This is a genomic window from Streptomyces sp. DvalAA-43 (genome assembly GCF_900091725.1).
Taxonomy (GTDB): domain Bacteria; phylum Actinomycetota; class Actinomycetes; order Streptomycetales; family Streptomycetaceae; genus Streptomyces; species Streptomyces pulveraceus.
In genome coordinates, this window is the sequence record NZ_FMBW01000095.1 from 226,026 (window position 1) to 273,521 (window position 47,496).

Annotated in this window: 44 protein-coding genes and 3 pseudogenes (1 of these 47 cut by a window edge); 16 read left to right on the forward strand and 31 right to left on the reverse strand. The window is 71.1% G+C overall.

Annotated features, from left to right (window positions below):
- From GA0115234_RS40845 to GA0115234_RS40875, 7 genes are all read right to left on the reverse strand, one after another.
- A protein-coding gene (locus GA0115234_RS40845) for a phosphoketolase family protein (RefSeq protein WP_093551929.1) crosses the window boundary here: on the reverse strand, positions 1 to 951 show its start. 1,446 nt of this gene lie to the left of the window's left edge; only the first 951 of its 2,397 coding nucleotides appear in the window; it begins with the start codon at positions 949 to 951; its stop codon lies off the left edge, out of view.
- 22 nt (positions 952 to 973) lie between these two features.
- Positions 974 to 2,398, reverse strand: coding sequence for an NADP-dependent succinic semialdehyde dehydrogenase (locus tag GA0115234_RS40850; RefSeq protein WP_093551931.1), 1,425 nt, complete (start codon positions 2,396 to 2,398; stop codon positions 974 to 976).
- Between the two features lie 178 nt (positions 2,399 to 2,576).
- Entirely contained in the window at positions 2,577 to 3,110 is a 534-nt protein-coding gene (locus GA0115234_RS40855) for an ATP-binding protein (protein WP_237542141.1), read from the reverse strand.
- A gap of 149 nt (positions 3,111 to 3,259) precedes the next feature.
- Positions 3,260 to 5,359: a xanthine dehydrogenase family protein molybdopterin-binding subunit gene (locus GA0115234_RS40860; RefSeq protein ID WP_093551933.1), complete on the reverse strand. Its 2,100-nt coding sequence runs from the start codon at positions 5,357 to 5,359 to the stop codon at positions 3,260 to 3,262.
- A gap of 10 nt (positions 5,360 to 5,369) precedes the next feature.
- Positions 5,370 to 6,374 carry an FAD binding domain-containing protein gene (locus GA0115234_RS40865; protein ID WP_093551935.1) on the reverse strand — a complete coding sequence of 335 codons (1,005 nt, stop codon included), beginning with the start codon at positions 6,372 to 6,374 and terminating at the stop codon, positions 5,370 to 5,372.
- Positions 6,371 to 6,937, reverse strand: coding sequence for a 2Fe-2S iron-sulfur cluster-binding protein (locus GA0115234_RS40870; protein WP_256088944.1), 567 nt, complete (start codon positions 6,935 to 6,937; stop codon positions 6,371 to 6,373). Before GA0115234_RS40870 ends, GA0115234_RS40865 begins: the two co-directional genes overlap by 4 nt.
- Before the next feature lie 99 nt (positions 6,938 to 7,036).
- On the reverse strand, positions 7,037 to 7,426 hold the full coding sequence (locus tag GA0115234_RS40875) for a hypothetical protein (protein ID WP_093551939.1): 390 nt from the start codon (positions 7,424 to 7,426) through the stop codon (positions 7,037 to 7,039).
- 284 nt (positions 7,427 to 7,710) lie between these two features.
- Between GA0115234_RS40875 and GA0115234_RS40880 the strand changes: the two genes are divergently transcribed.
- Both GA0115234_RS40880 and GA0115234_RS40885 read left to right on the forward strand, forming a co-directional pair.
- Positions 7,711 to 8,043, forward strand: a complete 333-nt coding sequence (locus GA0115234_RS40880; RefSeq protein WP_093551941.1) for a DUF6479 family protein — start codon at positions 7,711 to 7,713, stop codon at positions 8,041 to 8,043.
- Between the two features lie 137 nt (positions 8,044 to 8,180).
- On the forward strand, positions 8,181 to 9,008 hold the full coding sequence (locus GA0115234_RS40885; protein WP_176729411.1) for a VOC family protein: 828 nt from the start codon (positions 8,181 to 8,183) through the stop codon (positions 9,006 to 9,008).
- Positions 9,009 to 9,032: 24 nt separating this feature from the next.
- Here the strand turns inward: GA0115234_RS40885 and GA0115234_RS40890 are convergent, their stop codons facing one another.
- Positions 9,033 to 9,548: a DUF6328 family protein gene (locus GA0115234_RS40890; protein ID WP_093551943.1), complete on the reverse strand. Its 516-nt coding sequence runs from the start codon at positions 9,546 to 9,548 to the stop codon at positions 9,033 to 9,035.
- A 212-nt stretch (positions 9,549 to 9,760) separates the two neighbouring features.
- Here GA0115234_RS40890 and GA0115234_RS40895 point away from each other — a divergent pair, with 212 nt between their 5' ends.
- The gene (locus tag GA0115234_RS40895) at positions 9,761 to 10,150 is read left to right on the forward strand and encodes a VOC family protein (RefSeq protein WP_093551945.1); all 390 of its coding nucleotides are present in this window, start codon (positions 9,761 to 9,763) and stop codon (positions 10,148 to 10,150) included.
- Between the two features lie 70 nt (positions 10,151 to 10,220).
- Here the strand turns inward: GA0115234_RS40895 and GA0115234_RS40900 are convergent, their stop codons facing one another.
- From GA0115234_RS40900 to GA0115234_RS40915, 4 genes are all read right to left on the reverse strand, one after another.
- Positions 10,221 to 10,712 (reverse strand): GNAT family N-acetyltransferase, encoded by a 492-nt coding sequence (locus GA0115234_RS40900; RefSeq protein ID WP_093551947.1) that lies wholly within the window; start codon positions 10,710 to 10,712, stop codon positions 10,221 to 10,223.
- Between the two features lie 58 nt (positions 10,713 to 10,770).
- Positions 10,771 to 11,175 (reverse strand): DnaJ family domain-containing protein, encoded by a 405-nt coding sequence (locus GA0115234_RS40905; protein ID WP_093551949.1) that lies wholly within the window; start codon positions 11,173 to 11,175, stop codon positions 10,771 to 10,773.
- A gap of 129 nt (positions 11,176 to 11,304) precedes the next feature.
- Complete coding sequence (locus GA0115234_RS40910) at positions 11,305 to 12,249, reverse strand: hypothetical protein (protein WP_093552044.1); 945 nt, start codon at positions 12,247 to 12,249, stop codon at positions 11,305 to 11,307.
- A gap of 143 nt (positions 12,250 to 12,392) precedes the next feature.
- Positions 12,393 to 13,190: a tyrosine-protein phosphatase gene (locus GA0115234_RS40915; RefSeq protein ID WP_093551951.1), complete on the reverse strand. Its 798-nt coding sequence runs from the start codon at positions 13,188 to 13,190 to the stop codon at positions 12,393 to 12,395.
- A 504-nt stretch (positions 13,191 to 13,694) separates the two neighbouring features.
- On the opposite strand from GA0115234_RS40915, the gene mutA reads away from it, so the two are divergent.
- From mutA to meaB, 3 genes are read left to right on the forward strand one after another with little or no spacing between them, the layout of a single operon-like run.
- Positions 13,695 to 15,557: a methylmalonyl-CoA mutase small subunit gene (mutA, locus tag GA0115234_RS40920; protein WP_093551953.1), complete on the forward strand. Its 1,863-nt coding sequence runs from the start codon at positions 13,695 to 13,697 to the stop codon at positions 15,555 to 15,557.
- Positions 15,557 to 17,758, forward strand: coding sequence for a methylmalonyl-CoA mutase (gene scpA / locus GA0115234_RS40925; protein ID WP_093551955.1), 2,202 nt, complete (start codon positions 15,557 to 15,559; stop codon positions 17,756 to 17,758). Before mutA ends, scpA begins: the two co-directional genes overlap by 1 nt.
- Before the next feature lie 12 nt (positions 17,759 to 17,770).
- A complete protein-coding gene (gene meaB, locus GA0115234_RS40930; RefSeq protein WP_093551957.1) occupies positions 17,771 to 18,760 on the forward strand; it encodes a methylmalonyl Co-A mutase-associated GTPase MeaB in 990 nt (329 codons plus the stop codon).
- A 54-nt stretch (positions 18,761 to 18,814) separates the two neighbouring features.
- On the opposite strand, the pseudogene GA0115234_RS40935 reads toward meaB, so the two are convergent.
- A pseudogene (locus tag GA0115234_RS40935) lies at positions 18,815 to 19,538 on the reverse strand (GNAT family N-acetyltransferase); the annotation flags it as partial.
- 291 nt (positions 19,539 to 19,829) lie between these two features.
- Between GA0115234_RS40935 and rho the strand changes: the two are divergent.
- Together rho and GA0115234_RS40945 are read left to right on the forward strand one after the other, a co-directional pair.
- Positions 19,830 to 21,005 carry a transcription termination factor Rho gene (gene rho / locus GA0115234_RS40940; RefSeq protein WP_093551959.1) on the forward strand — a complete coding sequence of 392 codons (1,176 nt, stop codon included), beginning with the start codon at positions 19,830 to 19,832 and terminating at the stop codon, positions 21,003 to 21,005.
- A gap of 87 nt (positions 21,006 to 21,092) precedes the next feature.
- The gene (locus GA0115234_RS40945; RefSeq protein WP_093551961.1) at positions 21,093 to 22,091 is read left to right on the forward strand and encodes an aldo/keto reductase family protein; all 999 of its coding nucleotides are present in this window, start codon (positions 21,093 to 21,095) and stop codon (positions 22,089 to 22,091) included.
- Between the two features lie 61 nt (positions 22,092 to 22,152).
- Here the strand turns inward: GA0115234_RS40945 and GA0115234_RS40950 are convergent, their stop codons facing one another.
- The 4 genes from GA0115234_RS40950 to GA0115234_RS40965 all read right to left on the reverse strand — a co-directional run bounded on the left by GA0115234_RS40950 (position 22,153) and on the right by GA0115234_RS40965 (position 28,513).
- On the reverse strand, positions 22,153 to 23,514 hold the full coding sequence (locus GA0115234_RS40950) for an NAD(P)/FAD-dependent oxidoreductase (protein ID WP_093551963.1): 1,362 nt from the start codon (positions 23,512 to 23,514) through the stop codon (positions 22,153 to 22,155).
- Positions 23,515 to 23,646: 132 nt separating this feature from the next.
- The gene (locus GA0115234_RS40955) at positions 23,647 to 23,988 is read right to left on the reverse strand and encodes a hypothetical protein (RefSeq protein ID WP_093551965.1); all 342 of its coding nucleotides are present in this window, start codon (positions 23,986 to 23,988) and stop codon (positions 23,647 to 23,649) included.
- Positions 23,989 to 24,017: 29 nt separating this feature from the next.
- Positions 24,018 to 25,748 (reverse strand): aa3-type cytochrome oxidase subunit I, encoded by a 1,731-nt coding sequence (ctaD, locus tag GA0115234_RS40960; RefSeq protein WP_093551967.1) that lies wholly within the window; start codon positions 25,746 to 25,748, stop codon positions 24,018 to 24,020.
- Positions 25,749 to 26,290: 542 nt separating this feature from the next.
- A complete protein-coding gene (locus tag GA0115234_RS40965; protein WP_093551969.1) occupies positions 26,291 to 28,513 on the reverse strand; it encodes an NADP-dependent isocitrate dehydrogenase in 2,223 nt (740 codons plus the stop codon).
- A gap of 234 nt (positions 28,514 to 28,747) precedes the next feature.
- Between GA0115234_RS40965 and GA0115234_RS40970 the strand changes: the two genes are divergently transcribed.
- Entirely contained in the window at positions 28,748 to 29,677 is a 930-nt protein-coding gene (locus tag GA0115234_RS40970) for a TIGR03619 family F420-dependent LLM class oxidoreductase (protein WP_093551971.1), read from the forward strand.
- Between the two features lie 103 nt (positions 29,678 to 29,780).
- Here the strand turns inward: GA0115234_RS40970 and GA0115234_RS40975 are convergent.
- Positions 29,781 to 31,136 (reverse strand): annotated as a pseudogene (locus GA0115234_RS40975) (ATP-binding protein).
- Positions 31,133 to 31,279 carry a winged helix-turn-helix domain-containing protein gene (locus tag GA0115234_RS42055; RefSeq protein WP_141718552.1) on the reverse strand — a complete coding sequence of 49 codons (147 nt, stop codon included), beginning with the start codon at positions 31,277 to 31,279 and terminating at the stop codon, positions 31,133 to 31,135. The pseudogene GA0115234_RS40975 and the gene GA0115234_RS42055 overlap by 4 nt, the downstream one beginning before the upstream one ends.
- Positions 31,280 to 31,355: 76 nt before the next feature.
- On the opposite strand from GA0115234_RS42055, the gene GA0115234_RS40980 reads away from it, so the two are divergent.
- From GA0115234_RS40980 to GA0115234_RS40985, 3 genes are all read left to right on the forward strand, one after another.
- The gene (locus GA0115234_RS40980) at positions 31,356 to 31,916 is read left to right on the forward strand and encodes a hypothetical protein (protein WP_093551973.1); all 561 of its coding nucleotides are present in this window, start codon (positions 31,356 to 31,358) and stop codon (positions 31,914 to 31,916) included.
- Positions 31,917 to 32,135: 219 nt separating this feature from the next.
- A complete protein-coding gene (locus GA0115234_RS42925; protein WP_202554691.1) occupies positions 32,136 to 32,489 on the forward strand; it encodes a helix-turn-helix domain-containing protein in 354 nt (117 codons plus the stop codon).
- Between the two features lie 20 nt (positions 32,490 to 32,509).
- Complete coding sequence (locus GA0115234_RS40985) at positions 32,510 to 33,232, forward strand: IS630 family transposase (RefSeq protein ID WP_202554692.1); 723 nt, start codon at positions 32,510 to 32,512, stop codon at positions 33,230 to 33,232.
- A 7-nt stretch (positions 33,233 to 33,239) separates the two neighbouring features.
- On the opposite strand, the gene GA0115234_RS40990 is transcribed toward GA0115234_RS40985, so the two are convergent.
- The 9 genes from GA0115234_RS40990 to GA0115234_RS41030 form a co-directional block, all read right to left on the reverse strand.
- The gene (locus GA0115234_RS40990; RefSeq protein ID WP_093551975.1) at positions 33,240 to 33,545 is read right to left on the reverse strand and encodes a cupin domain-containing protein; all 306 of its coding nucleotides are present in this window, start codon (positions 33,543 to 33,545) and stop codon (positions 33,240 to 33,242) included.
- Positions 33,546 to 33,741: 196 nt separating this feature from the next.
- Positions 33,742 to 33,963: a hypothetical protein gene (locus GA0115234_RS42725; RefSeq protein WP_161275758.1), complete on the reverse strand. Its 222-nt coding sequence runs from the start codon at positions 33,961 to 33,963 to the stop codon at positions 33,742 to 33,744.
- Between the two features lie 212 nt (positions 33,964 to 34,175).
- Positions 34,176 to 34,808, reverse strand: coding sequence for a sigma-70 family RNA polymerase sigma factor (locus tag GA0115234_RS41000; protein WP_093551977.1), 633 nt, complete (start codon positions 34,806 to 34,808; stop codon positions 34,176 to 34,178).
- A gap of 256 nt (positions 34,809 to 35,064) precedes the next feature.
- A complete protein-coding gene (locus GA0115234_RS41005; protein ID WP_093551979.1) occupies positions 35,065 to 35,811 on the reverse strand; it encodes a hypothetical protein in 747 nt (248 codons plus the stop codon).
- 136 nt (positions 35,812 to 35,947) lie between these two features.
- Complete coding sequence (locus GA0115234_RS41010; protein ID WP_202554693.1) at positions 35,948 to 36,466, reverse strand: copper chaperone PCu(A)C; 519 nt, start codon at positions 36,464 to 36,466, stop codon at positions 35,948 to 35,950.
- Positions 36,466 to 38,754, reverse strand: a complete 2,289-nt coding sequence (locus GA0115234_RS41015) for a heavy metal translocating P-type ATPase (protein WP_093551981.1) — start codon at positions 38,752 to 38,754, stop codon at positions 36,466 to 36,468. Before GA0115234_RS41015 ends, GA0115234_RS41010 begins: the two co-directional genes overlap by 1 nt.
- Complete coding sequence (locus tag GA0115234_RS41020; protein ID WP_256088945.1) at positions 38,754 to 38,960, reverse strand: hypothetical protein; 207 nt, start codon at positions 38,958 to 38,960, stop codon at positions 38,754 to 38,756. Before GA0115234_RS41020 ends, GA0115234_RS41015 begins: the two co-directional genes overlap by 1 nt.
- 215 nt (positions 38,961 to 39,175) lie before the next feature.
- Positions 39,176 to 39,835 carry a DUF5134 domain-containing protein gene (locus GA0115234_RS41025; protein WP_093551985.1) on the reverse strand — a complete coding sequence of 220 codons (660 nt, stop codon included), beginning with the start codon at positions 39,833 to 39,835 and terminating at the stop codon, positions 39,176 to 39,178.
- Positions 39,832 to 41,325: a PepSY-associated TM helix domain-containing protein gene (locus GA0115234_RS41030; RefSeq protein ID WP_093551987.1), complete on the reverse strand. Its 1,494-nt coding sequence runs from the start codon at positions 41,323 to 41,325 to the stop codon at positions 39,832 to 39,834. Before GA0115234_RS41030 ends, GA0115234_RS41025 begins: the two co-directional genes overlap by 4 nt.
- Positions 41,326 to 41,582: 257 nt before the next feature.
- Between GA0115234_RS41030 and GA0115234_RS41035 the strand changes: the two genes are divergently transcribed.
- Genes GA0115234_RS41035 through GA0115234_RS41045 form a run of 3 tightly spaced genes read left to right on the forward strand, consistent with a single transcriptional unit; the run spans position 41,583 to position 44,412 of the window.
- Positions 41,583 to 42,620 carry an ABC transporter substrate-binding protein gene (locus GA0115234_RS41035; RefSeq protein ID WP_093551989.1) on the forward strand — a complete coding sequence of 346 codons (1,038 nt, stop codon included), beginning with the start codon at positions 41,583 to 41,585 and terminating at the stop codon, positions 42,618 to 42,620.
- Between the two features lie 56 nt (positions 42,621 to 42,676).
- On the forward strand, positions 42,677 to 43,642 hold the full coding sequence (locus tag GA0115234_RS41040; RefSeq protein WP_093551991.1) for a FecCD family ABC transporter permease: 966 nt from the start codon (positions 42,677 to 42,679) through the stop codon (positions 43,640 to 43,642).
- Positions 43,639 to 44,412: an ABC transporter ATP-binding protein gene (locus tag GA0115234_RS41045; protein WP_093551993.1), complete on the forward strand. Its 774-nt coding sequence runs from the start codon at positions 43,639 to 43,641 to the stop codon at positions 44,410 to 44,412. The genes GA0115234_RS41040 and GA0115234_RS41045 overlap by 4 nt, the downstream gene beginning before the upstream one ends.
- 1,095 nt (positions 44,413 to 45,507) lie before the next feature.
- Here the strand turns inward: GA0115234_RS41045 and GA0115234_RS41055 are convergent.
- The 3 genes and pseudogenes from GA0115234_RS41055 to GA0115234_RS42730 all read right to left on the reverse strand — a co-directional run bounded on the left by GA0115234_RS41055 (position 45,508) and on the right by GA0115234_RS42730 (position 47,266).
- Positions 45,508 to 46,512: an AraC-like ligand-binding domain-containing protein gene (locus tag GA0115234_RS41055; protein ID WP_093551997.1), complete on the reverse strand. Its 1,005-nt coding sequence runs from the start codon at positions 46,510 to 46,512 to the stop codon at positions 45,508 to 45,510.
- Between the two features lie 302 nt (positions 46,513 to 46,814).
- Positions 46,815 to 47,075, reverse strand: a pseudogene (locus tag GA0115234_RS44580) (IS701 family transposase); the annotation flags it as partial.
- Positions 47,060 to 47,266 (reverse strand): hypothetical protein, encoded by a 207-nt coding sequence (locus tag GA0115234_RS42730; RefSeq protein ID WP_176729412.1) that lies wholly within the window; start codon positions 47,264 to 47,266, stop codon positions 47,060 to 47,062. The pseudogene GA0115234_RS44580 and the gene GA0115234_RS42730, both read right to left, overlap by 16 nt.
- Positions 47,267 to 47,365: 99 nt before the next feature.
- Here GA0115234_RS42730 and GA0115234_RS44585 point away from each other — a divergent pair.
- Positions 47,366 to 47,496: transposase (locus GA0115234_RS44585; RefSeq protein ID WP_176729413.1), on the forward strand; the 131-nt coding region annotated here is incomplete at its 3' end.

Consider the following 47,496-nt stretch of genomic DNA (forward strand, 5'->3'; position numbering starts at 1 on the left):
CTGGTGGGCGCGCCAGGTGCCTTCGACGGGCACCCCGTCGACCTCCACCGGGCCGGTCCAGCCCTTGGGGGTGCGCAGCACGATCATCGGCCAGTGCGGGCGGCCGGTGCCGCCGCCGGTGCGGGCGGCGGCCTGGAGTTCCCGGATCCGGTCGACGGCCCGGTCCATCGCGGCGGCCATCGCCCGGTGGACGGAGACCGGGTCGTCGCCGCCGACGTACAGGGGGTCGTGCCCGTAGCCGCGCAGCAGGGCGTCGAGTTCCGTCTCGGGGAGGCGGGCGAGCACGGTCGGATTGGCGATCTTGTAGCCGTTGAGGTGGAGGACCGGGAGGACGGCCCCGTCGTGCACCGGGTCGAGGAACTTGTTGGAGTGCCAGGACGCGGCGAGCGGCCCGGTCTCGGCCTCGCCGTCGCCGATGACGCAGGTGACGAGCAGATCGGGGTGGTCGAGGGCGGCTCCGTAGGCGTGGGTGAGGGCATAGCCGAGTTCGCCGCCCTCGTGGATGGAGCCGGGTGTCTCCGGTGCCACATGGCTGGGCACCCCGCCGGGGAAGGAGAACTGTCTGAACAGCAGCGCCATGCCTTCGGCGTCGCGGCCGACGTCGGGGTACGTCTCCGAGTAGCTGCCCTCCAGCCAGGAGTTGGCGAGGACGGCGGGTCCGCCGTGGCCCGGTCCCCAGACGCAGAGTCCTTGGACGCCGCGGGACTTGATGACCCGGTTGAGGTGGGTGTGGACCAGGTTCAGTCCGGGCGAGGTGCCCCAGTGGCCGAGCAGGCGCGGCTTGATGTCCTCCCGGGTCAGCGGCCGGGTCAGGAGCGGGTTGGCCATCAGATAGATCTGGCCGACGGCCAGGTAGTTGGCGGCCCGCCAGTGCGCGTCGAGGGCCGCGATCTCGTCGTCGGACGGACCTGACGGGCCGAGGGGGGCTGCCGGGCCGGGGGCGTTGCTCATGGATGTCTCCAGCCGAAAAGCTCTAGGATGTGGCGCCGACGGGCTCGGGGCCGTACCAGACCGTGGTCACGTTGCAGAATGCGCGGATGCCCTGCCCGGCGAGCTCGCGGCCGTAGCCGGAGCGCTTGACACCGCCGAAGGGCAGTGCGGGATGGGACGCCGTCATGCCGTTGAAGAAGACGCCGCCCGCCTCCAGGTCGCGGACGCAGCGGCGGGCCTCGTCCTGGTCCCGGGTCCAGACGTTGGAGCTGAGGCCGAAGGGGCTGTCGTTGGCGAGCGCGACGGCTTCGTCCAGCCCGTCGACCCGGTAGAGCGAGGCGACGGGGCCGAAGGTCTCCTCGTGGTGGATCCGCATGGCGGGGGTGATCCCGGTGAGGACGGTGGGGGCGTAGAACCAGCCGCGCTCCAGCCCGGGGGCCAGGCCTTCGGGCCTGGCGCCGCCGCACAGGGCACTCGCCCCCTGCCGCACCGCGTCGTCCACCAGCTCCTCCAGGTCGGCGCGGCCCTGTTCGCTGGCGAGCGGGCCGACGTCGGTGGACTCCTCCATCGGGTCGCCGACCGTCAGATCGTTCATCCCCACGGTGAACCGCTCGGCGAACTCGTCGTAGACCTCGGTGTGCACGATGAACCGCTTGGCGGCGATGCAGGACTGCCCGTTGTTCTGCACCCGCGCGGTCACCGCGGTGCGGGCGGCCCTGGCGACGTCAGCCGACGGCATGACGAGGTACGGGTCGCTGCCGCCCAGTTCCAGGACGGTGTGCTTCACCTCGTCCCCGGCGATCGACGCGACCGAGCGGCCGGCCGGTTCGCTGCCGGTGAGGGTGGCCGCGGCGACCCGGCCGTCGCGCAGGATCCCCTCGACCGCGCCCGATCCCACCAGCAGGGACTGGAAGCATCCCGCCGGGAATCCGGCCCGGCGGAACAGTCCTTCCAGGTACATCGCCGTCTGCGGGACGTTGGAGGCGTGCTTGAGCAGGCCGACGTTGCCCGCCATGAGGGCCGGGGCGGCGAAGCGGACGACCTGCCAGAGCGGGAAGTTCCACGGCATCACGGCGAGCACGGCGCCCAGCGGCCGGTAGTGGACGTAGGCCCGGGAGGCGCCGGAGTCCCGTACGTCGGCCGCGGACGGGTACTGGTCCGCGAGGAGCTCCTCCGCGTGGGCCGCGTACCAGCGCATCGCCTTGGCGCACTTGGCGGCCTCCGCGCGGGCCGCCCCGATGGGCTTGCCCATTTCGATGGTCATCGTGCGGGCGATGTCCCGCTGGTCCTCGTCGAGCAGGACGGCGGCCTGGTTCAGCAGGCGGGCCCGCTCGGCGAACCCGGTGGTCCGGTACCGCCGGAACGCGGAGTCGGCGGCGGCGAGCCGCTGCTCGATCCCCGCCCCGTCCAGCGCTTCGAATGTTCTGAGGGTTTCGCCGTTCGCGGGATTGACCGTCGCGATGGGCATGGCCGTGTCCTCCTTGACTCGGTTCTTCGACCGTGCCGCGCCGTGCGCCGCACCGCAACGCGGACTCCGCCGGGCGGACACCCGGCCGGCGCGGTCCGTGCGTGCGATGTGCACGTCGTCCGCGCCGGGAGGGGAACCGTCCAGGGGGTACGGAGACCGGCGGTCCCGGTGGCCCGTCTCAGACCAGAGCGGGGTCCGACGCCGTCTCGGGCTCGCCCGCGGGGGCGGCGAGGGTGCCGGGCTCGCCGGCGGGTGCGGCGACCGCGGCGGGCGGGCGGCGGAACTCACCCACACCGGGCAGCGGCGAGAGCGGCACCAGGTCGACGCTGAACGGCTCCTTGGCGTACCTGGTGAACCAGACGACCTTGCCCTCGGCCGTACGGCAGGTGCCCCAGCTGTCGCTCAGGGCCATGACCCGGCTCAGGCCACCGCCGCCGGTGCTGAGCAGCTTCGGCATCTCGGAGCCGTTGTCGGCGACGGAGACCGTGAGATGCCGGCCGGACCAGCGGAGTTCGACGACGCAGTTGTTGTCGTCACCGACATGCCGGTGGACGTTGGTCAGCAGCTCCTCCACACCCCGGCACACCGGCCGGATATGGAGTTCGAGACTCCAGTGGCGGAGGTGCGCCGCGATTATTCGCCGCAGCTGGCACACACGCTCTGCCGAAACCTGGAGTTCGACCAGATAGTGCCGGTCGAGTGGAACGGTCATCGTCGAGGCTCCTCACATCGAGGCCCACTGGCTTCACCCCGTTGAACAACGACCCCCGAGCACGAAGAGTGAGCAGATGTCTCTTCTGGGTCACTCCCCAGCGTGGCCCTGCGGAACCGGTCGCGCAACACAGGGCGCGAGCGCCCAGGTCACAACAGATACGGCAGCAGTGCGTCCGGGGTGAGCGGAAGGCCGCGCAGTCTGATACCGGTGGCGTGCCGGACGGCGTTGCCGACGGCGGCCGCGGCACCGACGATGCCGATCTCACCGATGCCCTTGCTGCCCATCGGGTTGAGGTGCGGATCCTCCTCGTCGATCCAGTGCGCCTCGATCTCCGGCACGTCGGCGCAGGCCGGCACGTGGTAGGAGGCGAGGTCGTGCTCGGTGAAGTCGCCGAAGACGCGGTCCACGCCGCTGGCCTCGGTGAGCGCCATGCCGATCCCCATGGTCATGCCGCCGATGAACTGGGAGCGTGCGGTACGGGAGTTGAGGATGCGTCCGGCGGCGAAGACGCCGAGCATCCGGCGCATCCGCACTTCTCCGGTCCGTGCGTGCACGGCCACTTCGGCGAAGTGCGCGCCGAACGCGTGGCGTGCGTACGGGGATTCCCGCTCGGTCTCCTGCTGGGTGTCGGCGGTGACGGTGAGCCCCTCGGCGGGGACCGGGCCGGTGCGTTCGCCCAGCTGCCGGCGCAACAGGGTGCATGCCTTGTGCACGGACCAGCCCCAGGAGGCCGTGCCCGAGGATCCGCCCGCCAGGGGGGCGTCGGGCAGTTCGCTGCTGCCGATGTCGATCCGGATGTTGTCCAGGGGGGTGCCCAGGACGTCGGCCGCGATCTGTGCGAGCACGGTGCGGGCGCCGGTGCCGATGTCGGTGGCGTTGACCCGGATGCGGTACGAGCCGTCGGGGGCCGCGTGCGCCGAGGCGCTGGAGGCGGCGATGTACACCGGGTAGGTGGCGGCGGCGACGCCCGTGCCGAGCAGCAGCGGCCCCTCCTCACGGATCGCGGGGCGCGGATCGCGGTCGTACCAGCCGAAGCGTGCGGCGCCCTTCTCCAGACAGGCGGCCAGGCCGCGGCTGCTGAACGCGCGTCCGGAGTCCGGTTCGTTCGCCGGGTCGTTGCGGATGCGCAGTTCGACGGGGTCCATGCCGAGGGCCGAGGCGAGTTCGTCCATGGCGGATTCGAGCGCGTACATGCCCGGGGCTTCGCCCGGTGCGCGCATCCAGGAGGGGCTCGGCACGTCCAGGGCGACCACCCGGTGGGCGGTGCGGCTGGTGCCGGAGCCGTACATGATGCGGGTCGGCACGGCCGCCTGCTCCACGAACTCCTTGATGGTGGAGGTGTGGGTGATGATCTCGTGGTCGACCGCGGTGAGGGTGCCGTCGAGGTCGGCGCCGAGGCGGACGTGCTGGATGGTGGGGGCGCGGTGGCCGACCAGGGCGGCCATCTGGCGGCGGGGCAGCGCGACCTTGACGGGGCGCCCGGTGTGGCGCGCGGCCATGACCGCCAGGACGGTCTGCGGGCGCGGGGTGCCCTTGGACCCGAAGCCGCCGCCGACGTGCTCGGAGACGGCGGTGATCTGCTGCGGCCGGATGCCGAACGCGGTGGCAAGGCTGTCGCGGACCGTGGTGGAGCCCTGGCTGGAGTCGTGGACGGTCAGGTGTCCGTCCTCGTCCCACCGTGCCGTCGTGGCGTGCGGCTCCATGGGGTGGTTGTGCAGGGCGCCGACGGTGTAGGTGGCGTCGATCTGTACGGGGGCGGTGGCGAAGGCCCGGTCGGTGTCGCCGCGTTCCCGGACGGCGGGGTAGCCGCCGTTGACCGTCTCCGGGGTGTACAGGCCGGGATGGCCCTCGGTCAGCAGGACGTCGTGCCCGCTGGTCTCGTAGGTGATCCGCAGCGCCTCGGCTCCGGCGCGGGCGGCCTCCGGGGTGTCGGCCACCACGAGCGCGACGGGCCAGCCCCGGTGCGGGACCAGGTCGTTCTGGAGGACGGCGAGGATCGGGTCGTCGGGCTCCTTGAGCCGGGGGGCGTTGTCGTGGGTGAGTACGGCACGCACCCCCGGCAGGGCCAGGGTCTCGTCCGCGTGGATGGCGTCGACACGGCCGCGGACGATCGTGGCGGGGACGGGCAGGCCGTACAGGCACCCCGGCGGGGTGTGCTCGGCGGCGTAGCGGGCGGTGCCGGTGACCTTGTCCCGGCCCTCACGGCGGACGACGGGGGTGCCCAGTGGTGGCGGGGCCTGGCTCATGACGGGGTCCTCACGGCAGGGGGCGGGGTCGGCTGTCGGCGGCGAGTTCGGCGAGGGCGTCGACCGCCAGGTTGCGGGCGAGGCCCACCTTGAACGCGTTGTCCCGCAGCGGCCGGGCCGCGGCGAGCTCGGCGTCCACGGCGCGCGCGAAGGTCTCGGCGGTGGCCGGTGCGCCCCGGAGCAGGTCCTCGGCGGCGTGTGCCCGCCAGGGCCGGTGGGCGAGTCCGCCGAAGGCCAGGGCGGCATGGTCGATCCGGCCGCCGCGGACGCTCAGTACGGCGGCGACGGAGGCGAGGGCGAAGGCGAAGGAGGCGCGGTCGCGGGCCTTGCGGTAGAGCGAGGCGGCGCCGTCGGGGCGGGGCGGCAGGACCACCTCGGTGATGAGTTCGTCCGGCCGGATCTCGGTGTCCCGGTCCGGGGTGTCGCCCGGCAGACGGTGGAATCCGGTGGCGGGTACGGTCCGCGCGCCGTCCGGTCCGTGCAGGTGGACGGTGGCGTCGAGGGCGGACAGCGCGACGGCCAGGTCGGACGGGTGGGTGGCGACGCACTGCGCGGAGTGGCCGAGCACGGCGAGATCGCGCTGGTCGCTGTCGCGGGCGGGGCAGCCGGTCCCGGGGGCCCGCTTGTTGCACGGCTTGGAGGTGTCCTGGAAGTACGGGCACCGGGTGCGCTGGAGCAGGTTGCCACCGGTCGTGGCGGTGTTGCGGAGCTGCCCGGAGGCACCGGAGAGCAGTGCCTGGGACAGTGCGGGGTAGCGGGTGCGTACGCCGGGATGGGCGGCCAGGTCGCTGTTGCGCACGGTCGCGCCGATCCGCAGGCCGCCGTCCGGGGTGTCGGCCACGTGGTCCAGCGGCAGTTTGCTGATGTCGATGAGCAGCTCGGGGGCCTCGACCCCGAGCTTCATCAGGTCGACGAGGTTGGTGCCGCCGCCGAGGAACACGGCGCCGGGGCGGGCGGCGCTCTGCTGGACCGCCTCATCGGCGGACCGGGCGCGGAGATAGGCGAAGGGTTTCACGGCGCCACGTCCTTGATCGCGTCGACGATGCGAGGGTAGGCGCCGCAGCGGCACAGGTTGCCGCTCATCCGTTCGCGGATCTCCTCGGCACCGAGCGGCGCCGGGGCCGATACGGGTGCCGCGCGGGGGGTGACGTGGGACGGGAAGCCGTCCGCCGCCTCACCGAGCATTCCGAGGGCCGAGCAGATCTGGCCGGGGGTGCAGTAGCCGCACTGCAGGGCGTCACGGTCCAGGAAGGCTTCCTGGAGGGGGTGGAGCCGGTCGCCGTCGGCGAGGCCCTCGACGGTGGTGATGGCGGCGCCGTCGTGGGCGACGGCGAGCAGCAGGCAGCTGTTGGCGCGCCGCCCGTCGACGATGACGGTGCACGCCCCGCACTGTCCGTGGTCGCAGCCCTTCTTGGCACCGGTGAGATCGAGGTGCTCGCGCAGGGCGTCCAGGACGGTGGTGCGGTGATCGAGCGTGAGCGTCCGCTCGGTTCCGTTGATCTGCAGTGTCAGGGTGGAACGGTCACCGGTTGCTCCCGGCTGTTGCGCACCGTCGTCCCGCCCTCGAGAGGGGTCCACGCACTCGCACCTTTCAGGGGTGGCCTTTTGTTCGCTTTCTACCAGATATGCGGCGGCTTCCCGCTCCATTGCTCCACCGCCGGGCCGTGGCCCATCGGGCTACCGGCTCGACAGGCGCAGCCGCACCTCTTCCTCCTGGTCGCCGGAGACGGTCCCGACGACCTTGACGTCGAAGGCGTGCGCCAGGCTCCGGCGGAGCCGCTCCACCGCCCAGTAGCCGCCCTGCACGTCGACGCTCACCGGCGCGCCGAGCGCGACCGGCCCCGAGACCACCCTCGCCTCGGTGACGTCGACGGTGACCGCCCATGCGGTGGGGCGCTTCCCCGCCAGGTTCTGCGGTACGTCGGCCGAGGCCCGGTCGGTGGTGAACGCGGCCCGCAGCACGTCGAAGACCATCCGTGCGTCGGCCTTCTCGCACCCGCTGATGACGACCGAGACCTCCTGTCCGTACCCGCTCTCCTCCGTCTGCTTCTCCTTGATGGTGTTCACCGCTGTTCCTTCCGCTCGGTGTTCCGCTGCACGTCCCCGCGCCCGGGACCGATCGCCCCGGCGGCGGGCGCCGCGTCCATGAGGCGATTCGAGGATGTCTCCAGGCTCACCCCGCACCGGGGCTACGGCGACACGAGACCACCGGCCCGCGCCGCTCCGCGCTCCGCGGAACCCGTCCGGTCACGGCCCGCCCGAAGCGAAACGCTTTTCAGATCATATCCACTTAAAACATGAATTCATGTGAACTATCGAGTGAGGTGTCCGCCTCGGGGTATCCGGCAAGCATGGACGTTTTGAACGCAGACCTGAGTTCGCTGGCCCTCTTCCTCGCCGACGACCGGGGCGCGACCGGGTCGGTGATGGGCATCGTCGGAGTGGTGCTGGTGGCCGTGCTGATCGGCGCGGTCTGGCTGGGCAGGCGGCGCCGGGCCGAGGAGCTGCCGCCGCCCAGACCCGACGAGCAGCCGCCACGGCCGGACCACCGCAGCCACATCGAGGAACGCGATGTGCACGGCGACGACCACTTCCCGCCGGACGGCCGGGGTCTTTCGCCCTATGAGCTCGGTGACCACGGGAACGAGACCATCCGTCGCGAGACCGACGAGCAGCGCGACTGACCCCCGCGGGCTTCCCGGCAGCCGTCCATGGGGAGGGACATCGCGTGTTGCGGGGGCGGCCGCCCCCGGTGAGGCTGGTGTGGGCCCGACGGCCACGGGCGGACGCAGACCTCAGAACCGATGAAGGCAGTAGGACCATGACCGGAAGCCACCAGGGGAAGGCGCCGACACCGGCGCCGCTGACCGGATCCGCAGCGCCCTGCTGGGTCAATCTCATGACCCGCGATCTGGCGTCGGCGCAGGAGTTCTACGGTGCCGTGCTGGGGTGGACCTTCCGTCCGGGCAAGCTGGGGCAGGAGTTCTCGGTCGCGCGCCGGGGCGACGTACCGGTCGCCGGTATCGGCGCCGTGGCGACCGCCTACCGGATGGCCGTGGCCTGGACGCCCTATTTCGCCGTCGCCGACGCCGACGCGACGGCCTCGCGCGTCCGCGAGCGCAGCGGCACGGTCGCCGTGGGCCCGATGGCGTTCGGCAAGGGGCGCGGGGCACTGGCGGCGGACCGGGACGGCGCGGTCTTCGGTTTCTGGCAGCGGACCGAGCCCGCGACCTCGCCGCCCGCACCGGACGACCATTCGCACGCCTGGCTGCGGCTGCACACCAGGAACGCCTTCGATGCCGCGATCTTCTACGGAGAGGTACTCGGCTGGGCGAGTGGGCGCCCGGGGTGCTGCGAGGTGTCGTACGAGAAGGACGAGGTCGTCGTCGACTGCGACGGGCGCCGGCTGGCGCGGATCAGCTCCGGCGCGGTGGAGTCTGCGCCCGATCCGCTGGTCCGCCCGCACTGGCAGGTGCATTTCCTCGTCACCGATGTGGCGGCCACGGTCGCGGCGGCGAGGGAGAACGGTGGCGGCCTGGTGGAGCGGCAACCGCTGGCGCAGGGCAGCGAGGCGACCCTGCTGGACCCGGACGGCGGCCTGTTCACGGTCACGGACGTCCAGGGGGTCACGGCGGCCGACCTCGGCTGACCGCGCCTCTCCCCCGCGCCGAAGTCATGTGTCACGCCCGGACGAGGAGCGGGCCGGCGCCCAGGCAGGGAAGACCAACCAGCAGATCAGGAACCACAGCGCCATACCGCCGACCAGCCACAGGGCGACCGCGTTGTGCAGGGCCACCCGAAGGATGAGCAGCAGGGTGGAGCACATGGTGCAGAACAGCAGGCCGAGCCCGAGCACGGTCATGCGCGAGGCCCAGGTGACCGTCTGCGGTTTGAGACGCCGCCCGGTGAGGAGCCGGTGGTACGACACGGGCCCGATCAGTGCGGCGGCGGTGGCCGACCCCAGCAGCACGGTGACCACGTAGATGGTGCGGTCGTTGTCCGAGATCTCGGCGAAGCGGGGCTGGAAGACGACGGCGAGCAGAAAGCCGAACAGGATCTGGACGCCGGTCTGGGCCACCCGCAGCTCCTGGAGCAGGTCGGTCCATCGCCGGTCCGCCCGCTCCTCGGGTGTCTCATGACGGCCGTCGTCGCGGCCCCGACCGTCGGGAGGAGGTGCTGTCGAGGTCACCGGGAGCCTCCGTCCGCATACCCGGAGTACGTCGTGTCCCCCCTCCCCCACCGTAACCGGTCATCGGATCCGGCGTGGTGGCCGAATCATTCGCCCGCCCTCGACGATCAGTTCGACCTCGCCTAGGATTTTGAGTACGGCATCGCGCGTCGGTCACCGACCGGGTGAGGCGTGGAGGTGCCCGTGAGATTGCCCGTTGGAGGCATTCCACAGTGTCAGTCGAGTTGAATCACACCATCGTCCACACCCGGGACAACCGGGAGTCCGCCGAGTTCCTCGCGGATATTCTGGGACTGGAAGTCGGCGCGGAATGGGGCCCGTTCATCCCGGTCGAGACCGCGAACGGAGTCACTCTGGACTTCGCGACCGTTCCCGAAGCCTCGATCACCGCGCAGCACTACGCCTTCCTCATCTCGGAAACCGAGTTCGACGCGGCGTACGCCCGGATCAAGGAGCTCGGGCTCACGTACTACGCGGATCCGCACCGGAAGCATCCGGGCGAGATCAACCACAACGACGGCGGCCGGGGCGTGTACTTCCTCGATCCCTCCGGTCATGCCATGGAGATCATCACGCGCCCGTACGGGGGCTTCCCCGCGTAACCCCGCCTGGTGAGCAGGGGGTTGGGCCGGGGCTCGTGCACGGGTCCCGGTGGGCCGCCTGCAGGGCGGATCAGCCGATCGGCAGCAGCAGTTCGGGCCGGTCCCACATCACCGCGGGCGGGCTGGCCGCAAGGGTGCCGGTCCGCCGGGCGCCCACGCTCCGGTAGAAACCCTCGGCGGGCGGATGCGAGACGACGCGGACGCCGGTGAGCCCGGAGCGTTCCGCCTCACCGCGCAGATGGTCGACGAGGAGCCGCCCGATGCCGAGCCCCTGCGCATCGTCGGCGACGAACATGAGGTCGAGCTCCGGCGGCGAGAGAACGAGCGAGTAGAAGCCGAGCAGCCGCTCGGTGCCGGGATCCACGGCCGCGAAGACCTGGTGGGTCTCGATGTAGTCGGGACCCACCCGGTATCCGGCGACCATGGCGGCGTACTGCCCCTCGTAGGCGCGGGACTTCCTGACCAGCCGGGTGAGCCGCTTCGCGTCCCGTGCGGTGGCCCGCCTGACGCGTACAGCCTCCCGCGGCGCCCCGCCACCCTGGCGCGTAATGCTCGATGTCATGGATGGAGTATTACGCATCCGGACTCCCGGCACCCACGCGCCCGTCGAGGCACAGCCCTCAAGAGGACTCGCGCGCCGCGCGCCACTCGGCGACCACGGCATCGATGTCGAACGGTTCCAGGTTCAGCACCGGTCCCGGCGGCGGCCGCCTGATGGCCGCGTGGATCTTCTCGTTGACCTCGGCCAGCATGCTCCGCACCTCGGCCTCGGTCCGCGCCCCGGACACGGCCTCGGCGACGTCCTCCGCCTGCTTGCGCAGGGCCAGCGCCGGCGGGAGCACCGACACCCCCTCGCGCTGCATCTTCTGCTTGATCCACCAGTTCTCGTCGTAGGGAGCCGCAAGGCTGTCGAGCGGCTTGCCGAATCCCGGCAACTGCGAGATGTCGCCGCGCTGCTCGGACTCCCGGATCTGCTTGTCGACCCATGATTCGAAGCTGACGCCCGCAGGCTTGCGCTCGGTCAACGTACGCCCCTCTCGGAGGATTCGGCATCCGGTCCTCCCACGATACCCAGGGGCCGCGGAAGGACCCGACGCAGCCTCACCGCCCAGGCCGCAACGCGCCACTTCGGGACCCGGACCGCCCGCACCGCGTCAGTGCGTGTGCCCGGCGGGCGCCCCGCTCCCGCTCTCCCCGTGCCCTTCGGCGTCGCTCGCCGGTGCCGCCGCCCGGACGGTGAACGCCGCCGTGCGGACCTTGCCCTGGTGCTTGAAGTCGAGGAAGAGCCGGTACGTCCCCGCGCTGGGCGCCGTCGCGGCGAAGGACACCACCGGGCCCGGGTCCCCCTCTTCGGGGTGGACGTGCAGATAGGCCAGGTCACCCGCGCGCAGGGCGACCAGATGCCCGTACGCGCCGAGGTAGGGCTCCAGATCGGTGACCGGGCGGCCGTTCCTGCTGATGGACGGCGTCAGTTCACCGGCCTGCCCGGCGCGGAGCTCGCCGCCGAGCGTGACGCGGTAGCCGTCGACCTCGGCGACGGCGGCCGGGGCCGGGAGAGCGGCAGGGCGGTAGGCGCCGGAGACGGCGAGATCCGCTCCCAGCGTGAGGTTCTCGGCACCCGCCGCTGCCGGGGTGAAGTCGGCGAACACCCGGTAGCCACCGGCTTCGGGGAGGTCGACGGGGGTCGACCAGGTGCCGTCGGCCGCCCGGACGGGGTGCAGATGCCGGTACTGGGTGAGGTCGGTGGAGGCGAGGATGAAGTGCAGTTCCTTGCCGTGCTCGCGCCGGTAGGCGGTGACCTTCCGTCCACTGTCGTCCTTGACGGCGAACCGGATCTCGGACCGGGACCCGGCCGGGACCACCGGCGTTTCCAGGGCGAGCGTGTAGCCGCCGGCGGAGATCTGCAGCCCGCCGGGCGCATGGCCTGCGGCCGCCGCCTCCGCCCCGCCCTCCCCTGCCCCGTCGTGGCCGCCGCGCTGCCCCGCGGGACGGTCCTCCGCGGCCACCAGCGGGTCGACGCCCCTGCCCACTCCGTACGCGGCGCCGAAGGTCGCGGCGAGCGCGGCGGCGAAGGCGGTGGTCCTCAGTGCGTTGTTCATGACGGTCTCCTCCATCGGTGGACCGGGAGGCGACGCTCCCCGATGCCTCACAAGATACCCCCTGGGGGTATCAAGTCAACCCGGGAGCCCGTCATCACCTCCCGGGCACGCCGGGGGTGGAGAGCGCAGGCCTTGGAGCGCGCTCAGGCGGGTACGACCAGCCCCTCACGCAACCGCTCCACCGCGGCTGCGGGGATGCGCAGGCCGTCGCGCACATACCCGTCGAGCCCGCCCCACCTCTCGTCCATGGCGTCCAGTGCCGTGTCGAGATAGCGGGGGCGCACCTCGGTGATCGCGGTCGCGATGTCCGGGTCACCGCCGGCGTCGAGGAAGTCCTGGACGTAGGGCGCGAAGGCCGCCCGGACCACCGGGTTCACCGCGACGAACTCGGCGCGCACGACATCGCGCGACGCACCGATCATCATCAGGAGGAGGGCGGTGGCCCAGCCGGTGCGGTCCTTGCCCGCCGTGCAGTGGAAGAGCACCGGGCGGGCCCGGTCGTCGGCGACCGTGTCGACGAAGGCCCGGTAGGCGGCGGACGCGCCCGGCGAGAGCACCATCTGTCGGTAGGTGTCCGCGAACAGCCCCTCCGCCTTTCCGCCGCCCAGCATCCGCTCCGCCGCGACCGGGTCGGTGAGCAGCGCGCGCAGCCGGGCGGGCGCCACGCCCGGGTTGTCCCCGAGCACATCGGCGACGAACAGCCGTGCGCCAGGAGGCAGTCGGTCGGGTGCCGCGGCGCGCTCGTCGGCGGTCCGCAGATCGACGACGGTACGGATGCCGAGCGCGGCGACCTGCGCGTCCTGTTCCGCGTCGAGCCCGCTGAGCTGTCCGGACCGCAGCACGACGCCCGCCCGGACCCGGCGGTCCGGACCCAGGGCGATGCCGCCCAGGTCGCGCAGGTTGAGGACGGTGGTTGCCGGGACGGTCCTGGCGGTCTGCACGATGAACTTCCCCTTTTCCCGACGCTTATCCGAATTCATTCGGCCTGGCCGGATCAAACGTCGCACGCGGCCGGGAAATCGACAAAGTAAAACGCCGGGCGACACCGATCGGGGGCACTTCGGGAGATAAATGAAATGTGAAAACGAAACCGCTCTCACCCAGGTCAGGGGCGCATCACACCCATGGCGGTATGTTCTCCGGAACCCCGCGCCAAGGGCAGCACGGGCCGATGGACGGGCCGGAACGGCCGTCCCGAATTTCCGGCCCCTGGATTCCGCCGGGCCCGATATGGACCGGGGCGCGCCCCAGGGCTGATGCGTTCCCAGTCGGCGAGATGGGCCGATCGCCCGCGTACGCACCGCCGTCGTGGCCTTCCGCGTCCGCCCCGTGCAGGTGGGAGCCGTCTAGGCCACGGTGGGTGAAGGATCAAGTGCGTTCCGGAGAGGGCAAGGTCACAAGCGGAACTCATGCTGCCCTTGAGCGCCCTGACCTAGCATCTGGGCATGACGGTCCTGCCTGCCGACGGGCTTTCGTTGGCCGCCGAGTTCCCCGCCCCCGCCCATGAGCAATGGCAACGCCTCGTCGAAGGCGTGCTGCGCAAGTCGGGCAAGGACGCCGCGGGTCCGGCAGCCGAGGAAGCACTGTCCACCACGGTGGAGGACGGGCTCATCACCCGCCCCCTCTACACCTCGCGCGACAGCGCGCCCGATGCCGGATATCCGGGCTTCGCCCCCTTCACCCGCGGCAGCAAGGCCGAGGGCAACGCGGCGGGCGGCTGGGACGTACGGCAGCGGCACACCCTCCTGGATCCCGCGCGTCTCAACGAGGCGGTGCTCGCCGATCTGGAGAACGGTGTCACCTCGCTGTGGCTGACCGTGGGCGGTGTGTCGGGTGTTCCGGTGTCCGCGCTGGCGGGGGCTCTGGACGGCGTCTACCTCGATCTGGCCCCCGTGGTGCTCGACGCCGGAGCCGAGACCGGCGCCGCGGCGACGGAGTTGCTGCGGATCTGCGCGGAGCGGGGCGTGGACGCGCGGAGCGTACGCGGCAACCTGGGTGCGGATCCGCTCGGGCAGGCCGCCCGGAGCGGCGCCGAGCCCGATCTCTCGGACGCGGTCCACTGGGCACAGCGGTGCGCCCAGGAGTTTCCCGGGCTGCGGGCGCTGACCGTCGACGCGCTGCCGTACCACGAGGCCGGCGGTTCGGCGGCCGAGGAGCTGGGCGCCTCGCTGGCGACCGGTGTCGCCTGGCTGCGGGCGCTGACGGACGCCGGGCTGTCGGTCGAGGACGCCTGCGGGCAGGTGGAGTTCCGGTACGCGGCGACCGCCGACCAGTTCCTGACCATCGCCAAGCTGCGGGCCGCGCGGCGGTTGTGGTCGCGGGTGGCCGAGGTCTGCGGGGCCCCCGGAGCCGGGGCACAGCACCAGCACGCGGTGACGTCGTCGGTGATGATGACGCGGCGCGATCCCTGGGTGAACATGCTCCGCACGACGCTGGCATGTCTGGGTGCGGGTGTCGGTGGTGCCGACTCCGTCACCGTGCTGCCGTTCGATCACGCCCTGGGCCTGCCGGACGCGTTCGCCCGGCGCATCGCCCGCAACACGTCGACGATCCTGCTGGAGGAGTCGCACCTGGCCCGGGTGATCGACCCGGCGGGCGGCTCCTGGTACGTGGAGCGGCTCACCGCCGAACTGGCCGACGCCGCCTGGTCCTTCTTCCAGGAGATCGAACGGTCCGGCGGTCAGGCCGCCGCCCTTCGCTCGGGGATGATCGGCGAGCGCCTCGCGGCCACCTGGGCGGCGCGCAGCAAGGATCTGGCGCGCCGCAAGGAGCCGATCACCGGGGTCAGCGAGTTCCCGCAGTTGGCGGAGCGTCCGGTGGAGCGCGAACCGGCCCCCGCCGGAGCGGCCGCGGCATCGGGCGGTCTGCCCAGGGTCCGCCGTGACGAGGCGTTCGAGGCGCTGCGCGCCCGGTCGGACGCCCACCTCGCGGCGACCGGAGAACGGCCGAAGGTGTTCCTCGCCGCGCTCGGCCCGGCCTCGGCGCACACCGCGCGGGCGTCGTTCGCCGCCAACCTCTTCCAGTCGGGCGGCATCGAGCCGGTCCACGACCCGGTCTCGGTGGACGCGACCACGGCCGCCGCCGCGTTCAAGGCCGGCGGGGCCACCGTGGCCTGCCTCTGCTCCAGCGACGCGCTCTACGCGGAGCAGGCCGCCGCGGTCGCCGAGGCGCTGGGCTCGGCGGGTGCGCGCCAGGTGTTCCTCGCCGGCCGCCCCGGCGAGTACCCGGGCGTCGACGCGTACGTCTTCGCGGGCTCCGATGTGGTGGCCGTGCTCTCCTCCCTCCTCGACCGTATGGATGTGGCGTAATGCGTATCCCCGACTTCTCCGGCATCGAGCTCGGTCCGGGCGCCGCCGCCGAGGTGTCCGAGGAGCGGTGGCGCACCTCGGTGAAGGAGTCCTCCGGCAGTTCCGACGGCGATCTGCTGTGGGAGACCCCGGAAGGCATCGCGGTCAAGCCGCTGTACACCGGGCACGATCTGGAAGGGCTCGACTTCCTCGGCACGTATCCGGGCATCGCCCCGTATCTGCGGGGCCCGTACCCGACGATGTACGTCAACCAGCCCTGGACGATCCGGCAGTACGCCGGGTTCTCCACGGCGGAGGAGTCCAACGCCTTCTACCGCCGCAATCTCGCGGCCGGGCAGAAGGGCCTCTCCGTCGCCTTCGACCTGCCGACCCACCGCGGTTACGACAGCGACCATCCGCGGGTGACCGGCGATGTCGGCATGGCGGGTGTGGCGATCGACTCGATCTACGACATGCGGCAGCTCTTCGACGGCATCCCGCTGGACCGGATGTCGGTGTCGATGACGATGAACGGCGCGGTGCTCCCCGTGCTGGCGCTGTACATCGTGGCCGCGGAGGAGCAGGGCGTCGGGCCCGAGAAGCTGGCCGGGACCATTCAGAACGACATTCTGAAGGAGTTCATGGTCCGCAACACCTACATCTACCCGCCGAAGCCCTCGATGCGGATCATCTCCGACATCTTCGCGTACACCTCGCAGAAGATGCCGCGCTACAACTCGATCTCCATCTCCGGCTATCACATCCAGGAGGCGGGTGCGACGGCCGATCTGGAGCTGGCGTACACCCTCGCGGACGGGGTGGAGTATCTGCGGGCCGGGCGGGACGCCGGGCTGGACGTGGACGCGTTCGCGCCCCGGCTGTCGTTCTTCTGGGCGATCGGCATGAACTTCTTCATGGAGATCGCGAAGCTGCGGGCGGCCCGGCTGCTCTGGGCCAAGCTGGTCAAGGAGTTCGAGCCGAAGAACGCCAAGTCGCTGTCGCTGCGCACCCATTCCCAGACATCGGGGTGGTCGCTGACCGCGCAGGACGTGTTCAACAACGTCACCCGGACCTGTGTGGAGGCGATGGCCGCCACCCAGGGGCACACCCAGTCGCTGCACACCAACGCGCTCGACGAGGCGCTCGCCCTGCCGACGGACTTCTCCGCCAGGATCGCCCGCAACACCCAGCTGCTGCTCCAGCAGGAGTCGGGCACCGGCCGGGTGATCGACCCGTGGGGCGGCAGCGCGTACGTCGAGCGGCTGACGTATGACCTGGCGCGCCGGGCCTGGCAGCACATCGAGGAGGTCGAGGCGGCGGGCGGCATGGCGCAGGCCATCGACGCGGGCATCCCGAAGCTCCGGGTGGAGGAGGCCGCGGCCCGCACCCAGGCGCGGATCGACTCCGGGCGTCAGCCGGTGATCGGGGTGAACAAGTACCGGGTGGAGACCGATGAGCAGATCGATGTGCTCAAGGTCGACAACTCGTCGGTGCGCACCCAGCAGATCGAGAAGCTGCGCCGGCTGCGCGAGGAGCGCGACGAGTCGGCGTGCCGGGCCGCGCTGCGCGCGCTCACGGCCGCGGCCGAGCGGGATCCCGGCCCCGGCCTCGAAGGCAATCTGCTGGCCCTCGCCGTCGACGCGGCCCGTGCGATGGCGACCGTGGGCGAGATCTCGGACGCCCTGGAGAAGGTGTACGGGAGGCATGCGGGCCAGATCCGTACGATCTCCGGTGTGTACCGCAACGAGGCAGGTGAGTCCCCTTCCGTGGAACGGACCCGGACGCTGGTGGACAGGTTCGAGGAGGCCGAGGGGCGCCGTCCGCGCATCCTGGTCGCCAAGATGGGACAGGACGGACACGACCGCGGCCAGAAGGTGATCTCGACGGCCTTCGCCGACCTGGGCTTCGACGTCGACGTCGGCCCGCTGTTCCAGACGCCGGCCGAGGTGGCGCGGCAGGCGGTGGAGGCGGACGTGCACATCGTGGGCGTCTCCTCGCTGGCCGCCGGGCATCTGACGCTGGTACCGGCGCTCCGCGAGGAGCTGGCGGCCGAGGGGCGCGAGGACATCATGATCGTGGTGGGCGGGGTGATTCCGCCGCAGGACGTCGAGGCACTGCACGAGGCGGGCGCGACGGCGGTGTTCCCGCCCGGCACGGTCATTCCGGATGCCGCGTACGACCTGGTGACGCGGCTCGGTGCCGCGCTCGGTCACGAGCTGTGAGCCGCTGACCCGATGGCTCCGAAGATCGACATCGACAGCTATGTGAAGGGGGTGCTCGACGGGAAGCGGGCGCACATCGCGCGCGCCATCACCCTCGTCGAGTCCACCCGCGCCGATCACCGGGCGCTGGCCCAGCAGTTGCTGCGCGAGCTGCTGCCGCACTCCGGTTCCGCCCGGCGGATCGGCATCAGCGGTGTGCCGGGGGTCGGGAAGTCCACCTTCATCGACGCGCTGGGCACCATGCTCACCGGGCTCGGGCACCGGGTCGCGGTGCTGGCCGTCGACCCGTCCTCCAGCCGTACGGGCGGCTCCATCCTGGGCGACAAGACCAGGATGGAGCGGCTCGCGGTGGACCCGGCGGCCTTCGTACGCCCGTCCCCGACCGCCGGGACGCTCGGCGGGGTGGCGAAGGCGACCCGGGAGTCCATCGTGGTGATGGAGGCCGCGGGGTACGACGTGGTGCTGGTGGAGACGGTCGGCGTCGGGCAGTCGGAGACGGCGGTGGCCAATATGGTCGACACGTTTCTGCTGCTGACGCTGGCCCGGACCGGTGATCAGCTCCAGGGCATCAAGAAGGGGGTCCTGGAGCTGGCGGACGCGATCGCGGTCAACAAGGCGGACGGTCCGCACGAGCGCGACGCCCGTGCCGCCGCGCGTGAACTGGCGGGCGCCCTGCGGCTGATGCACCCGGTGGACGCGGCGTGGACCCCGCCGGTCCTCACCTGCAGCGCCCGTGAGTCGGCGGGTCTCGACACCCTGTGGGAGCGGCTGGAGCAGCACCGCGCGCTGCTGGAGTCGACCGGGCGGCTCGCCGCGAAACGGCGTGACCAGCAGGTCGACTGGACCTGGACGATGGTGCGCGACGAGCTGCTGGAGAGTCTGCGCGGCCATCCGGAGGTGCGTGCGCTCACACCGGGGCTGGAACGGCGGGTCCGGGACGGCGAGTTGACGGCCACGCTGGCGGCGGAGCAGATCCTGGCCGCGTTCCGGGGCACGGCCTGATCCTGGCGAAGGCCGGTGGCCGGGGTCTCGCCCCGGCCACCGGCCGGATCGCTCCTACAGGTCGAGCTGGTACTCGACCGATCGGTGTGTCGGCCGGTAGCCGAGCGCGTCGTCGATGCTCCGCATGTGCGTAGCGCTGTCGGCGGTGTCCGCCAGCAGCCCTTCCAGGTCCGGGTGGCTCTCGCGGGCCCGGAGGATGGACCGCGCCTTCATCCGCCGGCCGAGGCCGTGCGCCCGGTACTCGGGGAGGACTCCGGTGCCGTAGTGCCGGGCGTCGCCCTTTCCGTCGCCCGGGACGACCGGTTCCGTGAAGCCGGCGATCGTGGCATCGGACTCGTCGAGCGCGGCGACCGTGTGGAGCAGGTCGCCGCGTGCCGCGACGTCCGCCGCGGCGGACCGGACCCGGTCCACGTCCCGGACGACCGCGCCGAAGTCGGTGTCGCTCATGGGCATGCCGTCCATGAACCGGCGGGACGCGGCGAACGTCGGCGCGAGCTCGTCCGGGACGGTGCGTCCCAGGAGATGAGCCGGTAGCCCGGATGAGGCTCCTCGACGGTCCGGCGCAGGGCCCCGGTGTCGGCCGCGGCCGCGGGAGCCGGACGTAGGTCAGGGTCAGCACCGTACGCAGCCCCTTGGCCCGCAGGAAGCGATCGCCCGGAGAACCGGCCACCACCTGCGCGATGACGCTGCGCCGGCCCTCCTCCCGGGCGGCGGCGACCGCCGTGTCGAACAGCCGCGAGCCGACGCCCCTGCGGCGCTCGGCGGGGTGGACGTGGAGTCCCGGTTCGATATCGGGGCTCTCGGCCCGGTTGTGCCGCCCGGGGTCCGTGGTACCGTGCAAGTGGCACGTGAGTCGGCCTCGCTCCGAGGCTCCGGTGCCGAATCATCTTTTCAAAGCTGCCGCGCCCGTTCTCTTCCGACCGGCGATCCAGCTTTCGCTCATCACCTCGCCCAGTTCGGACCGGGTTTTCTCCGTTCGGACTTTCCCGCCCGTCGTGCGGGGCGTGATCCCTTCCGCCCGCGCCGTCCGGCCCCTTCATTCGCCATGTCCGCGAAAGGACTTCCCACCATGACCAGCACCCTCGAACACCCGGTTTTCCAGCAGGATTTGACCACTGACACCGTCGAAGCCGCTGCGGCGCCCCGGGTCGTCCGCGCCGGCGGGGTCCTCGACATCACGCACCAGGGCAACGGCGCGCTGCGCGCCCGGGACGGCCTGCCCTCCCCGGGCGACGTGACGGTCCCGGCCGCTCTGATCCGCCGCCACGGCCTGCGCCGGGGCGATGCCGTCGAAGGGCTCTGCGACCGGCCCCGCACCCTGTCCACGGTGGAGCGGGTCAACGACCGCCCCCCGCAGGCACTGCGCGGCCGGCCGCACTTCCGCGATCTCACCCCGCTCCATCCCAGGCAGCGGCTGCGGCTGGAGACACCGTCCGGCGGGGCCGCGATGCGCCTCGTCGACCTCGTCGCACCGATCGGCAAGGGCCAGCGCGGGCTCGTGGTCGCGCCGCCCAGGACGGGTAAGACGGTACTGCTCCAGCAGGTCGCCGCCGCCGTCGCGGCCAACCACCCCGAGTGCCATCTGATGGTGGTGCTGGTCGACGAGCGCCCCGAGGAGGTCACCGACATGCGCCGGTCCGTACGGGGTGAGGTGCTCGCCTCGACGTTCGACCGGCCCGCGAAGGAACACATCGCCCTCGCCGAACTCGCGGTCGAGCGCGCCAAACGGCTGGTCGAGCAGGGCCGGGACGTCGTCATCCTGCTCGACTCCCTCACCCGCCTGTGCCGCGCCCACAACAACGCCTCCGCCGCGGGCGGGCGCACCCTCAGCGGCGGCGTCGACGCGTCCGCCCTGCTCGGCCCCAAGCAGCTCTTCGGCGCCGCACGGCTCGCCGAGGAGGGCGGCTCCCTCACCATCCTGGCCACCGCACTGGTGGAGACCGGCTCCCGCGCCGACGACTACTTCTTCGAGGAGCTGAAAAGCACCGGCAACATGGAGCTCCGGCTCGACCGCGCACTGGCCGACCGCCGCACCCACCCGGCCGTGAACATCCCGGCATCCGGCACCCGGCGCGAGGAACTCCTGGTACCGGAAGGCGAGTTGCGCGTGGTGCGGGGCCTGCGGCGCGCGCTGCACACCAGGGACCCGCAGACCGCGCTGGAGACGCTGCTGGACCGGATCCGCCGCACCCCGGACAACGCCGCCTTCCTCCGCGCCGTCCACGGCACCGTCCCGGACGCCTGAGCCGGTCCGAACGGATCCCGACCGGCGCAATAGCATGGGCCGGGTCGTGCATGATCCACGCCTCACGAGCACAGGGAGAGCAGCCACATGGAGTTCCGCCGACTCGGCCGCAGCGGCCTGACCATCAGTGAGATCGCCTACGGGAACTGGCTGACCCACGGCTCCCAGGTGGAGGAGGACGCGGCGGTCGCCTGTATCCGCGCTGCCCTGGACGCCGGAATCACCACCTTCGACACCGCCGACGTCTACGCCGAGACCCGGGCCGAAGCCGTGCTGGGCCGGGCGCTGAAGAACGAACGGCGGGAGGGCCTGGAGGTGTTCACCAAGGTCTACTTCCCGACCGGCCCCGGGCACAACGACCGGGGGCTCGGCCGCAAGCACATCATGGAGTCCATCGACAACTCGCTGCGCCGCCTGCAGACGGACTACGTCGACCTCTACCAGGCCCACCGCTACGACCACTCGACACCGCTGGAAGAGACCATGGAGGCGTTCGCCGACGTCGTCCGCTCCGGCAAGGCCCTCTACATCGGCGTCTCCGAGTGGACGGCCGACCAGCTCCGCGCCGCACATGGGCTGGCCCGCGAGCTGCGCATCCCCCTGATCTCCAACCAGCCGCAGTACTCCGCGCTGTGGCGGGTCATCGAGGGCGAGGTGGTGCCCGCCTCCGAGGAGCTGGGCATCGGCCAGATCGTCTGGTCCCCGATCGCCCAGGGCGCGCTGACCGGCAAGTACAAGCCCGGTGCGCCGCTCCCGGCCGGTTCACGGGCGACCGACGACAAGGGCGGCGCGAACATGGTCGCCGGCTGGCTGCGCGACGACGTGCTGGAGCGCGTCCAGCGCCTGCGGCCGCTCGCCGACAGCGCCGGGCTCAGCCTCGCCCAGCTCGCCGTCGCCTGGGTGCTGCAGAACACGAACGTGTCCGCCGCGATCATCGGCGCCTCCCGGCCCGAACAGGTGACGGAGAACGTCGGGGCGGCCGGGGTGACACTCGACGCGGAGCTGCTGAAGGGCATCGACGACATCCTGGACCCGGTGGTCGAGCGCGATCCCGGGCTGACGGCCGGGCACGCGGACAACAGCTGATCCGGCGCACGGCTCGGCCCCGGTCCCGCCACGAGCGGGGCCGGGGCCGAGCCGTGGGCGATCAGGTGCGGGTGTGCAGCGCGGCGGTGTGTTCGCGGACCTCGGCCGGTGTGAGGTAGGCGCCGGTGTACTCGAAGTCGCGCAGCTTGGCCGGCTTCCGGGACTGGAAGCCGGTGCGTACGAAGTCGTCACCCGCGACCGCGTTGAGCACCCAGTTGGTCATGACGCGGGCCTTGGCGACATTGGTGCGCAGCGCCGACCAGTGGTACCCGCGGGCGACGGCCTGGGCGGTGATCCCGTGCAGTTCGACGCCGAGCGGCTTGGAGACCGCGTCCTTGCCGCCGAGGTCCACGACGAGACCGAGGTCCTTGTGGACGTACGGCTTCAGCGGCTGGTGCCGCAGGGTCGCGATGAGGTTGTCGGCGAGCCTGCGGCCCTGGCGCATGGCGTGCTGCGCGGTGGGCGGGCAGACCGCTCCGTCGCCCTTGCTCAGGTCCGGTACGGCCGCACAGTCGCCGAGGGCGAAGATGCCGTCGAAGCCGGGCAGGCGCATCTCGGGTGTGACGGCCAGCCGGCCGCGTACCGTCTCCGCGTCGAACGTGCTGACCAGCGGGCTCGCCGTGACGCCCGCCGTCCAGATCAGGGTGCGGCAGGGCAGTACCCTGCCGTCGGTGAAGGTCACCTTCTCCGGGGCGGCCTCGGCGATCGAGACCCCGAGCGACACCTCGATGCCGCGGGCGCGCAGCACCTCCAGGGCGCTCCGGCCCAGTTTGTCGCCCAGTTCGGGCATCAGCTTCGGGGCGATGTCGATGAGATGCCACTTGATCAGCTTCGGGTCGAGGCGCGGGTAGTGCCTGACCGCGTTGGTGGTGAGGCGCTGGAGACAGGCCGCCGTCTCGGTACCGGCGTAGCCGCCGCCGACCACCACGAACTGCAGCCGCGAGGCCCGTTCGTTCTCGTCGTGGCTGGCGTCCGCGAGATCGAGCTGCGCGATCACGTGGTCCCGGATGTAGGCGGCCTCGGCCAGCGTCTTCATGCCCCGTGCGTTGTCCAGCAGACCGGGGATGTCGAAGGTGCGGGTGATGCTCCCGGCGCTGATCACGAGGTAGTCGTAGGGCTCGTAGACGATCTCGTCGGTGATCTTGCGAATGACGCAGATCTTCGCCTCGGGGTCCACGCCGATGGCCCCGCCCGGGATGATCCGGGTGCGGTGCTTGCGGCTGCGGCGCAGCGAGACGGCGACCGACTGCGGGGTGAGCACACCCGCGGCCACCTGAGGCAGCAGGGGGAGGTAGAGCTGGTAGGAGAACGGGGCGACGAGCGCGATCTCGGCCTCGCCGGGGACGAGCCCGCGCTCCAGACGGCGTACGCATTCCACTCCGGCGAATCCGGCGCCGACAACGAGGATCCTGGGTCGTGCCACAGTGTTCGTCCCTTCTCGGGCCTGGACGGTCATCCGTTCGCCTGCCCCGTCGCACGCGCCCGTCGTTCCCCATCTTCACGAGCCCCGGGCGAGTTCGCCTGCTGGGGACGGCGGACGGACGACGCCACCCGGTCAGCGGGTCAGCAGGGTGAGTGCGGTGCAGGTGCCGCCGACCGCGCCGAGGAACACCACACCGGTGGCCACGCAGCGTGCCTTGAGTACGCGGTAGCGCGCCTCGTACTCGCCGCGCAGCGCGGCGGCGCGGGCCGAGACGCGGCGGAGCGTCGCCCGTGATGCGGCGAGGCGGTCGGCGGTGTAGACGCGTTCCACGTCCTCGCGCTGCGCCGTGGTGAGCCAGGGCAGCTGACCGGTGAAGCGGGCCGCCCGGCGGCGGGCCTCCTCGACCTCGGCGTTCCACACCAGGTAGCCCTGCAGCCGCACCAGACCGCGGGCGCTGTCCTCGTCGGGGTCCATTCGCTCCTCCTCCCGCCGGGCCGCCCTGCTCACGCGGGCTTGTCCCCGGAGGCGGGGGGCATCTCGGGGGCCGGGCGGTTGAGGGCTTCGTCGAGTGCGCGGACCGAGGGGTGGTGCAGGTCGAAGGCAGGGGATTCGGAACGGATCCGCGGCAGGGCGTGGAAGTTGTGGCGCGGCGGCGGGCAGGAGGTCGCCCACTCCAGCGAACGGCCGTAGCCCCACGGGTCGTCGACCCCGACGTTCTTGCCGTACTTGGCGGTCTTCCACACGTTGTAGAAGAACGGCAGGATCGACAGGCCGAGCAGGAACGAGGAGATCGTCGAGATGGTGTTCAGCGCGGTGAAGCCGTCGGCCGCGAGGTAGTCGGCGTAGCGGCGCGGCATGCCCTCGGCGCCCAGCCAGTGCTGCACCAGGAACGTGCCGTGGAAGCCCACGAACAGCGTCCAGAACGTGATCTTGCCGAGCCGCTCGTCCAGCATCTTCCCGGTGAACTTCGGCCACCAGAAGTGGAATCCGGCGAACATCGCGAAGACCACGGTGCCGAAGACGACGTAGTGGAAGTGCGCGACGACGAAGTACGAGTCCGAGACGTGGAAGTCCATCGGGGGCGATGCCAGGACGACACCGGTCAGGCCACCGAAGAGAAACGTCACCAGGAAGCCGATGGACCAGAGCATCGGTGTCTCGAAGGACAACGACCCCTTCCACATGGTGCCGATCCAGTTGAAGAACTTCACACCGGTCGGTACCGCGATGAGGAAGGTCATGAACGAGAAGAACGGCAGCAGCACACCGCCCGTGACGTACATGTGGTGCGCCCACACGGTCACGGAGAGGCCCGCGATGGCGATGGTGGCGCTGATCAGGCCGATGTAGCCGAAGATCGGTTTGCGGCTGAAGACCGGGATGATCTCGGTGACGATGCCGAAGAACGGCAGCGCGATGATGTACACCTCCGGATGGCCGAAGAACCAGAAGAGGTGCTGCCAGAGCAGCGCACCGCCGTTGGCCGGGTCGAAGACGTGGGCGCCGAACTTGCGGTCCGCCTCCAGCACCAGGAGCGCGGCGGCGAGGACCGGGAAGGCCAGCAGGACCAGCACAGCGGTCAGCAGGACGTTCCAGACGAAGATCGGCATGCGGAACATCGTCATGCCGGGGGCGCGCAGGCAGATGATCGTGGTGATGAAGTTGACCGAACCGAGGATCGTGCCGAAGCCGGAGAAGGCCAGACCCATGATCCACATGTCGCTGCCGATGTTCGGCGAGCGGACCGCGTCGGTCAGCGGGGAGTACGCGAACCAGCCGAAGTCCGCCGCGCCGTTCGGGGTGACGAAGCCGGCGATCACGACGAGCGAGCCGAAGAGGTAGAGCCAGTAGGCGAACATGTTCAGCCGCGGGAACGCCACGTCGGGCGCGCCGATCTGCAGCGGCATGATCCAGTTCGTGAATCCGGCGAACAGCGGCGTCGCGAACATCAGCAGCATGATCGTGCCGTGGATCGTGAACGCCTGGTTGAACTGCTCGGGCGAGACGATCTGGATCCCCGGACGCGCCAGCTCGGCACGCATGACCAGGGCCAGCATGCCGCCGACGACGAAGAAGGCGAACGAGGTGACGAGGTAGAGGGTGCCGATCGTCTTGTGGTCGGTGGTGGTCAGCCACTTGATGACGACGTTTCCCGGTTCCTTGGCGCGGACCGGAAGCTCGTTCGCGTACGCCTCCTCTTCTTCGGCTGCCCCTGTTGTGCCCGTCGTCGTCACTGGGACGCTCCTTCGATTGTCGTTCGCGGGTGGACGAGCACCCGGCAGGGGCGCCGTACCCACCGGGACGGCCGGCCGACCCGTCCCGCGCGCGTCACGCCAGATTCCAGGTGCAGCAAATCAGCCGCGGGGCCGCTATGCGCGGCCCGCCGCCCGCCGCCGCGTGACATTCACCCGTCAGGGCGTCCGTGCGCGGGGGCGGGTCGCGCGGGGGCCGGGTCCCGTGCGCGTACGGCCGACGGCAGCGCGACGGGGCGCCGTGCCGGGCGTACGTGCGGGGCGCGGGCCCGCGCGCGGTCAACCGGCGGCGAACGCGCGCCGTTTCATGCCGCCGGAACGCCGTGGACGGCAGGCGATCGGCCGAACTCCGCTCCTGCCCGGTGTTGTTGGCGAGCGATCCGGCGAACGCCCGGGTCGGAGAACGGCGACATGTCAGCTTCGCGGTTCCGGCCCGGGACATGGAACCGCCCCGGCCGGGCATGATGCCGACCGGGGCGGGAGGGGCGGGGCGCCTGGATGCGCCCCTGTCCGCAGGTGCTTCGTCAGCCGATGGCGGCGATGGCCTCGACGAACGTGGCCGACGGGCGCATGACGGCCGCGGCCTTCGCCGGGTCGGGCTGGTAGTAGCCGCCGATGTCGACCGGCGAGCCCTGTACCGCGATCAGCTCGTCGACGATGGTCTGCTCCTGCTCGCCCAGCGTCTTCGCGAGCCCGGCGAACGCCTGCGCGAGCTGTGCGTCGTCGGTCTGCTGCGCCAGCTCCTGGGCCCAGTAGAGGGCCAGGTAGAAGTGGCTGCCGCGGTTGTCGATCCCGCCCAGCTTGCGGCTCGGCGACTTGTCCTCGTTGAGGAAGGTGCCGGTGGCGCGGTCGAGGGTGTCGGCGAGGATCTGGGCGCGTGCGTTGCCCGTGGTCGTCGCCAGGTGCTCGAAGCTGGCCGCGAGCGCGAAGAACTCGCCCAGGCTGTCCCAGCGCAGGTAGTTCTCCTTGACGAGCTGCTGGACGTGCTTGGGCGCGGAGCCGCCGGCGCCCGTCTCGAACAGACCGCCACCGTTCATGAGCGGGACGACCGAGAGCATCTTCGCGCTCGTGCCCAGCTCCAGGATCGGGAACAGGTCGGTCAGGTAGTCACGCAGCACGTTGCCGGTGACCGAGATGGTGTCCTCGCCGCGGCGGATGCGCTCCAGCGAGAACGCGGTCGCCTTCTCCGGCGACATGATCTCGATCTGCAGACCATCGGTGTCGTGGTCGGCGAGGTACGTCTTGACCTTGGCGATCAGCTGCGCGTCGTGGGCGCGGTCCTCGTCGAGCCAGAACACGGCCGGGACGCCGGTGGCGCGGGCGCGCGTGACGGCGAGCTTGACCCAGTCCTGGATCGGGAGGTCCTTGGCCTGGCACATGCGGAAGATGTCGCCGGCGCCCACGGCCTGCTCCAGCACGACGTCGCCCTTGCCGTCGACGACCCGCACCGTACCGGTGGTGGGGATCTCGAAGGTCTTGTCGTGGCTGCCGTACTCCTCGGCCTTCTGCGCCATCAGGCCGACGTTCGGCACCGAGCCCATGGTCGACGGGTCGAAGGCGCCGTTGGCGCGGCAGTCGTCGATGACGACCTGGTAGACGCCCGCGTAGCTGCTGTCCGGGAGCACCGCGAGGGTGTCGGCCTCCTGGCCGTCCGGACCCCACATGTGACCGGAGGTGCGGATCATGGCCGGCATGGACGCGTCGACGATGACATCGCTCGGGACGTGCAGGTTGGTGATGCCCTTGTCGGAGTCGACCATGGCCAGCGCGGGGCCCTCGGCCAGCTCGGCCTCGAAGGAGGCCTTGATCTCGGCGCCCACGTGGGGCACCGAGTCCAGGCCCTGGAGGATGGCGCCGAGGCCGTCGTTCGGGGAGAGACCGGCCGCGACGAGCACCTCGCCGTACTTGGCGAAGGTGTTCGGGAAGAAGGCGCGGACCACGTGGCCGAAGATGATCGGGTCGGAGACCTTCATCATGGTGGCCTTGAGGTGGACGGAGAACAGCACGTCCTCGGCCTTGGCACGGGCGACCTGCGCGGTGAAGAACTCGCGCAGGGCCGCGACGCGCATGACCGCCGCGTCGACGACCTCGCCCGCGAGCACCGGCACCGACTCGCGCAGCACGGTGGTGCTGCCGTCGTCGCCCGCGAGCTCGATGCGCAGCGAACCGGCCTCGGTGATGGTCGTGGACTTCTCGGTGGCGCGGAAGTCGTCGACGCCCATGGTGGCGACGTTCGTCTTCGAGTCGGCGGACCACTTGCCCATGCGGTGCGGGTGCGCCTTGGCGTAGTTCTTGACCGAGGCGGGGGCGCGGCGGTCGGAGTTGCCCTCGCGCAGCACGGGGTTCACGGCGCTGCCCTTGACCTTGTCGTAGCGCGCGCGGACGTCCTTGTCCTCGTCGGTCTGCGGGTCGTCCGGGTAGTCCGGGAGCGCGTAGCCCTGTGCCTGGAGCTCGGCGATGGCCCCCTTGAGCTGCGGGATCGAGGCCGAGATGTTCGGAAGCTTGATGATGTTGGCCTCGGGGCGCTTGGCCAGCTCACCGAGCTCGGCGAGCGCGTCGTCGATGCGCTGGCCCTCCTGGAGACGCTCGGGGAAGCCGGCGATGATGCGTCCGGCCAGCGAGATGTCACGGCTCTCGACATTGACCCCGGCCGTCGAGGCGTACGCCTGGACGACGGGCAAGAACGAATACGTCGCCAGGGCCGGGGCCTCGTCGGTGTGTGTATAGATGATGGTCGAGTCAGTCACCCTGTGCTCCGCTCCACGTCTGCAACATTGCTTGACATCAAGATATCTCGTGATCGCCCCGGCCTCGACAGGGCCCTGCTTTCGCAGACGGCGAAGCGTGGCCCCCCGGTCGCGGGGCGCACACCCGCCCCGGAGCGCGGTCCCGCCGGGCGGCACTCCCGGTGGGAAGCCCGGCATGCAACGGACATGTGTCATACGGTGGTTGCCCCACCGCCCACCAGAAGGAGTGCGCTCATGCCGGTCTCGCTGGGTCTCGGTCTCCCGCAGATGAAGCAGTACGACATCGGCCGCGATGTGGCCGCCGTGGCCCGCGCCGCGGAGGAGACCGGCTACGAGAGTCTGTGGGTCTTCGAGCGGATCCTCTTCCCCGAGCCCGCCACCCAGGGGCTGTACGGCGTTCCGGGGCTGCCCTGGCCCGATCAGTACCGCAGTGTCGCCGACCCGCTGATCACGCTCGCGCTGGCCGCCGGGGCGACGGGTCGTGCCCGTCTCGGCACCAGCGTCCTGGTCGCGCCGCTGCACATGCCGTTCCAGCTGGCCCGTTCGCTCGCCTCGCTCGACGCCGCGAGCGGCGGACGGGTGGTGGCGGGCCTCGGGACGGGCTGGTCCCTGGACGAGTACGCCGCCGCCGCGGTCGCCCCCTTCGAGAAGCGTGGTGCGGTCCTGGACGAGCTGCTCGACGTGTGCGCGGCCGTCTGGGGCCCGGATCCGGTCTCGTACGAGGGCGAGCTGACCACGATCGCCCCGTCCGAGGTCGGCCCGAAGCCGGCGCGGCCCATTCCGGTCTATCTGCCGGCGAACAGCCCCCGGGCCACCCGCCGCCTGGTCGACCGGGCGGACGGCTGGATGCCCGTTGCCATGGGCGCCACCCAGCTGGCCGAGCAGTGGAAGCGGGTGCGGGACCTGGCGGCGGAGCGCGGCCGGGAGCGTCCGGTCGGCGTCTGCGCCCGCGCCAACGCCAGGTACAGCGCCGAACCGGTCGGCGGCGCGGACCGCGCCCCCTTCCACGGCAATGTGGCCCAGATCGTCGAGGACCTGGTGGCCCATGCCGGGACGGGCGTCCCGGAGATCCTGCTGGATCTCCAGGGCACGACACGCGACGCCGCGGAGCTGATCGACGTGGCGGCCGAGGTGTACGGGGCGGCACGGGCGGCAGGCGTCTGACGGCGCGGCGGCGGCACGGGTACGGGGGCACACCGCCGGGCTTCGGCGGTAACCCCGGTACCCGTCACGGCGGTCTCGTACGGGAGGAGCCCGCCGGATCGGGTCAGCCGCGGCGGGCCGCGCCCCGACGGCGGCGGCGCCCCGGCTCGGGGCGTCTGCCGTCGAGCTGGATCCAGATGCGTATCTCGGTGCCGCCGAGCACGGAGTGGCCGATGCGGACATCGCCGCCCGTGGACTCCGCCATCCGCCGCACGATGTCCGGTCCGAGCCCGGTCGAGCCGGTTCGGCCGCCGGTGTCGCCCCGGGCGAGCGCCGCGGCCGGATCGGGAATGCCCGGTCCCGCGTCCGAGACGAGCACGATCACCACGTCCCCGCCGTTGTGCACGTCCACCGAGAAGGCGGTGCCCTCCGGCGTGTGCCGGAAGACATTGCCCAGCAGTGCGTCGAGTGCGGCCACGAGGTCGGCACGGGCGACCGGGATGCGTGTCGGCACGGGCGACACCCGCGACGCTCACCGCGCGCCCCTCGTCCTCCGCGAGTGCGGACCAGAAGTCCATCCGCGCACGGATCACCTCGGCGTCGCAGCCGGCCACGGGCACCACCGGGGCGGTCCGGGGCTTGGCTCGCATGCGGTGCGGATGATCGTGTCGACCTCGCGTTCCAGCTGCTCGACGACGGCCCGGGTCTGCTCCGCGGCGGGTCCGTGGCCGAGCGAGGCGGCATTGAGCCGCAGCACTGTCAGCGGGGTGCGCAGCCGGTGCGAGAGGTCCGCGGCGAGCTCCCGTTCGTTGGCGAGCAGGTGCACCACCTGGTCCGCCATGGGGACCGCGGCCTGCCTGAGCTCGTTCGGTCCGTCCTCGGGCACCCGCACGCCGAGCTTGCCCTCGCCCAGTTCGAGTGCGGCGCCCGCGAGCCGCTCGGCGGGCCGGGTCAGTCGTACGCCGAGCCGGTCCGCGACCGCGACCGAGCCGATGACCAGCCCGATGCCGACGCCGGCGAGCACGATCCAGGCGCTGGTCACACCGTTGGTGACATCGGCGTCGGACACGAACACCTCGCCGACCGATATCTCGCCGGAGTCGAGCGCGACGGGTGCCGGCAGCGCCGAGCCGCCGGGGACCTTCGAGACGCCGGTCCGGCCGAGCCCGGGGCCGGCCTCGACCTCGTCGTGCCCGGCCCGGCCACGGCCGATCTCCGGCTCGGACCGGTCGTCACCGGCCGGGATGTGCAACGCCATCCGTCCCGCCGCACCGGCGTCGGTGGACAGCACGGCGCGGCTCGGCTGCTCCCGGTCGGTGGTGATGGAGCGTGTGGGCCCGATGGCGGCGGCCTGCCGCTCGGCGTTCGAGAACGCCCGGTCCGAGGCCAGTTCCTTGACGACCAGGCCGAGCGGGACCGCGAAGGCGACCACCACCATCACGGTGACCGCGGGACAGACCCTGATGAGTGCCCATCTCACCGCGTGGGCTCCGGCCCGGCGCCCACGCCACGGAAGGTACGCGGATGGCGCGGCCCGGCGGCGGGCTCGCCCGGCTTCCGCCGCAGCCAGGACGGGGGTACGTCGTTGGTCCGGTCGTCCTCGACGACGAGCGCACTGGCCATGGCAAAACCGTACGTTGTTCAACTACTTGCTCCCCTGAGGTATACCGGGGCCGCACATGGTGCACTATGGTCCGCGATGCGACGAGGACTGGTTCACGGCATAGCTTGGGTGCTCTCCACGGGAGCCGCTGTCACGCTGTCCTGGTGGGGCGTCCACACGGTGCTGTCGGGGACCGCGTACGACCCGCCCCGCGCCCTTCCGATCGCGGACGCGGCACGCGCCGCGGAGAAGGAGGCGAAGCCGCGGCCCTCCTTCACCCGCCGTCCCGAGAAGTCCCCGGAGCCCAGCGAATCCGCGCCCGGCGGCGACAAGGGCGACAAGGACACCGCGGTCGGGCAGCCGTCGGCCGGTACCTCGCACAGTTCCGCCCCGCCCCGAGGACCGAGCCCGGGGGGCGAGCCGTCGAGCGGGGCCGTGAACGTGAAGGGCTACACCGTCGACGGCGGCCGGGTCGTCTTCGGCATCAAGCGCGCCTCGGCGGATCTGGTCTCGGCGACGCCCGATTCGGGCTGGCAGATGCAGGTGTGGAAGACCGCGCAGTGGATCCGGGTGACCTTCACCCGGGACGACCGCGAGATCTCGGTCTTCTGCACCTGGTACCAACACGCGCCGCTCGTCGAGATCGAAGGGCAGTAGCTCCGGCCGGGCATCCGTCCGGCTGTCTCCGACACAACGCGATACCCGATCAGTAGAGTCGGCGGCGACTCGGCGAATCCAGCACGGCCCGGGGTGTACCCCGCTCGGTGCCGGACCCTCCCGGCTCGCTAGTGGCTCATCTCGGTTTGTTGGCCGGGTAATTGATCCTCTACTCGTTGCGGGGCAGGCTGCTTCCAGGTCGTGATCGTGGAGGTGGTCGTGAGGCGTCGTCCGGGAGTGTTCGTCCGGCCCGTGAGCATGGAGGAGGGCCGTCGGCTGCGGCGGATCAGCCGGACCGCGAAGGACCCGGTGAAGTTGCGGCGGACGATCGTGGTGATGATGTCCGCCCAGGGCCAGTCGGTGCCGGACATCACCTCGTTGATGCAGGTCAGCGCCGACTATGTGCGCGATGTCATCCATGCCTTCAACGAACGGGAGTTCGAGGCGCTGGACCCAAAATGGAGTGGGGGACGCCCCAGGACGATCAGTAGCGAGGTGCGCGAGCACATCTGCCTGATCGCCCGGAATCCCCCGCCGACTGGCGTATCACCGCCTTCTCCGCCTGGAGCCTGACCAAGCTGGCCGAGCACCTGGTGAAACAGTCAATCGTCCCGGCGGTCGGCCGCGAGACCCTGCGGCGGATACTGCGCGAGGGCAAAGTCTCCTGGCAGTCGACCACCACCTGGAAATCCTCGAACGACCCGGACTTCATCGCCAAGATGCACCGGGTCCTGGCGCTGTACGACACGCCGCCGGCCGATGGCCGGGTGGTGTGCGTGGACGAGTTCGGGCCGCTGAACCTGATGCCCCGCAAGGGCAAGGCGTGGCGTCCACGCCGCTCACCTCGTCGTCTGCGAGCCACCTACAACCGGTACGACGGGGTGATGCACATGCTCGCCGCCCTCGATCTGGCCACCGGCAAGCTGTACTACCGGATCCGGCCGCGCAAACGATGGCGCGAGTTCCTGGTCCTGCTCAAGGCCCTGCGGGCCCGCTGGCCCGGCGAGAAGCTGTACGTCGTCCTGGACAACTTCTCCCCGCACAAGCACGCCAATGTGCGGGCCTGGGCCGCGGCCAACGACGTCGAACTGGTCTTCCTGCCGACCTACGGATCATGGCTGAACTGGATCGAGTCCGAGTTCGCCGCCCTGCGCTACTTCGCCCTCAACGGCACCGACCACCGCAGCCGCCACGGGCAGAACACCGCCATCGCCGCCTACATGCACTGGCACAACGCCCAGGCCGGGCCGAAGACCAACTTCGCCCCGGGCTCACCCATCCGCACCTGGACCGAGTACCCGGCCAAGGCCGCCTGAAGGGCCGTTACTCCTCCGGCAGTTCCACGATCACCAACGTGCCCCGGCTTCCGGGGCGGACCGTGTGTGCAGCTCCCGCCGCAACCATGAACAGCTCGCCCGCCCGCACCGACACCGGCATGCCGTCCACCTCCAGCTCCAGCCGGCCGTCGAGGACCAGCAGAGCCTCGGCGGCCCCATGGCTCTCTTCCTCGACCGGCAGCCCGTCCATGCGCAGTACCTTTACGCAGGCCGCCCCCACCATGCCCAGCCTGCGAGAGCTCCACGCCTCCGGCAGACCGGCCGCCGTCTCCGCAAGGTCGACCGCACTCATGGCACACCCCTCCTCACGGACCCGGTCGGTCATGCCGAACGGACCCGCACACAAAGATCAATGGATGCCCTGAAAGCTACCTGACCAGGAAAAACAAGTGGTCGACCGTTTGGTAAAGCCTGTCTCAGACCGAGGCCAACCCCCGGCCCACGCCAGAGGCTCATCCATTACCCGGCCAACGATCCGAGACGAGCCACTAGGAGATACCGTCGAAGGCCTTCGCCTCGGTGACGTGGTCGGCGAACTGGGTCGCGCTCATCTGGACGCGCTGGCCGAAGTCGTCGGTGAGGACGATGCGGCGGTCCTCGCTCGCGGAGGGATCCACGAGGAGCTGGGGGCAGCCGCAGTCGCAGTTACCGCAGAACGTGGCGACGGTTTCGAGGGAGGTGAGGTCGGGGACTTGTGCGTCGAGGGTCATCAGGGCACCCCCACCGGGGGCGCCTTCTCCACGGCGGCCTTGGACAGGGCCGATATACCCGCGTAAGCGCGCTGTCAGACCGAAACGACGCGTGCGTCATCTCTCCGCGTAACCAGGGAACTGCGGACGGTTCGGAGCCGACTATCCAAGGGGGCGCGCCTCGCGCGCGTATGAGCCGGGGCCGCACCGGACAGGTGCGGCCCCGGCATACATCACGCGGCCTGAGGCACGGCCTCCGCTTCGCCGCGCTCCAGTTCCGCGGTCAGGGCGGCACGCGCACGGGCGACCCGGGAGCGGACGGTGCCGATCGGGCAGCCCGTCACATGGGCGGCCTCCGCATAGGAGAACCCGAGCAACTGGGTGAGCACGAACGCCTGGCGGCGGTCGTGGGGAAGCGCGGCCAGGAGCTCCTGTAGCGCCACCCCGTCCTCGAAGCCGGGCAGCCCGGTCGGTTGGGCGCGCTCGACGCTCGCACGCCAGTCGTGGGTGTCGGCGAGCAGGGGGCGCGCGGCGGCCCTGCGGAAGTCGTCGACGACGGCGCGGCGGGCGATGGTGAGGAGCCAGGTGCGGGCCGAGGAACGGCCCTCGAAGCGGTGCAGCGTGCGCAGCGCCCGAAGAAACGTGTCCTGCGCGAGGTCCTCGGCCGACTGCGGATCGGCGGACAGGTGGGCCACGTACCGCACGACGTCGCGGTGCAGGGCCCGGACGAAGGCATCGGCGGCCTCCCGGTCCCCGGTACGGGCGGCGAGCGCCCAGCCGGTCGAGGCGGTGTCCTCGGCCGTCCTGTCCCGCGGGACGGCGGTGGCGCGCTGTGGCCCGCGCGGAACGGGCAGGGTGGTGTTCATCGCCAAGGGTGTCCTTCACGGATCGGTCCGGCACCCGGGAGTCCGGTCACGGCGCGGACTCGCGCGTGCAGCGACTGCGGTTACGGCGCGCGGGACGGCGTACGGAACGGTCCGGGTTCCGGTGAATGGGGCACCCGGGCCCTTCGGGGCCGGGTGTGCCGGAGGACTCCCCCCCTGCTCGCGGGTATGGCTGCGCGCCGGTCGGCGACCGGTCGTGAGTCAGGGGTCTACGTCCTCCGGAATGCCTGCCGCATCCTCAGAACGCGGCGGACACCCCCGGCGGCCCGCGCCGGTCCCGCGCTCGGGCACACCGCAGGCCCGGCGTCGGCCGGTCGCTCAGACCCCGGCGAGCTCGCAAGCGGCGGCGCGGGACGGGCAACGGCGCTCTGAGAAGGGGGTGGAGAGGCGCGAGCAGCCAGCCTGCGACCGCGCGCAGAACCTGGAAGGCGGCGCGTTCGCCTCGGGCCAGCCACACGCCGCAGACGACGGCGGCGAGAAGGTGTGCGACGAGCATGCCCGTGGACGACATCCCGGCCATGTCGTGGCCTGCGTGGGTCATCGAGCTCATGCCCAGATGGCTCGTGGAGGACGCATGACTCATACCGGCCATGTGCTCCATGCCCGCCATCGCGCCGTTCGCGGGCGAGTGGTGCATGCCCGCCATGTGTTCCATGCCGCTCATGGAGCCCGCGGCTGCCGTGCCCGCCCCGGTGACGGCCTCGGCAGCCGCGCCTCCGGTGGCTCCGAGCGCCGGCTGCGCCGCGGCGAAGGCGTTGTGCAGCCCGCCCTGGGTTGCGACGGCGAGGACCGTGACCAGCCAGGGGCCGCGCTCGCGGGCGGCGAACCACCAGCCGGGAACCGCGAGCGCGAAGAAGCCGGCGGCCAGCACCCAGAAGGGAATCGGGGCCTCGGACATGAGGACGTGCCCGGTCGCGGCGAGCGTGACCGAGACGACGGCGAACATCGCCGCCCTCACCGCGCGTCCGACCGGCCCCGCATCCATGGCTCCTCATCCTCCCATCGCGGGAAGCCAAGCAACATGACAGGGTGTCCGGCTTGTCGCCCATATCGGAGAAGCGGATGCGGCGGCGGAATTCTGGCATACGCAACCGGAGAAGGCGATGGTGCGGTGCACGGCGCTACGGGCGAGGCAGGCGGTCGGTCCGCGCGCCGGGCCGCACGACCACCGCCCGGATCTTCAGGGGCTTTCCCCGCGCGAAGCGGAGCGTGAAGGAGACCTCTTCGCCGGGCCGCCATGTTCCCTTCGGCCGTACCGTCACGTCGATTCCGTGCGGGGTCATGGTGAGCCCGTCCTTTGCCGGGACCGTGACGGAGTCCACCGGCTGCCGGTAGGCGCCCCCGGAAGACGTCATGTGGTGTTCGCTCAGCCTGGGCGCTGCGACCGTATCGGTCGAGGTGATGCGCACGAGCCGGTCGGCGGAGCCCCCGTCGTTGGTGAGGGTGAAGAAGGCGGCGGTCTCCGGCGTCGAGCCGAACGACTGGTAGACGTACGCCTTCGTGACGGCCACGTGCGGCGGGCTCCCGGCGCGTCCGCTCGCCGTCCAGGCACCGAGCCCGGCGAGCGCGATGCCGCAGGCGAGGACGGGAGCGCCGACGGCGGTGAACGATGTGCGCAGACGTGCGGAAAGAACGGACATCAGAAGGCCGCCCTCGGTGACGGACACCGGCGCCGTGCGGCTGCTACTGCAGGAGTCGGCTGCCAGTGGCGCAGGCGGAGGCTGCCGAGGACGACGAGGACCGAACTGAGGGACATCGCGGCGGCGGCGAGCATCGGGTTGAGCAGGCCCACCATGGCGAGTGGGAGGGTGACGACGTTGTATCCGAAGGCCCACAGCAGGTTGCCGCGAATGGTGGCGAGAGTGCGGCGGGCAAGGCGTACGGCGTCGGCGAGGGCTTCGATGTCGTCGCGGACGAGGGTGACATCGGCGGCGCCGATGGCGACGTCCGTGCCGGTGCCCATGGCGATGCCGAGGTCGGCCCCGGCGAGCGCCGCCGCGTCGTTGACGCCGTCCCCGACGACCGCGACCCTCTTTCCCTCGGCGCGCAGCGTAAGGACGAGCTCCGCTTTTCGCTCGGGGGTGCAACGGGCGTACGTCTCGTCGATGCCGAGTGCGGTGGCGACGGCTCGCGCGGACTCCTCCTGGTCGCCGGTGGCGAGGACGGGGCGCACGCCGAGGCGGCGGAGCCGGTCCACGGCGTGGTAGCTGCCGGGGCGTACGACGTCGCCGAGCGCGAGGACGGCTTCGGGCCGCCCGTCGACACGGACCAGGACAGGGGTGTGGGCGGCTTGCAGGGCGGTGGCGAGGGCCGCGCCCAGCTCTTCGGGCAGTTCGCCCTCGGGGACACCGACCTCGACGAGCCGCCCGTCCACGTGTCCGCGTACGCCGTTTCCGGGTGTCGCGGCGAAGCCGCTGAGTGCGCCCGGCCGTACGGCGCCTTCCCCGAGGGAGCGCTCGGCGTGGCGTACGAGGGCCCGGCCGAGCGGATGCTCGGAGCCGGTCTCGACGGTTGCCGCGAGCCGCAGTACCTCCTGCGCGCCGGGGCCTTCCGTACGTGTGGTGAGGGCGGCGACGGTGAGGTGGCCGGAGGTGAGGGTGCCGGTCTTGTCGAGCACGACGGTGTCGATCTGCCGGAGGGCTTCGAGGGCCTGGGCTCCCTTGATCAGGATGCCCAGCTGGGCACCTCGGCCGGTGGCGGCCATGAGGGCGGTGGGGGTCGCGAGCCCGAGTGCGCAGGGGCAGGCGACGACGAGGACAGCGACACAGGCGGTGAAGGCGGGCTGCGGATCCGCGTCCGCGCCGAGCCAGAAGCCGAGCACGGTGACGGCGAGGGCGAGCACGACAGGCACGAAGACCCCGGCCACGGTGTCGGCGAGCCGCTGGGCGCCAGCCTTCCCGGCCTGGGCCTCGGTGACGAGGGCCGTGATGCGGGCGAGCTGGGTGTCGGCGCCGACGGCCGTCGCGCGTACGAGCAGGAGTCCGCCCGCGTTGACCGAGCCGCCCGTGACGGCGGAGCCGGCCGCGACCTCCATGGGCCGGGTCTCACCGGTGACGAGAGACAGATCCACGGCGGACGTGCCCTCCACGACCTCGCCGTCCGTCGCGACGCGCTCCCCGGGCCGTACGAGGAAGACCTGGCCCGCGGCGAGGCGCGCGGCCGGAATGGTCCGCTCCACGGCTCCGTCCCGCACCGTCACTTCCTTCACGCCGAGCTCGGCGAGCGCACGCAGGGCGGCCGAGGTGCCGCGCCGGGCGCGGGACTCCAGATGGCGGCCGAGGAGGACGAAGAGCGGAACACCGACCGCCGCTTCGAGATAGACGTGCGCCATCCCGTCCGACGCCGTGGGCAGCAGTGCGAAGGACATCCGCATGCCGGGGGCGCCGGCGCCCCCGAGGAAGAGCGCGTACGAGGACCAGCCGAAGGAGGCGAGGACGCCCAGCGAGACGAGCGTGTCCATCGTCGCCGCGCCGTGCCGCGCCCCGCGCCAGGCCCGCTCGTGGAAGGGCCACGCGCTCCAGCAGGCGACAGGTGCGGCGAGTACGAAGCACAGCCACTGCCAGTTGCGGAACTGGAGCGAGGGCGCCATCGACAGGACAAGGACGGGGAGGGCGAGGAGCGCGGTCACCAGGAGCCGCTGCGGGACACCGGGCTCGGTCGCCGTGGCCTCCCGGTCTTCGCCGGACGCGGGCGGCGAGGGGAGACGGGCGGTGTACCCGCCTCGTTCGACGGCGGCGAGGAGCGCGTCCGTGCCGAGGTCCGCCGGATGCTCGACATGGGCGGTACCGGTCGCGAGATTGACGGTGGCGCGGACACCTTCCAGTGCGCCGAGCTTCTTCTCGACCCTGCGCACGCAGGCCGCGCACGTCATGCCGCCGACGATCAGATCCGTCGTGGCGAGGGTGCGCGGAGCCATTTCTCGGCTCATCAGTGGCCCATCCCACTCATGCCACCCATGTCGTGCGAGCGCGGTTCGTCATCCTGGTGCGTGACTCCACGCATGTCGGGGGCGACGGGCCCGGCGAGTTGCCCCGCTCCGTACGAGGCTGCGAAGAGCGCGGCGAGCAGGAGCAGGAACCCCCCGAGCAGTGCGTACGGGGCGGGGGCGGAACGCCGTTGGGTGTGAGCGGTCACCGAGTGGTCCATGAGGCAGGCTCCGGGCGAGAGTGCGAGTCGTACGCACCAGAGGTCGGCCACCCCGGGCCGCGAGTTCCCCCGGGCCCGGGTGGTGTGCGTCACATATCGGGCATGTGTCACGCGTGCCCCAGAGGAATCACGGTTCCGGGGTACGCCCGACGCGGGGACCCGACGAGCCCGAGGGCCGTCCAGTCGCCGTCGAACCCAACGACTCACACCATCACGACGAACATCACCGCCATCCCCAGCGCCATCAGCCCGTGACAGCCCACGTCCCAAGCGGCGTGTACCGCGCCGCCCGAGGCCGCGCCGCCCGTTGTGCATGGCGCGAGGCGGCCCGTGTCGAAGCCCTTCGCGAGCCACCACAGCGCGAGGACCAGCAGCACGAGCGCGAGCAGGCCCGCGGTCCAGCGGTCGCCGGTGCCGCTGAGCGTCATCGTCGCGAGTGCTCCCGGGGCCGACATGTCCATCCCGGGCATGTCGTGCGCCTGGCCCGCGTCCATCGCTCCCATGGACATGCCCGACGACATCGCGGCGACCATCCACGCCATGGCGCCGGTCATCACGGTGTGCGGCAGTGTGCTCGCGAGGGCTCGCAGCCGAGGTTCGGGGCCGTTCGGCAGCGCGAGGGCGGCCAGCACGAACCAGGCCGCGGCGGCGGAGAAGAAGATCACCTGTGGCGTGCCGGGCAGGTCCATGCCCCAGGACCAGGCCATCGCGAACATGGCGACGGCCATCACCGCGTGCAGACCGTGCGCGAGCCGTGCGGTCCACGGGTGGGAGCGGGCCGCGAAGGCGCGCCACAGACCGTAGGCGGCGAGTGCGCAGAAGAGCAGCGTCAGAATCCAGCGCAGCCCGGTGGCGGCGATCATCGGGCCATCTCCTTCGGTGTCTCGGCTCGCGCCTCGGTGCGCGTGCGTCGGCGTACCTGCGCGACTGCCAGGTCTCCGAGGAGGAAGCAGGCCAGGGGAAGTCCGAACAGCGGCAGGTAGTAGGCGAGTAGGGCGGTCACGACGGCGAGCGGTGCCATGACCCTGCCCGGCACTCGGCGCCAGGCTCCCCGCGCCGGCGGGCGGCCGAACCGCGTCCCGCCCGCCCGGGTGGGCCTGCGCAGCCACCACATGCGGTAGCCCCAGAAGAGCATTCCGATGAGCGCGAGGGCGATGACCGCGAGAGCGATCTGGTTGGCCAGACCGAAGAGCAGTCCCATATGGGCGTCGATGCCCCAGCGTGTGAGCTTGGCGAGGACGGGGAAGTCGTCGAAGACCAGCTTGTCCATGACCTTGCCGGTGGCCGGGTCGATCGCGACCGAGTCCTGCTGCTCCGGCCAGTGCCGCGTGTTCTCCTTGACGATGTACGCGCTCTTGTTGTCCGCGGGCGGGCTGATGACGAGCTTGCCGCGCAGACCCTCGGAACGGGCGATGCGGACGGCCTCGTCTAGATCGACCTGCGTGGCGGAGGAGCCGGCAGAGGGTTGACCTGAGTCCGCACCTGCCGAGCCGCTGCCCTGCGTGCCGTGATCGAGGGCCGCGGAGACGGAGGGCGTCGCCCCGCCCAGCGAGTCCTGGAACTTGCCGATGTTCACGCCCGCGTGCGCCGACCAGGTCAGCCCGGTTGCCGAGAGCGCGAGGAAACCGGCCGACACCCACAATCCCACGGCCCCGTGCCAAGACAGTGTTCGCTTGCGTCCCTTCGGGCCCCGGCGCGGCACGAACAGCTTGCGCAGCCGCTCCCGGCCGCGCGGCGCCGCGAGCCACAGGGCGAGTCCGCCCAGTACCTCGACCCACAGCCAGCTCGCGGCGATCTCGCTGTAGTTGCGGCCGAATTCGCCGAGGTGCAGGGTGCGGTGCAGGCTGTCGAACCAGGCCCGCACGGGCAGCCACTCGCCGAAGGTGCGCAGTGTGCCGCGCACCTCCGCGTCGTACGGATTGACGAAGGCGGTCTGTGTGTAGCCGTCGGGCAGTCCCTTGACGTCGAAGGTGACCCGGGTCGTGTCGCTGTCGCCCGCGCCCTTGGTGACGGAGACGAGCTGCCCGCTGGGTATCGCCTCGCGGGCGGATTCCACCTGAACTGCGAGCGGTTTCGGCTCGCCGTGCGGGGTGACCTTCAACTCGTGGCGGTAGACGACGGACTCGATCTGTGGGGTCGCCGTGTAGAGCAGTCCGGTCACGGCTGCGACGAGCAGGAATGGGCCGATGAGGACGCCCGCGTAGAAGTGCAGGCGCAGTAGAAGGGGCCGCAGCCCGCTCCAGGTGCCGCCGCCGCCTCCCGGCGTGGGCGTGGCGAAGTCCTCGGGCGGGGTGGCCTCCTCGGTCTGGTGTTGCCGGAGCGGTGGTGGCGCGGCGGGCGTGGTCTCGGTCATCGACTCTTCCTCATGCGTGGACCGGTGGGGACGGTGAGGTGCATGTACAGGAGTCGGAGCGAGAGGGGCGTGAGTTCCCGCACGCATGGCGTCATGTAGGTCACAGAGGGTGTGGGGCGCCGCTGCGCGCCGGGACGGGCCTGGCCATCGCCGTCACCGCATGGCACGTCCCGATCGCCGGGAACTTCTCCGCCCTTGCCCCCGACTCCTGCAACAGCGCCTCAAGGTGCCTCACTTGATCACCGAGGAGAACTCCCATGCCGACACCCAGACCGGCAGCCATCGCCCTCGCCACCCTCCTGTGCCTCGCCGCCGCCGGCTGTTCCGAAGCGGACTCCGGCTCCGGCACGGACGGCGGGAAGGCGCCTCCCACCGCGCAGGGCGCGTACCCCGTCACTCTCAAGAACTGCGGACGCGACCAGACGTTCGACAAGGCCCCCGGCCGGGTCGTCGTGATGAACGGGGCCTCGGTCGCCGAGGTGTCCACGCTGCTCGCCCTCGGCCAGGGCGACCGGATCGTCTCCAACCAGCAGACCTACGGCATGTCCGAAGTCCCAGGTCGCGCCGAGGAGATCAAGGACCTGCCCACGGGCGGGGTGAAGCCGAACGACACCTTCGACATCCCGCGCGAGGCCATGATCAGCCTGCGGCCCGACTTCGTGCTCTCCACCACCTCCTATGGTTTCGACGCCAAGAACGGCTTCGCCACCCGCGAGCAGCTCAAGGCGGTCGGGGCGCGCACCTACATCTCGCCCGAGGGCTGCGGACAGGACAACCTGAACATGACGATCGACGACAGCTACACGCTGCTGCGCGACATGGGCAAGGTCTTCGGCGTCGAGGAGAAGGCGGAGAAGCTCGTCGCCACCGAACGGCAGAACATCGCCGACGTGGCGAACAGGGTCGCCGACGCGAAGAAGCCGAAGGTCATGGTCATCTTCTCCAACATGACCATGGGCGGAAACGACTTCAGTTCCGTCGCCGCCCACGGCATCTACAACGACATCCTCGCCAAGGCCGGCGGCAGCAACGCCTTCGCGAGCGCGTCGAAGACCTCCTTCGCCGACCTCAGCAAGGAGAAGCTCGCCGCCACCGACGTGGACGCCCTCGTGGTCGTCAGCTACAACGACCCCGACCCGACCGCGTACGCGAAGAAGCTGCTCAAGGAGTTCCCCCAGTGGCCCGCAGCCAAGAAGAACAAGTTCGTGGTGCTGTCCGACTCGATGTACCTCGGCCCCAGCAACGACATGGCGGTCGAGAAGATCGCCAGGATGCTGCACCCCGACGCCTTCTGAGCCGACTCCCGCTCTATGTCTGCGCCCTCGTACTCACCGTCGCACTGCTGGTCTCGATGGTCCTCGCCATCGGCATCGGCGCGGTCAACGTGCCGGCCGGTGACGTGTGGACGGTCCTCGTCCACCACGCCACCGGCCGGGGGGCCGTGGACGACATCGCCCTCGACCAGATCGTCTGGCAGTTCCGCACCCCGCGTGTGGTCCTCGCCGCGGTCGTGGGGGCGGGACTCGCCGTCGCCGGCGCCGTCCTCCAGACCCTCGTCTCCAACCCGCTCGCCGATCCCACGGTGCTCGGCTTCTCGCACGGGGCGTCGCTGGGAGCGGTCCTCGTGATCACACTCGGCGGGGCGGGGCTCGGCGGACTCGGCGTTTCCGGAGCGGCGTTCGCCGGTGCCCTCCTGGCGGGGCTGCTGGTCTTCGCGCTCGGACAACGCAGGGGGCGGCTCGCGCCCACGCGGCTCGTCCTCGCCGGGGTAGCGGTCGGCTATGTGCTGCTCTCGGCAACGAGCTTCGTGCAACTGCGAGCCACACCGACCGAGTTGCGCGGCGTCATGTTCTGGATGCTGGGCAGCGTCTCAGGGGCCCGCTGGAGCCAACTGCCTGCTGTCACCGCAGTGGTAGCCATCGGGACGGCGCTTCTCGCCTCCTTCGGCCGGCGCCTGAACGCACTGCTCGCCGGGGACGAGTCGGCGACGTCTCTCGGCGTGGACGTGCACCGCACCCGTGCGGTGCTGCTGGTGGTGGCCGCACTTCTCACCGGGACCGTCATCGCCGTCGCGGGCGGCATCGGCTTCGTCGGCCTGATGATCCCGCACCTGGTACGGCTCGCCCTCGGCGCGGACCACCGCAGGCTGCTCCCTCTGAGCGCACTCCTCGGGGCCGTCTACCTCGTACTGGTCGACCTGCTTTCCCGTACCGTCGACCGGCCCAACGAACTGCCCTTGGGCATCCTCACCGCACTCCTCGGCGCACCGTTCTTCCTCTGGCTGCTGCGCCGCAACAAGGGGCTCGACGCCGCATGAGACTGACCGTGGACGGACTCGACATCACCCTCGGCGCAACCCCGGTCCTGCGCGACGTCGTACTCGACGTGTCACCGGGCCAGATCGTGGGCCTCGTCGGCCCCAACGGAAGCGGCAAGTCCACCCTGCTGCGGGCCGTCTACCGTTCGCTGCGCCCCGCCGCAGGAGTCGTCGAGGTCGGCGGACGGGACGTGTGGCGGCTCTCCTCGCGGGCCGCCGCCCGGCACACCGCCGCCGTTCTCCAGGACGGGGCGGGCGCGGGCGGCCTCACCGTCGCCGAGACGGTCGCGCTCGGCCGTACCCCGCACCACGGGGTACTGGGCCGCGACGGCGAGGGCGACCGGCGCGCCGTCGCCGAGGCGATGGAGAACTGCGGCATCGCGCCGCTCGCCGACCGCGACCTCTCCTCGCTCTCCGGCGGTGAGCGCCAGCGCGTCCTGCTCGCCCGAGCCCTCGCCCAGGCCCCGGAACTCCTCGTGCTGGACGAACTGACCAACCATCTCGACATCCGCGCCCGGTTCGAACTCCTCGGACTGATCCGGAAGACCGGCGTCACGACCCTCGCCGTGCTGCACGATCTCGACCTGGCCGCCCGGTTCTGCGACCGACTCGTCGTCCTCCACCACGGCCGTGCCGTCGCCGCGGGCCCAGTCCTCGACGCCCTCACCCCGCGCCTCCTTCACGAGGTCTTCGGGGTCCGCGCCCGCGCCGAACGGCATCCGGACGGCGTCATCCGGATCACGTACGAGGCGGACCCGCTTGCCCCATGAGGGTTTTCGCGATCAGCGAAGCCTCCGGCCAGGCTGCGCAGCCACCGCCGCAACCGGGCGGGCGTCGAGGGGGCTAGTACTCCAGCCGGACTTCTCATTAGCGCTGGTCAACGGCTTGGGTGCGGATGTAACGGGCTGGGACGGGGGTGGGGCGGTCTTTGCGGGGGTCGTCCCACGAACGTGTGGCCGCGCTGCTTGTAGTGGCAACGTTCCGGGCAGCCCGCTCGCATGAGTGATGCACCAACGGACCTGTGGGAAAGCGGACTTGCTGAGCTGCTCTTGCGGATCGGTCCACTCCGAGCTCGGCCGGCGGTGCCCTCAGCCACGCGTGGCTGAGGGCACCGCCGCATTCCGGTCGCCGGCGCCTTCGTCGGACGTCGGCTCTCGGTACACTTCCTCGACCGGCCGTGAAGAAGACTCCGGCTGGTCGGCAGACGCCGCGAGATCTTCGGCTACGCCGATATCGACAAGGGTCCGCGTTCGCCGCAGTTGCGCAGGCCTGCCGCGATTCCTACGGTGCAGCCGTGACTGGCAGGAACGGGAGGAGTTCCCACGCGGGATCGCTAACCGTCGTAGACTCCCCAGTCCCGCACGCTGCCGTGACCGGAGCAGTCACCGCTGAAGACCCAGTAACCCGGGCCGACCAGCGGACCCCAGATTTCGGTACCGTCCGAGCACTGGGTCCACGATCCGGAACTTCCGTAGTCGACGTTGCAGTCCGCTCTCCACGACGTGCCGTAATTGACGAAGTTGTTGCAGTAGTTCGAATGTTTGATCGAAGGCGCTCCGTTGCCGCCCTGCGTCACCACTACCGGCCCGTCAGGCACCTGTCGCGGCTGCGCCGCAGTTGCCGAGGGCGCGGACTCGACGGGCATGGCACTCGCCGGTGCGGCTACGGCAGCGGAGGCTCCGACCAGGACGAGCAGCAGTCCAGCCGCTGGTACCGAATAGCGTTTCATTTTCCCTCCACGGGAGCAGGAATTCGCGCGGGAGCACCGCGCAATGCACGGGACAGGCATGCCCATGCCATGGGCTGAACCGTGCGATCTCACCGTGACACGGGAGGCGCGAGGGCAATTGGGAATCAGCGCAGCGTCACTTGTGTCCTGGCGCAGTCCGGGCCTGCCGTGTGGCCTCGTGGCGGAATTCCGTGGGAGTCATGCCATGGGCTGACCGGAATGCCCTGCTGAACTCGGCCGGCACCAGGAAGCCCCACCGCGCTGCCAGCGCACTGATCGACTGGCTGCGTTGCCGGGGGTCGGTGAGGTCGGCCTGGCAGCGCTCCAGGCGCCGTCGGCGGATTGTGGCCGCGACGGTACTCGCCTCCGTACGGAACAGTTGGTGCAGGGCGCGGACAGAAATGTGGTGGTGTGCTGCGATATATGCCGGCGTGAGTTGGGGATTGCTGAGGTTGTGGTCGATGAAGGCGTGGATGCGGGCCAGCAGGACTTGGCGGCGGGTGTCTGCGGGTAGCCCCGATGCGGCATCGAGCCGCGTGGCCAGAAACGCGGTGGCCAGGTCGAATCCCACGCTCCCCAGGCGGAGCAGTTCCGCCTCGTCGCAGTGCGCGGCCTGGTCGCGCAGCCCGGTGAGATAGGACGTGAGGAGCGCTCCCGACCCGGTCCGGGAGGGGAGAAGTGTGGCGACCAGTTCGTCCGTCCGACCGAGGGGCAGCGGGATCGCGGTTCTGGGCAGCCGGATCATGGTGAGCCGAGGGGGCTGTCTGCCGTCCCGGAACTCACAAGCCAGAGGGACGGAGGTGTCGAACAGGGCCATGTCGCCCGCCCTGAGCAGGATGTTGTTGCGTCGTTGCTCCAGCCCGACCGGGCCGCCGTGGACCAGGAAGAGGAAGTAGGACTCGGGATCCGCCCGCCGGATGTGGATCGGGGTGCGGCAGGCTGACATCGGGGAGAAGCGGAATGCTGACACTTGGGCCCGGGGCAGCTGCAGCGAGGCTGCCTCACCCACGAAGGAGTCGACGCGTTCGCACGTGATCGACACGGGAATGACCGCTTCGGCGACCATCGACGACCACCATTCGAAGCCGCCGCGCGCGCTGACGCTGTTCGTTGAGACGCTCGCCGCCCATGTGCCCGCCATCTCGCCCCCTGATCCTGAACATGACAGGCCTCAATCTTCGGCTGCCCGAATGCCGACAAGCGAGCGGCTCGCCGGCCAGTCTGGCAACCTCTCAGGCCGAGAAGCTGTGCACCTTGTCGCTGGAACCGTGGTGGCGAGCGTTCGATCGGCTGCGGCCCGTCCAGTTCAGTGCGTGGGTGACGGGGTCACGGTTGGCTCGGGGTGGGGCAGGAGAGTGTCCAGGAGGCGTCGGATCTCTGCCACGGTGAGCGGGACGAGGGCTGATCCGTTTCTGCAGCCCCCTTTGCGGCGTCGTTGCCGGCTTGGGCGGTGAGTGCGGTCAGGACGGCGTGGGCAAGCATGGCCAGAGTGATGTGCCGGTACCAGCCGATGCAACGGCGGTCCTCGTACTCGTCAAGGCCGCATTCGTTCTTCGCGGCCTTGGAAGCACTCCTCGATCGCCCAGCGGGAGCCGGCGACGCGGACCAGTCCGGCAAGCTCGACCCCGGCGGGTGCATAGGCAAGGCAATAGGCGATCTCGCTGGGGTCGGACAGGCTGCGCGGGCCATCACCCAGCGGTGATGGTCGGCGGATCGGAGTCGAAGATGATGTTGGCGGGCAGTTTGGCCGCGGCCCAGTCGTAGACGCGCGGGCCCTTTGCTCCGTCACCGCAAGACAGTCGCTGCCAGGCATCACTGGGTGCTTCTTCGATGAGCTGGTCGATGCGCCAGATACCGGCCAGGGACTTGATCTGCTGCGACTTGGGCACCGCCACCACGTATCCGATGTCGAGCTGCTCGAGCAGTGAGGTTCCCCCGAGATGCGGGGAGGGGTGACAGAAGGTCAGATGGGTCTCATGAGAGGAGCCCAGACGATGCCTGCGCCGAGGAAGTACCCGCTGGAGTTGCGTGAGCATGCGGTACGGATGTACCGGACCGCCGAGCCGAAGCCCGTGATCCGCCGCATGGCCGAGGAACTCGGCGTGCACCACGAGGCCCTGCGCGA

Excerpts from the sequence above, each read along its gene's own strand:
- GA0115234_RS40850 (WP_093551931.1), bottom strand. The coding sequence starts at position 2,398 with ATGCCCATCGCGACGGTCAATCCCGCGAACGGCGAAACCCTCAGAACA.
- GA0115234_RS40855 (WP_237542141.1), bottom strand. The coding sequence starts at position 3,110 with ATGACCGTTCCACTCGACCGGCACTATCTGGTCGAACTCCAGGTTTCG.
- GA0115234_RS40860 (WP_093551933.1), bottom strand. The coding sequence starts at position 5,359 with ATGAGCCAGGCCCCGCCACCACTGGGCACCCCCGTCGTCCGCCGTGAG.
- GA0115234_RS40880 (WP_093551941.1), top strand. The coding sequence starts at position 7,711 with ATGGACGTTTTGAACGCAGACCTGAGTTCGCTGGCCCTCTTCCTCGCC.
- GA0115234_RS40885 (WP_176729411.1), top strand. The coding sequence starts at position 8,181 with ATGACCGGAAGCCACCAGGGGAAGGCGCCGACACCGGCGCCGCTGACC.
- GA0115234_RS40900 (WP_093551947.1), bottom strand. The coding sequence starts at position 10,712 with ATGACATCGAGCATTACGCGCCAGGGTGGCGGGGCGCCGCGGGAGGCT.
- GA0115234_RS40910 (WP_093552044.1), bottom strand. The coding sequence starts at position 12,249 with ATGAACAACGCACTGAGGACCACCGCCTTCGCCGCCGCGCTCGCCGCG.
- mutA (WP_093551953.1), top strand. The coding sequence starts at position 13,695 with ATGACGGTCCTGCCTGCCGACGGGCTTTCGTTGGCCGCCGAGTTCCCC.
- scpA (WP_093551955.1), top strand. The coding sequence starts at position 15,557 with ATGCGTATCCCCGACTTCTCCGGCATCGAGCTCGGTCCGGGCGCCGCC.
- meaB (WP_093551957.1), top strand. The coding sequence starts at position 17,771 with ATGGCTCCGAAGATCGACATCGACAGCTATGTGAAGGGGGTGCTCGAC.
- rho (WP_093551959.1), top strand. The coding sequence starts at position 19,830 with ATGACCAGCACCCTCGAACACCCGGTTTTCCAGCAGGATTTGACCACT.
- GA0115234_RS40945 (WP_093551961.1), top strand. The coding sequence starts at position 21,093 with ATGGAGTTCCGCCGACTCGGCCGCAGCGGCCTGACCATCAGTGAGATC.
- GA0115234_RS40955 (WP_093551965.1), bottom strand. The coding sequence starts at position 23,988 with ATGGACCCCGACGAGGACAGCGCCCGCGGTCTGGTGCGGCTGCAGGGC.
- GA0115234_RS40970 (WP_093551971.1), top strand. The coding sequence starts at position 28,748 with ATGCCGGTCTCGCTGGGTCTCGGTCTCCCGCAGATGAAGCAGTACGAC.
- GA0115234_RS42055 (WP_141718552.1), bottom strand. The coding sequence starts at position 31,279 with ATGGCCAGTGCGCTCGTCGTCGAGGACGACCGGACCAACGACGTACCC.
- GA0115234_RS40980 (WP_093551973.1), top strand. The coding sequence starts at position 31,356 with ATGCGACGAGGACTGGTTCACGGCATAGCTTGGGTGCTCTCCACGGGA.
- GA0115234_RS40990 (WP_093551975.1), bottom strand. The coding sequence starts at position 33,545 with ATGAGTGCGGTCGACCTTGCGGAGACGGCGGCCGGTCTGCCGGAGGCG.
- GA0115234_RS42725 (WP_161275758.1), bottom strand. The coding sequence starts at position 33,963 with ATGACCCTCGACGCACAAGTCCCCGACCTCACCTCCCTCGAAACCGTC.
- GA0115234_RS41000 (WP_093551977.1), bottom strand. The coding sequence starts at position 34,808 with ATGAACACCACCCTGCCCGTTCCGCGCGGGCCACAGCGCGCCACCGCC.
- GA0115234_RS41005 (WP_093551979.1), bottom strand. The coding sequence starts at position 35,811 with ATGGATGCGGGGCCGGTCGGACGCGCGGTGAGGGCGGCGATGTTCGCC.
- GA0115234_RS41010 (WP_202554693.1), bottom strand. The coding sequence starts at position 36,466 with ATGTCCGTTCTTTCCGCACGTCTGCGCACATCGTTCACCGCCGTCGGC.
- GA0115234_RS41015 (WP_093551981.1), bottom strand. The coding sequence starts at position 38,754 with ATGAGCCGAGAAATGGCTCCGCGCACCCTCGCCACGACGGATCTGATC.
- GA0115234_RS41025 (WP_093551985.1), bottom strand. The coding sequence starts at position 39,835 with ATGATCGCCGCCACCGGGCTGCGCTGGATTCTGACGCTGCTCTTCTGC.
- GA0115234_RS41030 (WP_093551987.1), bottom strand. The coding sequence starts at position 41,325 with ATGACCGAGACCACGCCCGCCGCGCCACCACCGCTCCGGCAACACCAG.
- GA0115234_RS41035 (WP_093551989.1), top strand. The coding sequence starts at position 41,583 with ATGCCGACACCCAGACCGGCAGCCATCGCCCTCGCCACCCTCCTGTGC.
- GA0115234_RS41040 (WP_093551991.1), top strand. The coding sequence starts at position 42,677 with ATGGTCCTCGCCATCGGCATCGGCGCGGTCAACGTGCCGGCCGGTGAC.
- GA0115234_RS41045 (WP_093551993.1), top strand. The coding sequence starts at position 43,639 with ATGAGACTGACCGTGGACGGACTCGACATCACCCTCGGCGCAACCCCG.
- GA0115234_RS41055 (WP_093551997.1), bottom strand. The coding sequence starts at position 46,512 with ATGGCGGGCACATGGGCGGCGAGCGTCTCAACGAACAGCGTCAGCGCG.